Origin of the sequence: Cohnella phaseoli (assembly GCF_003386235.1) — a bacterium.
GTDB classification, from domain to species: domain Bacteria; phylum Bacillota; class Bacilli; order Paenibacillales; family Paenibacillaceae; genus Cohnella; species Cohnella phaseoli.
Genome location: NZ_QRDZ01000003.1, coordinates 402,410 through 443,086 on the forward strand (window position 1 = coordinate 402,410; position 40,677 = coordinate 443,086).

The window sequence follows — 40,677 nt, forward strand, 5'->3', positions numbered from 1 at the left end:
TCAACACCACCTTTTTCCTGGGCATTCGCGGCGCGATCCAGTCCATTCTCAAACAGGCGAAGCTGTCGCTGGACGATGTCAAGCTCATTATCGGCTCGAACGTCAGCTTGAAGGCTTGGGAGACGGTCGCTTATCTGCTGCGCGCCCCATTGGAGAAGTTCTACGTGAAGACGCGCGAGGTCGGGCATCTGCCCAGCTCGGATATTCAATATAACCTTTCGCAGGCGATTGCGGAGGGGGCGCTTAAGCAGGGAGATTATTATATTACGATTAATGTGGGCTACGGCGGATTTATGGGCTGCGCGCTCCATCAATATTGAACTGATTATAAAGCGAGGTAGAGCGATTCGTGAGCAACCTATACTTGTCGATCAGACAGATGGATGTGCCAACGTCGCAACAACTTTCATGCGACGACGGGAGGAGCGGCGATTCCGATTCATCGGACGAATTCAGCGAGATATTCTTTCCGACTCCCGAGCATTACCGCGAATTTCGCGCCGGGATGCGGGAGCGGACGGTCGATTCGGCAGCACCGGAAATCCCCGTGTTTGCTGAATCCGGCAGTCAAGTGGCGATAAGCGCCATTCAAGCGTTGGGCATGAATGCGGCGAAGCTGGGCTACTTGTATTACTGCCATGAGACGCTGGAAAAAGAGTACGTTCTGCCTTCTCTGAAAATCAAACGCCAATTCGAAATGAACGACTGCATTTCGCTCATGTTCAGCCAATGCGGCAGCTTATCCAGCCTAAGCGCTCTGCGTCTGGCCAATTCGGCTATGCGGAAGCAGCCGGACAAGCTTGCGCTGCTGGTCTTGGCGGACCGAGTGGAGTTTGCCGAGCTTCGTTACCAATTCTCTGGTTATTTGCGCGGGGACAGCGCTTCCGTCATGGCATTGTCTACCTCCGCCGGAGATTATCGGATCGTCGAGGCGCGGAAGTTCGCCGACGGCATTCCTCCGTCGTATCCGCTCTGGAAGAATGAAGATTACCGTCTTGCTGAGCAATTGATGAGCGATCATGGAGAGAGGCTGCTTCAGCAGGCGTTGTTGCTTCATGGCCGCATCGATTATGTGCTGTGCCATCGGCTTTCGAACGCTTTTTGCCAGGCGGTGGCAGCGAAATGCCGACAAATCTCGTCCGAGTTTTACGAAAGACGGCAATGGGCGGACGTTAACTTGCTAGGCAATGATCCCTACGTAAGTCTGCGGCAGCTGGAGCAAGAGCGCGAGATTCCCGAGGGAAGCAAGCTGCTGCTGCTGTTTGCCGGAATCGATTTTGGTGTGGGCTATCTGGTACTGCAAAAGTAAACATCCACAGTGGAGGCGCAAATGGAGAACAGGCATGATCCGGTAGCCATCTTGCAGAAGCTGCTCTCATTTAATACGACGAATCCGCCCGGCAATGAACGGGAATGCATTATGTACATCGAGGATTTGCTTCGGAGCCATGGAATCGAGAGCAATCTGCTGGCTCTTGACGCCAATCGCCCCAACTTAATCGCAACCATTCGCGGCACGGGGCAGGCACCTCCTCTGCTGCTCTATGGACATGTAGACGTCGTGCCGACCGAAGGGCAAAGCTGGAAGCTGCCCCCGTTCAGCGGCGACATATACGACGGCTATGTCTGGGGGCGCGGAGCCTTGGACATGAAAGGCGGCATCGCGATGCTGCTGTCCGCTTTCCTGGAGGCCAAATCGCGAGAGCATGAACTGCCGCGCGATGTTGTCCTTACGATCGTGTCCGACGAAGAAGCGGGAGGAAGGTTCGGTTCGAAATTTCTCGTCGAGCATCATGCCGAGCGGTTCTCGGGTATACGGCATGCGATCGGAGAATTCGGCGGCTTCTCGTTTTATGTCGGGAAGCAGAAGTTTTATCCGATTATGGTCGCAGAGAAAAGATTGTGCTGGTTGAAGACGACGATCAAAGGCTCCGGAGGCCATGGCTCGCAGGCGAAAGCTAAGAGCGCGGTCGCGATGCTCGGCGATATCATTCAGCGGCTGCGCCCGCTTCGGTTTCCCGCGCACATCACTCCGGCGGTGCGGACGATGATCGAGGCGATGGCGAATGCCATGCCGCAGACTCAGAAGCGGCTGTTCCGACAACTGCTGCACCCCGGATGGACCTCGGCGATTTTGAAATTGCTGGGGGATAAGGGGACAACGCTGGCGCCCTTGTTCTACAATACGGCCAACATTACGGTCATACAGGGCGGATTGGCCGTTAATGCGATTCCTGAGCAGATCGAACTGAAGATCGACGGCCGCTTGCTGCCGGGATTCGAACCTGCCGATTTAATGAAGGAATTGAACAAAGCGATCGGGTATGAGCTGGAATACGAGGTACTGCTGCACGATCCATTCCCCGACGCCGTAGACATGGAGCTGTTCCCGAAGCTGGCTGAAATTTTGCGCGAACAGGACCCGCAAGGCGTTCCGATTCCCTTTGTCTTGACCGGATCGACGGACAGCCGATTTTTTGCCGGGCTGGGCATTCAAACCTATGGATTTTTGCCGATGAATCTGTCCAAGTCCTTTGCCTTTACCGAGTTTATTCATGCCGCGAACGAAAGGATTCCTATTCAGGCGCTGCAGTCGGGGGCGCAGGCGATCAGTCGGTTGCTGTTTCGCTAGAAAGGAGAGCGCACGCCGTGGAAATCTTGAAAAATCGCAATTTTACCCGCCTGTTCTCGGCTTCCTTGACTTCGCAAATGGGCACGATTTTGGGCAATATGGCTTTTGTGTTCTATTTGCTGGATCGCTTTAGCGATCAGCCGGGTTATGCGACGGCGGCCGAGCTGATGTCCGCGCTGCCGAGCGTGTTCGTGTTCTTTATTGTCGGAGTCGTCGCCGATCGGTTCGACCGGGCGAAAATCGCGGAGAACTCGGATTGGATACGGACCGGCCTTACGCTGTTTATTTTAGGCGCGCTCGCGTTGGACCTGCTTGCTCTCGTATTTGTGCTTCTATTTCTGCGCAGCGCCGTTTCCAAATTTTTTGTTCCTGCTCAGCTCGCCCTCGTGCAGGGGATTCTCGGGGAGAAGCAGCTGATGCAGGCGGCGGGTCTAAATCAGATGGTGTCGGGGGTATTTATCGTATTCGGCATGGGACTGGGTGCGGCGGCTTATTTGTACTTGGGCATTGTCTGGGCGATCGTGATCGACGGAATTAGCATGATCGCGTCCGCTCTGCTTATTCGCTCCTGCCGCATTCCGCTGGAGGTTAGATTGCCGAATGGGCGTTCGGAGTGGCGGAGCCTGGGGCTTAAACCGGTCATGGCCGACTTTACGGTCGGCATGAAATACATTCTTCGCTATCGCTTGCTGCTGTCGATTATGCTGGGCTATTTGGTTTTCGGCTTGATTAACGGCACGCTGGCCGTCATTCCGATGTTCACCCTGAAGTATAAACTGGTTCCGGATCAGTACGAGCAATATATGGCTTTATTCGCGATTTTCCTGGGTGTCGGTTTCTTCCTGGGCAGCATCGTCGGCTCTTGGGCGCTGCAGAAGCTGAAGCCGCATCTCGTCATCAACGCCGGGCTGCTTCTCATCAGTCTATTGGCCGTCGTGTTCGCGATGATTGCCGACATCTGGACGTACTTGATCGGCGTTACATTGGCCGGCATGTGCATCGCCCCCGTTAACGTCGCGCTCGGGGGCTGGCTCCCGCAGATTGTGGATGCCGACAAAATGGGACGAGTGGCGGCGTGGCTGGAACCGATCATGATGCTGGCGCATTCCATTGCGTTAGGATTAGTGCTTGCATTTTACCCGCAGGTCATCAGTTTGGAGAGCGCTTATTTCGGACTGGCCGCCATTACGTTCATCCTGTTCGTATACTATAGCTGGAGCCTGACCAAATGGGCGCCGGAAACGGCAGCAGCGCAAAAAGAGGTTGAGCTATAGATGGACAATATGGTCAAAGTATTTAATTATTCCGCGGCTAGTCGCAAGCGCCTGATTTGTATTCCTTATGCGGGAGGCTATTCGGCCGCATTTAAGCCCCTGGAGACCGAGCTTCGAGGCGACTGGCAGGTCGTATCGGTCGACCCTCCGGGACACGGCTCCAATCCGGAGCCGCTGTTGAACAATCTGGAAGCGCTCGTACAGCTATATCTTGGCCGGCTTCGCACCTATTTTAAGCCTCCGTTTGTGCTGTTCGGACATAGTATGGGAGGAAAAATCGTCCACCGTATGGCGCAGCAGCTGGAATTGGCGGGAGTGTCTCCCGCCGCGGTCATCGTGTCGGGATGTCCCGCTCCGGATTGTCCGCCCGCCGTGTACAAGGACGATCAAGCTTTGCTGAAGCACGTCGCTTCGTTCGGCGGCATCCCGGAGGAGCTGCTTCGTTACGGTCCGTTTATCGACTACTTCCTCCCGATTCTACGGGCGGACTACGATGCGATCGCAACATATATATGTCCAAGCGAACAACGGCTGAAAGCGCCTCTTCATGTCTTTTACGGGACCGAGGACAGCGTATTTACACGAGAGGATGCGGCCGCTTGGTTGAAATGGGCCGAGAGGGTAGAGGCCGCGGCCTTCACAGGCGGGCATCTGTTTGTTCAGCATCAGGCCGACGAGCTGGCGGGTCGGATCAGGATCATTTTAAACTACGTTAAGGAGGGGATACCGACGAGATAACAGGCGTGGCCGACGAGTCGAGCGATAAGCTCATCTGCGTCCCATATTAATCATAACGTTAGGGGTGGATATGATGAACACGCTGAACGCGATGCATACGCTGAACGCTACGTTATTCGAGTACGAGGAGAACTATTTTAATTGCCGCAATGCGCAAGTCGTCTCGTACTTGAGATCCAAAGGAGTTCCAGTCGATTATTATTTCTATAATACATTGGAAAATACGAAAACCGTATACGATCATTTATTTACCAAAAATCAAAATCGCTGGCTGTACGATACCGGCTGTCTATGCAAACAGGATGATTTCCAACTGCTAGGCGTCAAAATTGTCGATCAAAGGTATTCTAAGTTTCAATCGGCGAAGGAGCAGATCGTTAAGCTGCTGAAGGAAGAAACCTCCGTTTTTTCATGGCTGTGCAATTATTACATCCCGCATCGGGAGCATTATCGGAAGTATAGATCCTTTCATTCGTTTATTATTCATGAGCACGTTCCAGGCAAAGAGGCCAAATATGTCGTTCAGGATCCGCCGGTGTTTTACGGAGAGATGAGCGAAGAGATGCTAGGCAAGTCGTTTAACTCGGCACCGGGAGCGGCAAGAGGAATTACTTATGCGGACCTTAGCGGCGTTCATGTGGATAAAAAAATGCTGATGGACAAATATGCGGAATGGTTAAACGGTTTCTCCGACGATCTTACCACGCTTGCAATCGTTAAAGAGCAGCTGCCCAAGCAATTGCAGGCGGATCAGGAGAAGTTCAGGTTTTTCTTCGCCATTATGTTCGGTTCTCGGATGCTGTTTTCCAGGTTTCTGGAGGCGATGGCGTTCGACGCATCCCTTGTTCGTGCCGCGGCCGAGTGCTCCGCTATTTCAGAGTCGATCCATTATGTGCTGAAACATTCGGAATGGGACAATATAGACGTTGAAAAAATCGTTCGTCAGATGACGGAGCTTACGGAGAAAGAGATGCATTTCATTCAAGCCTTGAAAAACATGCAAATCTAAGAAGAGCAACTCTGCAGCCTTAGTTCGGGATTCGAAACCGGACTAAGGCTGTTTCAATTCAGGAAGTTGTCAGACAACTCACTTCGGATAAGCGCAACTAGAAAGAATGGGTTATAATACCAGTAAGCTGGGGAAGAAAAGCGGCTAATCGGAAAGGGGAGGAAGATGTCCACATACCGTTTCTATCCGATGACCAAGGAAATGGCAGCTCGGATCACATCCTGGAAGTATGAAGAACCCTATTCTTTGTACAATATGGACGAAAACGAGGATGGCATCTCAGAGCTGATGAACGAGGATTATTATTACGTAGCGGATTGGCAAGATAGGTTGGTGGGGTTTCTGTGCAGCGGCGACTCGGCTCGCGTTCCAGGCGGGTATGCGGCTAATTTATATAATAATGGAGCTTTGGACATTGGATTCGGTTTGAGGCCTGATCTGACAGGGCGAGGCAAAGGGCAGAATTTTTTGACTCAAAGCATAAGTTTTCTGCAACGTCAATTTAAGACGCAGAATTTTCAGCTTGTCGTAGCTGAATTTAATGAAAGAGCCGTAAAAGTATATGAACGAACGGGCTTCGTGAAAGGAAGCAGCTTCAAGAGCAAAGTTAACGAGCGCGAGGTTGGATTTCAAGCAATGAATTATTCCGTACAAGGGGGCTCCATAGGATGAAGCCGAGGATTACGGTAATTACATTGGGCGTGGACGATTTGGAGAAATCATTGAAGTTTTACCGCGATGGCTTGGGATTTCCCACAGAGGGAATCGTCGGTCAACAATTTGAGCATGGTGCCGTGGCCTTTTTCGATTTACATGAAGGCTTAAGACTCGCGATTTGGAAGCGAAAGGATATTGCCTTCGATACAAAGCTCCAGCTTTCCGCACCCAGTCCGACGGAATTTACTTTAGGCCATAATGTGGGTTCGAAAGTCGAAGTCGAAGACATTCTGGAACAAGCGCAAAGGGCTGGCGCAGTGATAACGGTTCCGGGTCACGATACATTTTGGGGCGGTTATTCGGGCTACTTTCAAGACCTGGACGGTCATCTGTGGGAAGTCGTCTGGAATCCGCAATGGGAGTAAAAGCAAAATGCCCCCTGGATCGCGATCATCCAAGAGGCATCTATACAATCGTATGGGTATCGGCCGAACACTGGACTATGCAGCCGAACCGGAGGGTTTCGGTTCATCGTTGCTGATATCGTCGGCAACAGGCTCGTCATCCGCGACATGGTAATATTTTTCGTAGACCCGGACGGGAACTAACAAGCAGAAACCTACGAGTATAATGCAGAAGGTGAAAAATCCATATGTGCTCATGAAATCGGCAACCAGTTGACCGCCCTCCGAAGCCATTTTCGCTACGCTTTCTCCGACAGGGGGCAGGTTGGACAAAAATTGCATACTCATGGACGTAACCTCCAATAAAATGAATTTGACGGGCCGCTCCCAGGCAGCGCTGCGGCTCATCCTCATTGAGTTTGTGAACGACGTTCTTTCTGATTTCTATATTAAAACGTCCTGCTTCGGATTAATGTGATAAATATCACAATAATGAAAAACAGTTGGGAGCAAGCGAACGGTGAAAAATAAAATAATCGAATTAGTGAATCAGCTTCCGGACAGCGATCTGGAAAAGCTGTATTGGTCGGTTGAATTCCTTCATCAAAACTACTTGTACAGAAAAAGCCTGCAGGACAAAGGCATCATTTTGACAGAACGCTTCGGGTTGGAGACGCAACAGATCGTTGAGCAATGGGACGCCGCATTTGCCGGCGAGATTAGCGACAAAACCAAAGAAGAGATCTATTTCTCCGAGTTTAAGTGGCATATGTTCAGCTATAAGAAAAAAGACTGCTTGACGGCGGAGGCCGCAAGGGAAGCTTTCGATGGGGCAGCTAAAGATGAGGTGTACGTCTTTTATCAAAACTCGCCTCAGGTATGGGTATATACAAATGCCGCAGGGTTGCGCTCCACGGATTTCGACTCTCAGCAGGACGTTTATGTTTTTGACAAAGCCTTGAAATGGACCTATATTCATACTCACGAGTCGTATTGCGGTCCGTACTTTTGCGAGACGGTAGTGGAGTAGGGGGAGGAACACCCATGGACTATTCGCAATTTAAGAATACGCTGCACGAGTTGTTCGGAAGCTTGCTTGAACAATTTAAGGAACAAGGAGAGTATGGCTTCAACTACGAAAGCTCCAAACCGATCAGCAAGATCGGATATTGCACCAACCTTACACCCGAGATTGTGGATCAGGCTAAAGTCGAAAACGTGAATTTGATTGTAACCCATCATGACGCCTGGGAGTTTGTGTACGGAATGAGAGAAATATGCGTTAGAAAGCTGAAGGAGTACGACATCGGACTTTTACCGAAATATTCGGAGTTAAAGCTCTTGCTCATAAAATAAAAGAAGCATCCCCGCAACTGGAACTGGTGTATTTGCCGGAAGAGCATCTGGAGTGAGTTAGTGCGAATGTTCGAAGGAAAGAAGAAGGGAGTAGACGTTCATGTTGAGAAAAAACAGGACGGTTATTTCGATTGGTGCGGCTGTATTGCTGGCTTCCTTTTTTTATTGGAACTTTTACACGTATCATACAGGCGCGGTCGTCGAATTGATCGAAAACAGCTCTGATCTCCTACTCGTTCAGGACGAGAGCGGCAATTTAAAAACGATAAATACTTCCATCGATCTGTCGCAAATAACTATGAAAAACAAAAAATATTTTATAAGCTACGAACATAGAAAATGGGAAACGCCGAGGCTGTTATCGATCTCGCCCGTTTAGTCTAACGAGAGTTATATTAAATTACAGATGAGTACCCCGACAGTGCAGAAACAGAGACAGAGGAGAGAAAAACATATGATTACCGTAACAACGCGAGTCGAAATCGATGCGCCGATTCAGTTGGTTTTCGACTTGGCGAGAGATATTGATGTACATACTCGAACCGTATGGCCGCATACGAAGGAAAAGGCGGTTCGAGGCGTAACGAGCGGAAGAATCGGACATGGTCAGACGGTTACCTTTGAAGCGAAACATTTGGGAGTCAGGCAGCGACTGACGTCCTTAATTACCGAATACCGCGAGCCGTATCTTTTCGTGGATGAGATGCAGAAAGGCGCGTTCAAGACATTAAAGCATACCCACGAATTCGAAGAGATTAACGGCAAAACGGTAATGACCGATACTTTATGCTTTGAAGCGCCGCTTGGAATTATCGGCAGGTGGGTGGAGAGGATCATCTTAAAAGAGTACATGAGAAAGTTTTTGGAGCATCGCAATAACGAGTTGAAAAAGGTGGCCGAGGCGGGGGAGGCTTAGTCGCAGTTGCGTCCGTGACGAGAGCTGGCCGCGCTGCCAACAAGCAGGAGGGGGGGATGCTGTTCAAATTACGCGAATCTGATAAATTACATATTGACAGGCAGCATGGAACCGCTTAATCTATTAATTAATAAACCTAATTAATGTATGTGGCAAGGCTGCACTCGGAAATGAGGAAAAGCAATGGCAAAACGTTCGGCGGACCAGAAGCTGGTTCGAATGACCAATCAAAATCTGATTCTCTCCACAATACGCGAGAAGGAAAGCGTTACTCGAAGCATTCTGTCGAAGGCGCTGCAATTAAGCGTGCCCAGCGTGTGCGCGAATGTCGACCAGCTCATTGAGCTTGGTATCGTGCGGGAGACAGGCGAGGAAACGTCGAGCGTCGGTCGCAAGGCCAAAGTGCTGAAGCTGAACCCCCGTTACGGCTACCTGATCTCCGTCGACTTAAGCAATCCTTGTGTTACGCTGGCAATGAGCGATCTGGAGCCGGTCGTTCTGCAGCAGTTGAAATTCGATCTTGATCTGTATCGGATAGAGCAGCTGATGGAGCTACTGCTGGAGAAAATCGAGCAATTGCTCGAGCAAAGCAGTATCTCCTCGCGTCAGGTACTGGCGATCTCCGTATCCGTTCCGGGCATCGTCGACAGCGAGCGGGGCGTTGTGGAGTGCGGCTCCTATTTGGCTTCTCTTGGCAGTGTGGCTTTTCGCGAGCAGCTTCAAAGCCGCTTCGATGTGCCGGTGCTGCTGCAGAAGGACATCGACGCGGCGATCATTGCGGAGAGAAACTTTGGCGCCGCGAAGGACAGCGCCAATGCGGCCTTCGTGAGCGCGGACGTCGGAATAGGCACAGGAATCGTGCTTGGCGGGGCACTATTCAAAGGCAGCAGATACGCGGCCGGAGAGCTGAGTAGATTCATTATGGATCGGCAGCCGCTCGCGGACGGCTTAGCTCCAGCGCTTCTGGGCGACCTCGTATCGGTGAAAGCGCTCGTACAGTCCGTGCGCGCCGAAGTCGAATTGGGGGCGGCCAGCTCTGTGCTTGACGAAGCAGGCGGAGATTCCGCACGTATCGATTTTAACGCGATCATTGGCGCGACCATGTCCGGAGACCCGCTTTGCGTCAAGCATGTAAAAGAGAGCGCCCGTCTAATGGGACTTGCGGTATCCAATATGCTGCTGCTGCTCGATTTGGATTGCGTTATCCTCGGCGGAGGATTTGCGGCGCTCGGCGCCGCTTATACGGAGAACTTGGCCGAAGAAGTAAGGAAGCACGTTCCCCAAACGCCGTCCATTCGAACGACAGAGCTGAGAAGCAAGGCGGTCGTTATGGGCGGGATCAGCTTGGCGTTGGAAGCGGTGTTCGACGAGCTGCTTCTGGAAAAGTCCGTCTAATAAGCGGCTTTTCTTTTCGCCATTTAATTAATAAGGTTTATTAATGAATAGAAAACACAACTTCGGTTGATTCTCGGACAAACCGGTGTGTCCGAGTTCAATATAATCATTTTTATTCAAAGGGAGAGTCTGGAATGAAGATCAGAAAGACAAGCCGCAAGTTGACCGTTTCATTGATGCTCGTCGCGCTCGCAGGCGCATTGCTTGCCGGATGCGGCAGCAATAAAGACAGCGCTTCCCCCGACGGAGCCTCCTCGCCGACAACCGGCAAAGAAGAGAAGCAGATCAAGCTTCGCGTGGCGACATCGTTTGCCGGATCGGACCCTTGGGTAGCGTCATGGACCGATGCCGTCCAATCGTTCCAGGATGCCAATCCGAACATCACGATCGTCGACGAGTCGACCCCGGTCAATCAGGAGGCTCTACGTACGAAAGTGAAAGCCGACGCCGCGACCGGCAATCTGGCCGATGTTCTGTTTTACTTTAACGGCAGCGAGACGAAAATGCTGCAGGAAACGGGCGCGATCGTATCGTGGGAAGACGAACTGGCGAAGGATCCCGAATGGGCAGGCACGTTTAATGCGGCGATTCTCGATAAAGTGAAATACGACGGAAAGCTGTATTCGCTGCCTTATATCGGTTTCTACGAAGGGCTGTTCTGGAATAAGGAGCTGTTCGACAAGCATCAGCTCGAGGCTCCAACGACTTTTGACGCGTTTATGAAAGCGGTTGATACGTTCGCCGCCAACGATATGATTCCGTTCGCAACCTCGCTGACTACGCCTTATATCCAAGAAGCGCTCGTATTGTCTCAGGTCGGCCCGGAAGGCCAACAGCTGGCGTACGATCCGTCCTGGGCTCCGGCGCTGAACATTATCAAAGACTTGAGCGACCGCAAAGCGTTCCCGCGCGATGCGCTGACGTTGGATGACGACAAGGCGCAAGCGCTGTTCTCCGGCGGCAAGGCGGCGATGATGTTTAACGGTTCCTGGACGGCAGTCGGCTTGTCCGCCAATCCGGCGATCCAGATCGCTCCGTTCCCGCTCGTTCCGGGCGGCAAAGGCGAGAACATGATCGTGTCCGGCTTTGGCTCCGGCTGGTACATGAAGAAAAACGAGGATCAAGCTCAATATGACGCCGCACTGGCCTTCATCAAGTATATGACGTCCCCGGACGTGGCCGGCACTTTTGCCGCAGTCGGCGGAACTTACGCGGTCAAAACTGCCGACACGGGCAGCACGGCGCCGTTGCTCAAAGCCGGCAACGAAATGGTCGCGCAGGCGAAAGACTTCGTGATGCCGATCGATTCCTACGTGTCCCGCGAGTCGTACACCGATTTCCTGAAAGGCTTGGGTTATTTGGCGAACGGCAAGAAGACGGCGGAGGAAGTGCTGGAGCAAGCGAAGAAGCTCAGCGATCGCAACCAAGGCTAGGCAAGCGGGCTAACGCTCCTGGGCGGGAAGGGCGGATATCGCCGTTCCCGGCTCAGCGAATGAGCCCCGGGAGCATGCCTCTTTAGGAGGAACCGATGTGAATTTCAAAGACAAACGTTATATCGTGCTTTTCCTGGCGCCGACGGTCATCCTTTTGTTCGCGTTTTTGCTGTATCCGTTGATTCAATCGGTGTTTTACAGCTTCACGGACTGGTATAACTTCTCCAATGAGAAAACGTTTATCGGATTGGACAACTACCGTCAGCTTGCGGAGGACCCGGTCGTAGGCATCGCCTTGAGAAACACCCTTATCCTGACCGTCGGAGCGATCGTTCTGCAAGCCGGCGGAGGGCTGGCGCTCGCTCTGCTTACGGATAGCGTGAAGCGGGGCTTCAAGTTTTTCCGGACGGTCTATTTCTTCCCGATCGTGATCTCGGGAACGGCAATCGGTCTGATGTTCTCGATTATTTACAACTACGATTACGGATTGCTGAACGCCATTATGCGCACGCTTGGGCTTCCCGAGCAAGTGTGGCTGACGGAGCATAGCTCGATCTATCTCGTGCTGATTCCGATTTTGTGGCAATATGTCGGCTTTTACTTTGTTATTTTCCTGACCGGCATTTCGAAAATTCCCGAGGACATCTACGAATCGGCGCAGCTGGACGGAATAACGGGCATTCAGAAGGCTTTGAAGATTACGATCCCGCTGCTGCGCGACGTTATCGCTTCCTGCTTGACGCTGGCGACCGCCGGGGCGCTCAAGGTGTTCGACGTCGTTTACATTGTGACCAAAGGCGGCCCGATGAATTCCAGCGAGCTGCTCAGCACGTATATGTACGACAAAGCCTTTAACGGCCAGAACGTCGGCTATGCAAGCACGATCGTCATTGCGATGATGCTGCTGGGCATTCTGATTACCGTGCTGCTGAACAAAGCCGTCAAGAAAGATACGATTAGCTTCTGACTCGGGAGGGAAATGCGATGTCAACCGTCGCGGAAAATATCGGGCAAAGGCGCGGGCCCGGCCGTTACACAGGCAAAACGATCGTTTACGTGCTGCTGATCGCTTGGGCGTGCACGACCATCGTTCCGCTGTTGTGGGTGCTGCTTAATAGCCTCAAGTCGTCCGAGGAAATTTTAACGAACGCGTTCGGCTTGCCGGACAGCTTCAGCTTCGTTAACTATGCCAAGCTGAACGAATACGGGAATATCAACATTTTGCGCGGCTTTGCGAACAGCCTGCTCATCTCCGGCTCCGTCGTCCTCGGAGTCTCGATCTTTGCGGGCCTTGCTTCGTTCGTCCTGTCCCGCTTTCAGTTCAGAGGCAAGAGTCTGTTTAACGTGCTGTTCGTCGTCTGTATGCTGCTGCCGCAGTTCGCGGTTATTATACCGAACTTTATCATTATTAAAGAAATGCATTTGAACGGCACGTATTGGTCCGTTATTTTGCCGCAGATCGCCGGCAACCTGAGCTTCGCCATCATTATGATGACCGGTTTTATGGCGGCGCTGCCCGGAGAGCTCGAAGAGGCGGCGGTCGTAGACGGGGCGTCCATCTGGAAAATTTACTACCGTATCATATTGCCGCTGTGCGTGCCGATATTCGCAACGGTATCGATTATGATTTTTCTGTGGTCGTACAATGAACTGCTAATGCCGCTCGTGTATTTACCGGTGCGGGACATGCAGCCGATTTCGGTGCTGCTCTCGCTTGTCTCGAATGCGTACGGTACCGACTATGGCGCAATGATGGCCGCAATTGCGATCTCGATTGCGCCGCTGCTTGTCCTCTACATGATCTCGCAAGAAACTGTAATTAAAGGCTTGACCGCGGGCGCGGTCAAAGGCTAAAACCGCTTGGAGGATTATACACAATGAACCGCACACTGCAAATTATCGTAATCGCCGCTCATCCGGACGAGGCAGAGATTTATGCCGGAGGCACTGCGGCGCTGTATGCCGAACTGGGCCACTACGTCAAATTCGTCTCGCTGACGAACGGAGACTGCGGACATTTCAGCATGAACGGCCAAGCACTGATCGAGAGAAGAACGCAGGAAGCCTACGAGGCCGCTCGCAGGCTCGGCGTGAAAGAATATACGATTTTGGACATTCCCGACGGACAGCTTGCCTCGACGCACGAAATTCGTTCGGAAGTGATACGCCTGATTCGCAATTGGAAGGCGGACGTCGTTGTGACGTTTCATCCGGACGGACCCGGTCATATCGACAATCGCGGTGCGGGGAAAATCGTGCGGGATTGCGCCGATTTCATCGCCATGGTTCCCAATGCAGTGCCGGATGCGCCGTATTTGCTAAAATCCCCGTTATTTCTGCTGATGCCGGATTACGCGAAGAGGAACTCATACCGGCCGGACATTGTAATCTCCGTCGACGAGACGATCGAGAAGAAGCTGCTCGGCTGCGATGCCCATGCCTCCCAGTTTTACGAATTCGCGCCATGGCAGCGAGGTTTTCTCGATTCCGTTCCGTCGGGGTGGGAGAACAGACGTCAGTACATTTTGGACAATTGGAGCACGTTCTTGAATGTCTCGGAGGAGATGAAAGCTTCACTTGAAGCGCATTATGGCCAGGAGGCCGCCTCTCGCATTCGTTATGCAGAGCCTTTCGAGGTAGCCGACTACGGCAGAATGCCGGACGAGGAAGAGAAGAGGAAGCTGTTCCCGATGCTGTACCGCTAATGACGAACTCGACAGGGGCTGTCCCATAAGTAAAAAAGTCGTACGAAACGATGATCGATAGAGAATGTTGTCGTGCATGTATCTCCTTCCGATGCTATACGATCCTGAAATCCGAATGGTAAACCTGTGATAGGGTAATTTCAGGACCGTATGAGGCAGTCTCCAGAAGATACATGCACTTTTTCTTTGATCGATCATCTTGTACGACCCTACTTATGGGATAGCCCCTTTTTATAATTTTGAATTGGATGGGCATAAAAAAGCGGAAATGGTTGGTTTGCTTCGGCGGACGGTTTATTATAATGGGAATAGGAACAGCAGCAGAGTACTCATCATTCCCTTGGCAGGTGATAAACATGGCATGGCTGATGGCTATAGTCATTATCGTTATGGCAGCGGGATTGGTCGCGACATTGATCATCGGTCAATCGAAAAGCAATAAAGAAGCGGACCCCCGCTACTCGCAAAATACAGGAAAGAAGTGGCTGCGACTCGGCGGAATTTATGTCGTCGGCATGATTATAGTGGCCGCTATCGTAATCGCCTTGAACAATTGAGGCGCGAAACTTATTCCTGCTAACAACCTATGCGCCTAAGAATAGATAGAGCTGCCCCTGAGATTGCTTGATGGGCAGCTCTATTTCGTCGTTTAACCGTCGGTTGTTGCACGAAGCGCTTCCGCAAACCGGGCAATTCCCGATGGTATATCCTCCGTTCGCGCTCTGGCAAACGTAAACCGGACAAAGCCGGAATCCGATCCGTAGACGCTGCCAGGTACGAAAACAACGCCCCTGCGCACGGCTTCCTCCAGAAGCTTGCCGTCATGGATGTCCGGCGTCAGCTTGCACCAGAGATGCAGTCCCCCTTGAGGAATCTCGAAACGAATGAGATCTCCCAGCTCTCTATGGAGCGATTCAACCAGCAAGTCTCGCTTGAACAGCAGCTGCATTCTCAATCGTTCCAGATGAGGCTCGAAATAGGCGGAATTCAGAAATTGCGCGGCGACTTGCTGCGGAATAACGCTAAGGCCGAAATCCATTTGCTGCCGCGCGTCGGCCAGCCTCTCCGCGATCGCTCGCGGCGCCACCATCCAGCCGATCCGCAGCCCGGAGGCGGCGATTTTGGAGAACGAGCCGATGTACAGCACCGAGCCGATTTCATCCATCGCCTTCAGCGGCGACGGGGGCGCTCCATCGTACGAAGTCAGGCTGAACGGATCGTCTTCCACGATCGGCAGCGCCAGCTCGCTTGCTACGTCCAGCAGACGCTTTCGTCTCTCGGCAGCCAGCACCGTTCCCGTGGGATTTTGAAAGTTAGGGTTCGTGAACACCATCTTGATGCGGTGCTTCTTGTACAATGCCCGCACATCGTCGGGGTCGATGCCGTACCGGTCGACGGGAAGACGGAACAACCGCAAGCCCGCGGACTGAAACATTGGCAGAGAGTAGCAGTACGACGGATCTTCGATGGCTACGGCGTCTCCCGGCGACAGTAGACACTGCGTAATCAGATACAGCGACTGCTGAGAGCCCGATGTCACGAGCACCGACGCCTCGGTCGTGCGGATATTACGATGGGCCTCCAAATAAGAGACGAGCGCTTGGCGAAGCGGAATATAACCTTGCGGGTTATCGTAGCCGAGGTACGACGTATAGCGATGCTCGCTCATCAGCGCGGCGATTTCGTCGTTGGGCGCAAGATCGCCGGCCAGCTCGCCGCTGGCGAAATCGATCAGCTCGGGATTATGGGCCAGAGCTTCCCGGATTTTGCGCATAAAAGGCAGGTTGGGCAGGAAGCCGCCGCCCTCCGAATAACGCTTCCAGTTCGGCGTATGCTTGGGCGCAACGCCCCATTTGGTCGCGCTTACGCGCGTGCCGCTGCCTGTCCGGCTTTCGATGATTCCGGTCGATCTAAGCTCGGCGAAGGCCATGATGACCGTACTGCGATTGACTCCAAGCTGCTCGGCCAGCTTTCGTTCCGAAGGCAGCAGGCTGCCGGGCGGAAATTCGCCGTAGGAGATACGCTGCTCCAGATGATCGGCGATCTGTTCGTATAGCGGTTGTTGGCTGTGACGGTCCGGCTTCCACATCTATATCGACTCCCGTTATTCAATCGGACTTAGTGAAATTTTATCATACCACCGTTCGGCGGAAAATAAGTCTCCGTTTTTCGGAATAACGAGGTCAGATTGTCACGATTTGTTGAACGTGGATGGGGAGAAGAATGGCGAACTGGAGGGTCAACTTTCGGTCCGTTTTTGATATCATAGTGATCCAGGATGTTAAATCGGAATGAGGAGTGACGAGTCAAGATGGATAATCGTTACGTCAAAGTTGCCGTTGTTCAAGCTGCGCCAATACTGTTCGACAAGCAATCCGCAATGGATAAGATCGGGAGCATGTCAAGACAAGCGGCGGCCGAAGGAGCGAAGCTGATCGTTTTTCCGGAGGTATTCCTGCCCGGGTATCCCCGGGGCCTGGGATTCGGCGCGCGCGTCGGCAGCCGTACGGAGGAAGGAAGACAGCATTGGCGGCGCTATTGGGCAAGCTCGATCGACATCCCCGGAGCGGAGACGGAGCTGTTGGGGGAATTGGCCAAGGAGCTCGGGGTGTATTTGATCGTCGGAGCGGTAGAGCGGGATCGGGAGTTCAGCAGAGGCACGCTCTATAACACGATCGTTTATTTCGGACCGGACGGGGACCTTCTGGGCAAACATCGCAAGCTGGTGCCGACGGGCTCCGAGCGACTCTTATGGGGGCAAGGGGACGGCAGCACGTTAACCGTCATCGATACGCCCTACGGCAGAATCGGCGGCTTGATCTGCTGGGAAAACTACATGCCGCTCGCTCGCGCCGCCATCTATGCGCAGGGTATCGATATTTACATTGCGCCGACCGCCGACGCCCGGGATTCATGGCAGGCGACGATCCGGCATATCGCCTGCGAAGGCCGCTGCTACGTGCTGTCCAGCAATCAATATGCGACGAAATCTTCCTATCCCGCAGATTTGGCCGGGCATGAAGACCTTCGCGAAGACGACGAGATTTTGAGCAGGGGAGGCAGCGCCATCGTCGGACCGCTCGGAGAATACGTCGCGGAGCCGCTCTACGATAAGGAAGGGCTGCTGTTCGCCACGCTGGACCTCGATCAGGTCGCGCAAAGCCGCTTTGATTTCGACGTCGTCGGGCACTACAGCCGTCCGGATATTTTTCGACTGATCGTGAACGATGCCAAACAAGAAATCGTGAAGAAATCATCGGATCTTGTGAGAGAATAATTAACGAGTCAAATATAAAACTTGTATTGAACATTTTACCAAATTTATGTTGTGAACTATAATGATAGGAAAAAGACCGAGGGGATGAACCTCGTCCGACTGAAAGGATGTCCGGAATGCCGACGATTACCCGTGCGAACAAAGCGGATTTGCCGGAAATTCTTCGGCTTCAGTATGCCGCCTATCAAAGCGAGGCCGAGATCTACGACGATTATATGATTCAGCCGCTCACGCAAACTTTGGAACAATTAGAACGCGAAGCGGAGGAATGGATCGTTTTCAAAGCTGAACTCTCTGGAAGAATTGTCGGCTCGGTCAGAGTTCGCCCGGGAGAAGGGCAATGTACGATCGGCAAATTAATCGTGCATCCGGACGTCCAGAACCGCGGAGTCGGCAAGAGGCTTATGAAAGCTGTGGAGGATTCCTTTCCCGATGTGAATACGATCGAGCTGTTCACTGGGCATAGGAGCGAGCGGAATATTCAGTTTTATAGCAAGCTGGGTTACGAGATTTTCAAGGAAGAGGAGGTTAACGACCGTCTGATTTTGGTCTATTTTCGTAAGGAGCTTTAGGGGGATCTGTGATTGAAAATCTAGGAGGCAGACTTCAGGAAATCAGAGAAGAAGAAAGAAAATATCACGAGGCGCTGTACGAAAATCAAAAGCTGTTTGCTAAGGGCTCTTGGCTGGCGAAGCCGGTGCGTACGGTGATGGAGGCCTTGGAGAGCTTTGCGGCGTACGATTATGTGCGGGTGTTGGATCTTGGCTGCGGAGTCGGGCGAAACAGTATCCCGATCGCTCAATTTCTACAGGCCCGCTCGGGAGAAGTTGTATGCGTCGATCTGTTGGTTTCGGCTCTGTCCAAGCTGGAGGTTTACAGTCGAGAATACGGAGTCGGAGAGCAGATCAGAACCATGCAATCCGACATCGGCGACTATGCGATCGCCCCAGACGAATATGACTATATCGTCGCCGTATCTTCCCTTGAACATGTAGAGTCTGAGAGAATGTTTATGTCGGTGCTGGGCAGAATGGCGCGGGGGACACGCCGATGCGGCGTCAACTGCATTATCATGAGCGCGAGCATTCGAGAAACGGACGCATTAACGGGGGAGAAGCTAGAGCCGTATATGGAGCTGAATTTGTCGGAAGAACGGCTGCGGCAGATATTATCGTCTGCCTATCCGGGCTGGGGGACGCTCTATACGACGACTAAAGCGCTGCAGTTCGAAATTGAAAGAAACGGACGCGACATTTTGCTGACAAGCGATTGTGTTACCTTCGTCGTACGTAAGGAGAGTTAGACGACAGGGGCGAAGAGGGTTGAAAATACGATATGTAATCGAAGGCCTGCTGTTTGGGCTGATGGTTTATGCGGGTTATATCGGATGGGCGATCCTCTCGGGATTGATGCTTACGCGTAGTTATGTTCCGGACATTACGGAGCGTTATGAAAGCGTGGAGGAGCTCGAGCATAAAGTATCATTCGGAGTGATTATCGAGCCGAATTGGTTGATTCTTGCGGGCAGCTTTGTTTTGTTGGCTGTGCTGTATTACGTCGTCAGGACCTGGGCTGCCAAGCGTTCGGCGTCGAGGAAGAATCCAGACGGCAGATAAGGCAGGTAAGATCAAATGGAGAAGCACCCGGTTAGAGGCATCATCTTCGATATGGATAATACGCTGCTTCGCTCGAGCATCGATTTTGGATGGATGAAGCGGGACATTCATGCCTACCTCCGCGAGCGCGGCTTGCTGCCAGACAATGTGAAATTAGACAGTGAAACCTCATCCACGCTCATTCAGCTTGCGCTTGAGACTGGCGACATGACGCAACTGCAGGAGGAGGAGGTTTGGGCGATTGCCGGCAAGCACGAATTAGCGGGCATGGAGGGGGCGGAGCTGGAGCCTGGCGTCCCCGCTATGCTGGAGGAGCTGCGGGGGAAATATCTTCTTGTCGTTCTTACGAACAATTCGCTGTCGGCGGCAAGGGCGGCGTTGGATGATAATCGGATTTCGCACTGCTTCGACCTGATTGTCGGTCGGGAAAACGCTGGCAAACTTAAACCGTCGCCGGACGGGTTTCAATACATTATGAACAGCTATCCTCAGCTTGATCGACGAAGTTGGCTTTCGGTTGGAGACGCGTGGATCGACTGCAAAGCGTCGCAGGACGCCTGCGTGCGTTTTATCGCATATCGGGCCGACCTGACGAAGCTGCGCAGCGCCGGGTTGACTCCGGATGGCTGTATTGCGCATATGGGCGAGCTCTTGAATTTCATTCCATGCATTTAGGGGGAGGAGCCCAATGGAGATTCGCTTAAGAGCTGCATCTCCGGATGATGTCGGCTTATTGGCCGATATGAATAAGCGTTTGATTGAAGACGAGGGCAGCTCTAATCCGCTGGACCGTGAGCAGCTTCAAGCTCGCATGCGGAACTGGCTCGAAGCCGACTGGAAGGCCGATTTTCTGATCTGCGGGGAAGAAACCGCCGGATACGCGCTCTATCGTTTCAAAGAAAACGACTACCATCCGGGAATAAAAGAAGTATACTTAAGGCAGTATTTTGTCGGTCGCGAGTATCGAGGCAAGGGGCTTGGGTTGCAGGGAGTAACGCTGTTGAAGAAGCTGCGGTTCAAGGGCGTCGCGACGATCGAGATCGATGTGCTGGAGGAGAACCGGCTCGGAAAGAGCTTCTGGTTACGGGCGGGCTTCGAGCCTTATGCCTGCAATATGAGAATGAGAAATACATAAGTCGGAGAGAGCGCAAAACATGATCAAATACAACATTTGCTTTATTAGACGCGGCGACGAGCTGCTGCTGCTGAACCGGAACTTCGCCCCTTGGTTGGGACGTTGGAACGGAGTGGGCGGCAAGCTCGAGGCGAACGAGACGCCCCGCGACGCGATGATTCGTGAAATTCGCGAGGAGACCGGAATAGAGGGGTACGGGCTGGAGTATAAAGGGATGATCACTTGGAATGACGACGACGCCAGCTTCGGCGGAATGTATCTGTACGTGGCGGAAGTGGAGGGAAGCTTCGACTACGCGACTCCGCTTGAGACGGACGAAGGCATCCTGCATTGGCGGCCGATCGACTGGATTATGGACGCCAATAATGGCGGCGTCGTATCGAATATTCGCCGGTTTCTGGAAGCGGCCTTGCAGGAACCGCACTGCTATGAGCATCATTGCTACTATCGCGGCGACGAGCTGGTTTCCTTCCAATCCAGCCGAATCAGTCCGTTGACGGAAAACGATGCTCGGCTGCGGGAGACTTGTCTGAGAGAGGCGCATAGCGAAATTTTGTCTGTCAAATAAAAATAAGGGGTGACTAAGTATGGCGGACGCTCTCAAGCTCATCCGAGGAACCGGCGACGAAGCTCTTCGCGTTCGCAATAAGTTGATCGAATTCAATTCAAGGCATGTTCCAAACGGAACATACGAGGAATTGAATCTCGTATTGAAAAACGATAACGATGAAGTCGTTGCCGGTCTTAACGGCGTCATGCGCTGGAACTGGCTGGATATCGAGATTCTGTGGGTGTCCGACGATGCTCGCGGCCAAGGACTGGGAAGAACACTGCTGGAGGAAGCCGAGCGGTTCGCTCGAGTCAAGGAATGCACCTTTATCAAATTGAACACGTTCAGCTTTCAGGCGCCCGAATTTTACAAGAAATTCGGTTACGAAGTCATCGCGATCATCGACAATGCCCCGACCGGGTACAAGCATTATTTTTACAAGAAAGATCTCTGAGCACATAGGGGGGATTGCGCATGGACGCTATACTCATCGCTACTGTATTGCTCTTGATTCTGCTGTTCATCGGTCAGAGCAGGAATGCCGTCCTACTGAAGAAAAAGCTGGAGAACGACGAAAGAATTATCAATCGTCTCGATCTAGTATTGCAGGAAATGAAGCGGAACAGCACCGACGGCAACAGCCCAGAGCGCGGAAATAAGCCGTAATCAAACGCAGCCGAAACCGAATCATCGTCCGGCGTCATTCCGCAAGAACGGACATGCTGGACCTGGCGAAGCTCAAAAACTGGCGCAAATGGGGGGACAACGTTTCCTCGTCCCGAAGCGCAAGACAGATGAACCGGTTATTGCGATAACGGGGAAGCGGACGCTGGATTAATTCGCCGGACTGCGTTTCCCGGATTGCGCTTCTCCATGGCAGCACGCCGATGCCCATATTGCACTTCAGCCCCTCTTTGATCGTCTCGATCGCTCCCATCTCCATGGCCGAATCCAGTTTTAGTTCGACCTGCTCCGCCCATTCGTCGGTGAGCTGCCGCGAGGTCGTACCGGACTCATGCAGCAGAAACGTTTCCCGATGCAACTGCTCCACCGCGATTTCCTCGAAAGAAGCCAGTGGATGTTCGGGACATAGGAACAGTCTCAGCCCGTCCTCCGCCAATCTGTAGACAACAAGCCCTTCAGCGTCCTCCACTTTCTCGGGCAGCGATACGATCGCCGCATCGATCTCGTAATTACGCAGCATGGCCAGCGTCGATCTTGCTTTTTTGACGGTCAACAGAAGTTGCACGTCGGGATGCAGAACGCGGAACTGCGCCAGATACTTGGGGATAAAATAGGTCGCGGGCGTGTGGCTTGCCCCGATTCGAAGTCTTCCGCCTTGTCGGTTCCTCAACTCGCTCATCCGTTCCTCGGCTTCATCCACCAGCGCGACAATCCGCCGGGCGTAGGGCAGAAGCTCGAATGCGTCGCTTGTCGGTCGGAAGCCCCGCGCGTTTTTGCGCCATAGCGTAAGTCCGAGCGTCTCTTCCAGCTTTCGCAGATGGAAGCTGACGGTGGGCTGCTTCAAGCCCAGCTGTTCGGCCGTCTCGATCAAAGTTTGGCCGTCGCATACCGACAAGAACACCTTTAACTGCTGCACGTTCATCGTATTCCCTCCGCTTCTTCGTTTCGAGTAATTATAGATATAATCTATATTTATATCAATATAAATAGATTTATTTAACATAAATAGCGGGCGGAATTAACATCTCTTGTACAAACCGATGTTACTTTTTTAGTAGAGCATTTCACACTAGATTGGTGGAGGGTACAAGAGATTATGAAAAAAACGAAAACGAAGTTGACGGGAATTTCACTGCTGCTGGCCATTGCGATGACGGTGATGTCGGCGTGCGGGGCTAACGGCAACAATGCAGCGAACAGCGGCGCTCAACCGACGACGTCCCCTTCGGCAGAAACGGCGTCTCCGTCGGCCGAGACAACGCCCGCTAGCGAGGAGCCGACTCCCGAAACGCAAGACGAAGGCACGTTAACCGTATACCTGAACGATTTCGACGATATTATCGGTCCGATGTTCGAAGCGGCAACCGGACACAAAATCAACCTCGTCAAGGGCAATGGAGCGGAGATCATGTCCCGGATTCAAGCGGAGAAGGGCAATCCGCACTGGGACGTCGTCTGGCTGGATGCGATGCCGACCGTCTACGGCATGGGAGAGGATAACCAACTGCTGACGGACTGGGTGCCGGACAATGCAGCCAAGCTTAAGGATACGTATCAAGCTTACGTTCCAGCTAACAAGTCGTTCTATCCGACCGGCGCTCACGCTGCGGGAATCATCGTCTATAACACGAATGCGTACACGGCCGATCAGGCTCCCAACTCTTGGGACGACTTTGCGAAGCCGGAATTCAAGGGCGCGGTCGGCATGGCCGATCCGGCCATCGCAGCTCCCGCGTTCCCGTTCGTCGCACGTTTCTTCAGCGAGAAGCAGCTTGACGGCGGCAAAACCTTCTTCGATTCTCTGTTCGCCAACGGCTTGAAGGTATATCCGAAAAACCCTAACGTTGCAGCGGCGCTCAGCTCCGGGGAGATCAAAGCGGCAGCGCTGCAGGAATCCAATGCCTACGGTTTGGTGAATTCCGGCGAGCCGATCGGCATCATCTGGCCGGAAGACGGCGCTCCGGCTTCCGTACGCGTCGCCGCGATTCAGAAAAATACGAAAAATCCGAACGCGGCCAAGGCGTTCGTCAACTTCCTGCTCGACCCGGCCACTCAGCAGCAACTGATCGATCAAGGCGATGAGAGCTACTTCGAGCCTTCCGTCCCGGGCGTTAATCCGAAGGCGGATCGCGCGGCCGATGCCAACCTGGTTGCTGCAGACGCCGCATGGGCGTTCGAGCACGAAGCCGAGATCAAGCAATGGTTCGCCGACAAAGCGGTGAAGTAAGCCATGCTGAAGCCGAGGCTTAATCAGAATCGCCTCGGATGGTTTGTAAGTCTCGCCCTGTGCATTCTGGTCCTGTTCCCCTTGGCGGCAGTCATCGTTCAGGTGCTGCTGCCGGGGGTTTTCTTCGGAGATTGGAAGCTGGGAGACTTGCGGCTCTTGCTGGAGCTGTTTAACCGTCCGTTATGGCTGAAGTCGTTGGAAAATTCCGTGCTGCTGGCAAGCGGAACGACGCTGCTTGCTACGCTGCTCGGCGGCATGCTGGCTATGGCGCGAGCGACATGGCGCTTCCCGACCGCGCGCCTGCTCGATGCGGCCGTCTGGGGGCTGTTGATCACGCCCTCGTTTATTTTAGCGCAGGGGTGGGTCATGTTTGCCGCAGGCGGCGGCTTGGCCGTCAAGCTGCTGGGCTGGAGCTGGATTACGCCCGCCGTATTCCAGCCGGCGGGGCTGATCGTCGTTATGACGCTCAGCAAGTTTCCGCTCGCTTATTTAAGCGTTCATGCCGCGATGGAGTGGAAGGTGGAGCAGCTCGCCGAAGCGGCCAGACTGTGCGGCGCATCCGCATGGCGGGTCTGGCGCACTGTACAGGCGCCGCTGCTGCTGCCCGCGTTTCTGGCTGGCGCTGCGCTCGTGTTCATGGATACGGTCGGGGATTTCGGGCTGCCGGCTTCGATCGCCGCCGTCTACCGGTTCCCGACGCTTCCTTACTCGATTTATTCCGCGCTGTACACGTCGCCGATCCGCTTCGATATGGCCGGAGTGTTGTCCTTTTATCTGGTACTGCTCATATCGCTGGCGATGCTGCTGCAATTTTATGTCATGCGGCGTTCGCGCTTCGATTTTCTGTCGGCGCGCGCTATCCCGTCTGAACCGAAGCCTGCCGGCCGGATGACGCCGCTCCTGACGATCGGCAACCTGTTGTTCCTGCTTGTCGTAGTCGGCATTCCGATCGGCACGAACGTGCTGATGTCGCTGTTCCGGACGCAATCCGGCGGGTTCACGCTCGATAATCTGACGTTCTCGCACTATGTCTCGCTGTTTGCGGACCACAGCCAGCTGTTAGCGGGATTGGGCCGGTCCTTGCTCATCGCTTCCGTCTCCGCACTGGCGGGGCTCGCGCTGGGCGTCGCGGTGGCGTTCGTGCTCACCTACTCCCGTTTCCGCTTTAAGCGCTGGATCGAAGTGATGTCGCTCGTTACGCTGGCCGTTCCGGGCGTCGTGCTGGGTATCGGCTACATTTTCGTCTGGAATCAAGCCTGGCTCGAATCGATCGGATTGCTGCTGTACGGCAAGCCGGCTATACTCGTGCTTGCTTCCGTCGCTGGCGCCGTTCCCGTCATTACGAGAATTATGGTGGGCGCGATGGCGAAGGTGCCGGGCACGCTGCTCGACGCGGCGCAGATGCAAGGAGGCTCCTTGCTGAACCTCGTAAGGCTCATTCTGGCTCCGCTCATTCGCGGCGCGTTGCTGTCGGCGGCTCTCGCCGCTTTCGGCTCAAGCGTATTCGACCTGGCGGTAAATGCGATTTTGTTCCCGCCAAACTTCTTTACGCTTCCGGTTTCGATCAACAAAGCTTTCGAGGATTTGAACTTCGGCTATGCGTCCGCAGCCACAATGCTGGGCGGAGGAACTGTTATTCTGATTATTCTGCTGCTGGAGATGCTCCTGCGGCGAAAGGTGGCCCGCACATGAACGGAGCTTCTCGCGAACGACCGCTTCTGGAAATTAAAGACGTTGCCAAGCGCTACGAATCCCATCAAGCGCTGGGGGGCGTCTCTCTCGATATGCGCAAAGGAGAAATCATCAGTGTCCTGGGACCGTCCGGCTGCGGCAAATCGACGCTGCTGCAGCTCATAGCCGGACTCGCCCTTCCGGACGGCGGCGAAATCCTGCTTGAAGGTGCAGTGATCTCCTCCTCTCGCGGCATGCAACCGCCGGAGAAACGCGGCGTGAATATGGTGTTTCAAGATTATGCGCTTTGGCCGCATTTGAGCGTGTTCGACAACATTGCATACGGGCTGAAGAACCGGCGCATGGACCGCGCCGACATCCGCAAACACGTCGGCGAATTGCTGGAGATGCTGCAGCTTGTCGGACTGGAGAAGCGGCTTCCGCCGCAGTTGTCCGGCGGTCAGCAGCAGCGGGTCGCGATCGCGCGAGCGTTGGCGACGCAGCCCCGGCTTCTGCTGCTCGACGAGCCGCTGTCCAATCTCGACATGCGGCTGAGAATTGAAATGCGCACCGAAATGGCCTATTTGTTCCGGCATCTCGGCACGAGCGTGTTTCATGTGACGCACGATCCGGAGGAAGCGTTCGCCATGGCCGACCGGCTGCTCATTATGCGCAGCGGCGCGGTCGATCAGATCGGAACTCCGGCCGATTGCTACGCGCTGCCCGCGAGCCGTTGGGCCGCTTCGCTGCTTGGCGCGATCAACCGGATCGAAGGGACGATCGTCCGAACGGCTCGCGGCGTCGGTCTGAGAAGCGGCTCGATTGTGATCGAGGGAGTAGGAGCCGAAGCTTTCGCCGAAGGCAGCGAAGCGGAGCTGCTCTTTCGTCCGGACGACATCGTCTTTCACGGTTCCGGCGAAGCGGAGATTACCGTTGCCGCCGAGACGGCCGCAGCTTATGAAGGTGGACGGCGGCAGGGAGACGATCGGACGACGTTTGGTCTGACCGTGCGGCACAGCACCTTCGAAGGCAAACGGTGGCGCATCGTCGCCAATACCGATGCCGGGCAGAAGCTCTATCTGCTTGTAGAGCGGCAGTTGCCGCCGGGGACGCCTATTACCGTCTCGCTGCCCAGATCCGCAGCTTACATCTACGACAAGTCGCAGGAAAGGGGTTAATCCGTTGAGCATTTCCCAACGTCCCCGTTTGTTAGCCGTATCGGATATACACGGACACGAAGAAGGTCTGTTGTTGCTACTCGAGACGGCCGGCTATAAAGCGGGGGAGGACCGGCTGGTGCTGCTAGGAGATTACGTGAACGAAGAGCCGGAATCCTGGGACACCTTGAGAACGATTAAGAAACTGTCCGATCAAGGAGCCGTAGCGCTCCCCGGCAACACCGACCTAATGGTGGCGGGGTTGGATACAGCTCCCGCGCAGCTTGCGCCGCTGTTGGAATGGTTGAAGTCTCTTCCCTCTTATTGGATCGCGGACGATTATCTGTTTGTACACGCCGGCATCCGTCCGGGAATTCCGCTTGACCAGCAATCGCTGCGAGATCTGACGGAGATCCGCGAGCCGTTCTGGAGGGAAACCGTTGACGTTCCGTACACCGTTATTTTCGGTCACACGCCCACCTACAAGCTCGGCGCAGAAATCGGGCGAATCTGGTGCGAAGCCGGACGATTAGGCATTGACACTGGGGCAAAACACGGCCAGCGCCTGACGCTGCTGGATGTCGGGCAGCGGCGGTGCTACTCCTGCTCGACCTCTCCGCTGAATCTATACCAAGACATTCGCGTCGATTTCGTGTATAATTCTGGAAGATAACTCAAACGAACATGACCCTGCCTAAGATAGGAGCTATCTATGGCGGGGTCTTGTCTATTGACGGGAGGGGAGAGTATGTATAAAGCGATCATTTTCGACTTGGACAATACGCTGCTGGATTATTCGTTCAGCGAACTGGACGCCATGAAGCGAACGCTTGCCGATCATCGCCTGTTTGTGGATGAAGAGGAGCAATGGGATGCGTTCTGGACCATTTTCTCACAGCATAACCTCCGGCACTGGATGGATTTCGTCAACAATCGCGGCCCTCACAGATCGATTCAAGACGTGTTAATCAGTTCCTTCCGCGACTCGCTCGAAGCTGACGCGTCCCAGCACGAACGGCTTACGGCGTCCTACTGGGACTATTTTTGCAACACTTGTTATTTCGAAAACGGCGCGAGAGACGTACTCGATTTTGCGAGAGCTCGCTATAAGCTAGGCATCATCTCCAACGGAATCGGCGAAGCCCAGAGACGCAGGCTCGCCGCGGGGGATATTTTCAACCTGTTCCATTCGGTCGTCGTATCGGACGAAGTGGGCATCCGCAAGCCGCGGAAAGAGATTTTCGAATACGCCCTGGAGGAGCTGCGTCTGGCTTCGCGTGACGTTCTCTTTGTAGGCGATTCGTTGGCCGACGATTATGAAGGAGCCCGTAATGCTGGCATCGACTTCTGCTTCTATAACAGAGGGAAGACGGAGCTCGCGGATTTGCATAGTCCGAAGTACGTGATTAGGGAAATGAGCGAATTGCTGGAGTGTCTTTAAGCGAGAAAATGTAAGGATGATCTGTAAACAGGAGAGTGCGACGGGATGAGTCAAGGACACTTTATCATTACGGGGACATCCAGAGGAATTGGCCGTCGATTGGCCGAACTGCTCTTGGAAAGAGGCGACTACGTACATGGAATCTCTAGAGGGCCGGTCGGCGAGCTGGAACGATACGAACGTTATCTTCATAAGCGGTTCGATCTGAGCGAAGTGGATGAGCTTAAGCCGTTGCTTGACGACATTGTCGGCCGTATCGATACGGCCGATACAAATATGGTTTGTCTAATTAACAACGCTGCAGTACTTGAGCCGCTGAAGCACGCCGAGCATTGCAGCGCCAAGGAATTGAATCGCAGCTTGCAAACGAGTTTGCTAGCGCCTATGGTCCTCTCATCCCGATTCCTTAAGCTCACTGAAAGTTTTACCGCAAGACGTAAAATAATCAATATCTCTTCGGGATCGGGAACGTCGCCCATCCCCGGAATGAGCGCGTACTGCTCGGCGAAGGCCGGAATCAACATGTTCACGCGTTGCATCGGGATGGAATAAGCCGAGAAAGAAGATCCTGTCGAGATCGTCGGCGTTGATCCGGGCATGGTTGACACGGATATGCAGACCGCGGCCAGAGGGCAGGATGAGCGTTTCTTTCAGATGGCGGCTTTTTTCCAGGAAGCCTATCGGGAGGGGCAATTAAAGACAACGGATGAAGTGGGGGAACGTCTCCTCTCCATTATCGATACAAGATATGAGTCGGGACAAATCCTTAACTGTCTGGACATTTAACCCGGAGGATAGACAGATGACTGACAGACCTCAGCTCGTTCTGGATGTGGCGGGCGTAATCATCAGCAATTTTTCTTCTCGCTTTTTCCGTATGCTGGATTTGGAATTCGGGGTAGCCTACTCGGAAGTCCGCGATAGGTTTATGAGCATTCGCCAAGAATTGTGGACCGGTCGTCTGGGAGAGGCGGGGTTTTGGAATTGGCTGCAAACTCATTATCCCAATTTGAAGGCGGATCAGGCCCGGAATGCGCTGATCCAGTCGCTGGAGACTTTGCCTGCGACAGAGTGTCTTCAGAATTGGAGCCGTATTGCCGATATTCATCTGCTTAGCAATCATTGCCGCGAATGGCTGAATCCGCATCTGGCTGTCATTGAGCCATTCGTTCGCAGTATAACGATCTCTAACCAAGTCGGGCTCTGCAAGCCTGATATTCGTATCTACGAGCTGGTGCAGTCCCATTTCGACGGCAATACGCGGATTCTGTACGTTGACGATCAAGAGAAAAATCTAATTCCCGCACTGGAGCTGGGATGGCGCACCCTGCTTGCGGATCGGGAGCATCATTGGCTGGATCGCGTGGAATTTCTAATGAATTCGCAGATCGACTGTAATGAGAGGAATGGCTAATGGAAATTAAGCGGCTCACAGCTTTGTCTGGAGAAGAGTTTCATGAGCTTGGCGTATTCGGATACACATCGATGCAGAAATACGAAGCGATAACTGAAGAGACGGAGGATGCCTTTCATCTTCGCTTGAGTTTGGTTCAGTTAAAAGCCCCCTTTATCAAGCAAGAGTTAAGTAATGACGAAGATATCGAGAACTACAGGAAAATGGTTAAGCTTGGCCACTCCCTCGGGCTGTACGCAGACGGTCGATTGGCTGCGCTGGCCATAACGGAACCGCAGACATGGAACAACACGTTGATGATCTGGCATTTTCAAGTGCATGAGGGCTACAGGCGGCGGGGGTTCGGCCGGCAACTGCTTGGCGAAGTCGTCGAATTGGCTCGCCGGGGCGGTTTCAGGGCCGTAACGTTGGAAACGCAGAATACGAACAGCGCGGCGATCCGATTTTATCGGCAATGCGGCTTTACCGTAGAAGGAATCGACCTTTCGCTGTACGCGAATCGGGGAACAGGCAGCGAGGAGATTGCTTTGTTTATGAGAAAAAATACGACCTAGAGCAAGCTCGTTACAACGGATGTCTTGCAGAGAGGGGCAAGCCATGAGTTCGATTAAAGCCGTTCTGTTCGATCTGGACAATACGATATTGGACCGAACGAGAACGTTCAGCAATTTTACACATGCTTTTATTTCTAACTACTTCCGACACATAGAGTTCCCGCAGTCGATATACGAGACAATCATTGAACGGGATCAGGACGGCTATAAGGACAAGAACGAATTGTTTGCGGAACTGATCGACCTTCTGCCTTGGCAAGCTAGACCCCGACTGGAAGAACTGATGGGCTTTTACGGTGCAGAGTATGTCGGGAACGCTATTCCTATGAATCGGGCCAGAGAAGTAGTGCTCGAGCTCAAAAAACGGTACAAAACCGGCCTGATCACAAACGGCAAAACGGCCATCCAATACGGCAAAATCGATCGGCTCGGCATTAGGGACGACTTCGACCTCATTCTGGTATCGGAAGAGGCGGGGATCAAGAAACCCGATCCGCGAATATTCGAGCTGGCGCTCGAGCGCCTTCGGCTTCAGCCTGAAGAGTGCGTCTACGTAGGCGATCATCCTGTCAACGATATGGAAGGAGCGTCTCAGATCGGCATCGGCGGAATATGGATGAAGGTAAATCAGCCGTGGAGAGAGGAGCTTTCCGCACGTCCCTTGCACACGATTCGTCAGTTGGAAGAGCTGTTGACGCTGCTTTAATTGAAGGAAATCCGAAAGCGGGAGGAAGCGAAAATGACCATTAGAGAGCTGGCATATTTGGCGATTAGAGTGATGGCGGTTTACTTTTTCGTGCTTGGACTGAATCATCTGGTCAATTATTTGGACTTTGCCTTGCCTGCCTATTTGCAAGTGCTGGGGGAAGATATATCGTATGGAAAAGTGTTCTTGCTCGTCGGCGTTCCGTCGATTCTGTTGCTCGTCATAAGCGTGGCGTTGTGGTTGTCGGCGGGCAAATTAAGCCGATCTCTCGTTCCGTCCCGTTCAGGCGAGAACGAAACCTCTCCGTCCTTCAGAGGGGTGGAGGCGTTCGTGTTGGCGGTAGTCGGACTTATATTGGCGATACTTGCGATCACGACCTTGGCGAGAATGCTGCTGAATTACGCGAACATGGATGCCCAAAATCTGTATATCGACAACAGAAGCTTCTACATTTCCCTTGTGGAGCAAGGAATTCGGCTGCTGCTGGGTATCGTCCTGACGGTAAAAGCGGAAGGGTTCGCGCAGCTGTTGCGGAAAATCAGGGGGAATCGAGCTTGAAGAGGTTTATGGCCCGTCTATACTCTGCGCCGTGGAGATCGCATCCTCAGAGTCGGCTTTAAAAACATGCCGTCCAGCAAGGAAGAGCTCGGAGAAGAATTTGCATTTTTGCTAGAGTATGTAGGGACTACGGATTAAACCGCCGAAACCGCCCTTCGGGGGCGGTTTCCTTGTCATGAATTCAACCGTTTGCTGTTTTGAGAAGCAATCGTCATCAACGTGACATAAATCGGTTGAACGCTCATTTTTTTGCCGAATTCGAACTTGTAGCTGGCGGTTTGAACGTTATTCGCTCTATGGTACGGCGAAGTAATATAGTGGATCACGATCTCGCTGTCGTCGAAGCCGGTCCCGGCCGTCTCCATCGACACCTCGTAGATTGAATTCAAGTGAATGGACGCTACTCTAGTTTTTCGGCCGGTCACGCCTTGGTGATCAATCAAGATCAAGCGGTCGTCGGTGAAAATAAATGCGTCGCGAACGAGTTTAAATCCCATGTGGATGTGCTCGTCCGGCATGAGATAAGCGCCGTATTGATTTTGCAGCTCTTGCACCGATACTTCCGAATAGTTGCCGAGTATGCCGCCGAATAAGGACATTGAAATTCCTCCCCGTTTTGTCTGTCTCATGAGCTTGCAATCGAATTTCCTCCATTCTACAACTAGAAGATATTCCCCTCCCGCGAGAAATAGTATAGAATATTTATTCCGTTCTGCTGAGGAATGCCGAAGGGGCGGGGCGTCTCGCAGCCTTCTCAGGGTGAACTATGGTACAATACAAAGAGTGGAAAAAAGCTCAAACTCAGGAGGTATGAAGATGACTGAAGCGAGAGAGGGCCATCCGTTCCCGTCCGGCATGTCCCGTCCGGCTCTTCGAGCGCTGGAGGGTGCCGGAATAACGACGTTGGAACAGGTGGCCGGACATAGCAAGGCGGAGCTGCTTAAGCTGCACGGCTTCGGGCCGAAGTCGATTCGTTTGCTTCATCCTGCGCTTGAGGAGATCGGACTGACGTTTGCGGAAAAAGGGAGAAAGCAATGATCGTCAAACAATATGTCACCTCCCGGCTGAAGCTAAGAACGCTCGACGAGAAAGATGCCCCGCAGGTTCTGGACTACGTGGTGCGCAACGAGCAGTTTCTGTTTCCTTGGGAGCCGCTGCGAACGCCGGATTATTATACGCTGGAAAGGCAGCGGGAGCTGCTGCGTTTCGATCAGTCGAGCATGGCGCTGGAACAGCTGCTCAAAGTTTGGTTGTTCAAGCAAGCAGAGCCGAACCGAATCATCGGCTCGATCGCTTTAAGCAACATCGTTAGGGGCGCTTTTCAATCCTGTCATTTGGGTTATAAGCTGGATGGCGAAGAGGTTAACCGAGGCTATATGGAAGAGGCGCTTCGAGCGGTAGTGTCGATTGCCTTCGAGGAGCTCCGGCTTCATCGCATTGAGGCGAATATTATGCCGCGTAACGGAGCTTCGCTTCGTCTCGTCGAGAAGCTTAATTTCCAGCCTGAAGGGCTGGCCCGCAAGTACTTGAAAATCAACGGGAAATGGGAGGATCACATTCACATGACCTTGATTAACGAGGCGCCGGATTTATGAAGCGAACCGAACGCAGCCTCGCCAGCAAAATGATCGGCGCCTTTACAGCGTCCGTACTGTTTGCCGTCTATATCACTGTGTTTTTTCCCGTTTTAAGAGAAAATTTAGGGCTGCAGCTTATTGCCGTTTTTTTCATTGCGTACGCTTTTATTGTTATCATCGTTTTTCCGGTCTCCCTGCTTATCGATAAGCTGGCTAGATCCGGCCGATCTCCGGCACTGCAGGCGTTCGGCAACGTATTGCTGGTCGCAGCTTCGCTTGGGATTGCGCTCGGCGTGCTGGTTTCGATCGGAGGGAGAGCGAGCAGTCAACTGGCGCTCTGCGGGTTAGTGTTGATCTACGGCTATTTGGCCCTGGACCAGCTCTTATCCCGCATCGAAAGCAAATATAGAAAAGTTAACGATGCGCAGACGTAAGGACGAACGATTATAAACGGTTCAAGAGGCGCAATAGATCAAATCTTCGCGCGGAGGGGATATCAGATGATTGTTGTCGTGTTTTGGTTTATCGGCATGTTTATATTCTTTTTTATTCTGTACAATGTCATTCAGCACGCGCTGAACACGTCGGAGATGGCGAAGGATTTATCCGAGATCAAGCAACTGCTGAGAGAACAGGCCGCGAGCCGTCCGACACCTCCTCCGCCGGCTCCACGGGATTTCGAGGACATTAGGGAAGCTTACGACCGCTGCCCGGGCTGCGGCCATGCCGTTCAAGCGCATCATCCCGTTTGTCCGGAGTGCGGACTGAGCCTGACTTGACGGGCTGCCCGCGGTTCGTACGAGGAGAGACAGCTTAGAAGAAGTTATTGAGCATAAGGGAGGACTGTGAAGAAGTGAAGCTAAGCTTCAGGAAAAGGTCGAGCGAAGACGAGATACCTTACGAACTGCTGCTGCTCGCCGATCCTTCTCGGGAGATGGTTGACGATTATATCGTTAGAGGGGATTGCTACCTAGCCTATGAGGACGGCGAGCTTGTCGGACAATTCGTTCTTATTGCGACGCATCCGCGCACGCTCGAAATCGTTAATGTCGCCGTCCGCGAGTCCCGTCAGGGGCAAGGCATCGGCAAAGCGCTAGTTTTTAAGGCCATTGAGACCGCTCGGGAAGCAGGAGCCGCGGTGCTGGAGATCGGCACGGCCAATTCCAGTTTCGACCAGCTTCGATTGTACCAGAAATGCGGCTTTCGGATCGTCGGCGTGGATGCCGGCTTCTTCGTTCGACATTACCCGGAGCCGATCTGGGAGAACGGCATTCGCGTACTGGATATGATAAGATTGAGATTAGATCTACACGACATAAATTGAATGTCGATACATTGAAGCGATGACCCAATTACGAAACGGAAGTGGCAGAGCATGCTAGTTACTATTAGAGACAATCTGGACGATCCGTCCGTGCGCGATATTGTGGGATACAGCGTTTACCCCGATCCTGACAAGCTGGATAGAACGATCGATGCTTACAAATCGGATGACCGGCTAGAAATATACGGGTATGAAGCCGAAGGGGAACTCATCGGCATTATCGGCATACGTATGAACGAGAGCGGCGAATTAAAGATCGAGCATATTGCGATAGCTCCGGATTTTCGCGGGCTTGGTTACGGGCGAGGGCTGGTGCTTGAGACGATCGAGCGGAAAAGCCCTGCAAAACTGGTTGCCGAGACCGATGAAGAGGCGGTGGATTTCTACCGCAATATCGGGTTCGAGATCGAAAGCTTAGGCGAGTCTTACCCGGGTGTGGAGCGCTTCAAGTGCGTCTACGTCGTGGAGCCGGACTAAACGCGAAAGAAGCGAATCTAAGAACGGTGGCAATGCCCGAAGTGTTTAAATTGTCCATTCCTCTTCACTTTTATTGTTCTTTAGATTATAATAATTATAAATAAGGAATAATGAAGCTCCCGTAATTTAGAACAACCTCACAAATGAATAAACAAAGGCGAGTCGTTATTCTCGCTTAACATGCTGCTCCCTATCGGAGCAGCATGTGTCATTTTAAGGGGTGTAATAATGGGAGTCATTCTCAATGGAGAGGGAGAGATTACAATGAGCCAAGCGATACATTCGATGAAGGGACAGGAACATAGCGAGCGCGGCGAGCTTCGGCAACATCGAGCCGAAGGCGCAGCCGCCGGCTGGCTGAGCCGGTACGGGGAGGGCATGGCCGCTTTGGGGAGCGGGCTGATCCTCGCCGTTGCCTACATGCTGGAGCAGACGTCGTATCCTTGGGCCGTCGCCCTATATATTACTGCATTCGCGGTCGGCGGGTTCGCCAAAGCGAAGGAAGGAATAAGCACGCTTGTCCGGGAGCGCGACCTTGACGTCAACCTGCTGATGATCGTTGCGGCGATCGGAGCCGCGAGCATCGGTTACTGGACGGAGGGCGCCGTGCTGATCTTTATTTTCTCTCTCAGCGGTGCGTTAGAGACCTACACGATGGATCGCAGCAGCAGGGACATCTCGTCGCTAATGGACCAGAAGCCCGAGACGGGCACGTTGATTCGCGACGGTATCGAACGCATTGTTCCGATTGAGGAGCTGACGGCCGGAGATCTCGTTCTAGTTAAGCCGGGCGAGCGAATTCCGTCCGACGGCGTCGTGACCGAAGGCGCATCCGACGTGAATCAGGCGTCCATCACAGGGGAATCGATTCCGGTTGATAAAACCCCGGGAGACGTCGTCTATGCCGGCACGTTGAACGGAGAAGGCGCGCTGTACGTAGAGGTCGGACAGACGAGCGAATCGACGCTCTTCGCCAAAATTATCCGCCTCGTGCAGGAAGCGCAGAGCGAGAAGCCTGCCTCGCAGAGGTTTATGGAACGCTTCGAACGCATTTATGCGCGAGCGATTCTGCTCGTGTCCGCGTTGCTCATCGCGGTTCCTCCGCTGGTGCTGCAGGTTGCGTGGGAGCAGGCTTTCTATAAAGCGATGGTGTTTCTGGTGGTGGCGTCTCCTTGCGCGCTGGTTGCTTCAATTATGCCCGCAATGCTGTCGGCGATTTCGAGCGGCGCAAGGAAAGGTGTGCTGTTCAAGGGGGGAGCGCATCTGGAAAATCTCGCGAATGTGAAGGCGGTCGCCTTCGACAAGACCGGCACGCTAACGCAAGGCAGGCCGGTCGTGACCGATATCGCTGCTTTCCAGCACTATGACGAGAACGATGCGCTCTTCATCGCGGCTTCGCTCGAGAGTTTTTCCGGGCATCCGCTAGCTAAAGCGATCGTTAGCGCCGCGCAAGAGCGGGGGCTGACGCCGGAGCGGCCTTCCGATTTTGGAGCTCTGACGGGCCGCGGCATTCAGGCGAAGCTCGGCGGCGAGCTATGGACGATCGGCAAAGCGTCTATGCTGAGAGAGCATGAGCGGTCTGGACGGATCGCGGAGACGATCGATCGGCTGGAAGGGGAAGGCAAGACGGTATCCGTGCTGATGAACGGGCAGGGAGCGGCAGCCGTATTCGCCCTGCGCGATCAGATTCGGCCGGAAGCCGCCCGTGCGATCGCCAGATTAAAGAAGCTGGGTGTACAAACCGTCATGCTGACCGGCGACCAAGGACAAACCGCGCGTGCGATAGCCGACGAACTCGGAATCGACCGGGTTTATGCCGATCTGTTGCCCGAGGACAAAGTGACGCGGATTAAAGAGCTGAAGGACGAATACGGCACGGTGGCAATGGTCGGGGACGGAGTGAACGACGCTCCCGCGTTGGCGACGGCAGGCGTTGGCATTGCAATGGGAGCCGCCGGCAGCGATGCGGCGCTGGAAACGGCGGACGTCGTGCTGATGAATGACGATATCGGCCGGATTGCGGATGCAATCGTGCTTGGCAAACAGGCGAAAACGGTGATCAAGCAAAATATGACGTTTGCGTTAAGCGTCATCGTACTTCTGATAGTCGCCAACTTCACGCAGGGGATTGCACTGCCACTTGGCGTCGTTGGACATGAAGGCAGCACGATTCTGGTCATACTGAACGGTTTAAGACTGCTGGGCTACCGTGCGATCGACTAATCGGCAAGAGGGCGGGAAGAAACGGGCGAATTGCGGCTGCGTTTCTTCCCGCCCTCTTGATTTTGCTCTCGAAACCGCTATAATGATGATAATGATTCTCGTTATTATGCTGCGGAGGAGATTCGAGGATGAACCTGCTGTTTCCGATCATGACCATTCTGCTGATCGCTTGCGGCGCTCTTTGCCTATTTGCGGCAATGTCCAATGCGGATCGTGCGCGGTTGGGCCGGAAGGCGAGTATCTCCGATAGCCGCTCGGCGGGCAGGATGGCGGTTTCGAGCCTTGCCTGGAAGTCAAGAGAATAACGTTCGGACAATACGGAGCCGTCGGGAGGAAATCCCGGCGGCTCTGTTGCTACTACGCGCAAGATGCCCACGAAAGCAGATTTCGAGACGGCCCGGAGGCTTATACAGGAGCTATCGTGCATACATTTGTACAACAGGACCTATCCATCCTGCTCTCACGCACCCTATTGAGGAGGTGCTGCCCGTATTCAGCAGGTCCCTGTTAACTAGGCGAGGGGCAGATATTCGAGCAGGGAGCGACGCGAGTGACGCTGATCACGAAGGTGTTATCGGCCTTTTTTGAGACCGAAGTCAGGGTTGACTGGAGGAATGACCGGGCTTGGTTGTCCGTTCCTTGACTAATTTGACAAAAAATACGACTAAAGTAGCTAGCGCACCGGTCGTGAATTCGGTACATTTAGAACGGATTATTCCATTTAGGAGAGGGGTTTGACCGATGGTTCCGACTGAATCCGACATTCAACAGAATAAAGGCATGGCTATAGTGGCTTACATTTTGTTTTTCGTTCCATTGCTTGCGGCTAAGGAGTCTCCTTTTGCGCAGTATCACGCCAGACAAGGCTTGAACCTGTTCTTGCTGGCGTTAATAGCGAACGTGGTACTGAGCATTATTCCGATCATCGGATGGTTGTTGCTTCCGCTGGTCAACTTAGGAATTTTGGCGCTTGTCATTATCGGCATTCTTGCCGCGGCGAACGGCCAAGTGAAGCCGCTTCCTCTGATCGGGAAGTATGAGATTTTGAAGTAATTGCAGGATAACCGACCAGCCCCCGAGCCCTAGCGGAGTTCGGGGGCTGTCGCATGTGGAGGGATCGTCATGAGTGAGAGGAATCGATTGGCGGAACGCACGGAAGCGATTGAACGTTCGGAGATTGCCTATACGCTCGATCGTATGGAGGCGATTCGGGATCGTCCCGGCAATCCGGAAGGAATCGAGATTCTGCGAGTTGGCGGCGCGCTATGTATCTACAGCAGAACGATGCCTTGGCCGGGATTTAACACAGTCAAAGGTTTAAGAAGCAGCGATGCGGATACACTTGAAGAGATTATCGAGTTCTATCGCGCCCGCGGACGTAAGCCGTTGTTTGAGCTTGTGCCCGGGGTGGTGGATCAAGAGCTGATGAAGCGGCTGACTGCGCTTGGCTTCAGCCAGACAGGCTTCCATACGTCAATGGCTATGACAACGGGAGTTGGAGCTGCGCTTCATTCCGCGCCACTGGCGGACAAGCTGGAAATACGCTCGCTGTGCGAGGATGAATTCGAGCTGTACGCGACCGTCCACTGCCGCAGCTTCGGCTTGCCGGACGACGGCATTCCTCCTGTGGCCGCGAACAATCGGGTGCTGTATGACCGTCCGGGATGGAAGTTTTATTTGGCGCTATGGGAGGGTCAGCTCGCCGGAGCGGCCGTATCTCATCGAAACGGAGAGATAGCTTCGCTTACGTTCGCGGCGACGCTGCCGGACTATCGCGGGCTTGGCATTCATGCTGCGCTGCTGCGGACAAGGGTCGGAGAGGCGTTCGCGGACGACTGCGAACTGGTCGTCGGACAATGCGCTTTCGGCTCGCAGAGCCATCGCAATATGGAGCGTATCGGGATGAGCGTCGGTTATGTCAGAGCTTCATGGAGTGAACGGTAAGAAGGGCCGGTGGAATCGTTACGCTTTCCACTATTTTTGCGCAAGCTGCAGGGCTCCTGGCCTGCTCGCCGGTCTTTCGGATAACAAGGTACAGCCCGAACGCAATTTTCTTCTTCTACGACGAGTCCATCCAGACTAAAATCTTCTCTCCGGCATAACCTGACGTATAGGCACAATTTGGGATGAGAAAATTTTAATTTTTTTGGCGTGGATTTGTAACCTTATGTTGTCCTAATCCGTTTAATAGGTAATAGGAAAGCAAAGGCTGCGGTTACGAGCCCTGAAGGAGAGATTGCATAATGGTCAACAAACTGCTTATCAGCATAGTCGCCGTGTTGTTCGGTATCATGTCGTTCGGTTCCATTACAGCGAATACCGGCGAATACACGCCTGTTCCCGTGGACGAGAGCACGCGTGTCGCATATGTTGACGCAATCTATCGGGCGGACGGCGATTGCTATATAGACGCGGATTTCATAGAGTGGTACGAAGGGGAAGCGGCCAACCGGATATTTCGCGAGAGAGAAGCGGATTCGGGCATGGACGAAGCTCCGGACGGCTACTACATCGTGAATGACGACCAAGCGATCGAGCGGCTGAAGCTTGCGCCTGACGTGAAGGTGCTGATGCAGATTTACGACCGGACGGACGATATAGCCGAAGCGGATGTCGTATGGAACGAGCAAATCGCGTTAGATAAATTCATCTCTTTGATGACGGATAACGGGGAAATGAACCTGAGAGATTATCCGTATCATTTGACGATAGAAGACGGCGTCATCACGAAGATTGTTCAGCAGTTTATTCCATAAGTCAGATGAATCGAACGACGAACGTCTCCCGCAAAATCGGGAGACGTTCTTTTGCGCGAGTCCGACCCGAACCGAGCCGGAGAGTGTAGGCCAAAAAAGTGCCTCGACCCGACCCGAACCGGAGAGTGTAGGCCAAAAAAGTGCCTCGACCTGACCCGAGCCGGAGAGTGTAGGCCAAAAAAGTGCCTTGACCCGACCCGAACCGGAGAGTGTAGGCCAAAAAAGTGCCTCGACCTGACCCGAGCCCGGGGGCGGAGACCAAAAAAGTGCCTTGACCCGACCCGAACCGGAGAATGGAGGCCAAAAAAGTCACTAGTCATGCATCAAACCTGACATAATAGTCGAAGGGTGAGGCCTAATCCAATATTGTGATTTGGTTTCATATTTTTCCATTTGATTTTCTTCCCAGTAAGCCAAAAAATCAGAGCAGGAACAGGAGACGCGATTTTCCACAAAATTGGATATTCATTTATCTTTGCCTAACGTAGTATGACGCGCTGATTCTCCTCGACAAGCTTGACTCTATCCGTCTTCTGTCGCCCTCTGGATTTCCTCGACGGAACACGATTCAAAGCTGCGAGAAATTGCTGCCAGCTATGATAGAAATAGCTCCGCAGAAGCTTCAAAACCTCCCACTGACTCTTGGGGGTTTGCAAGCGGAGCTTGACCAAAAGGCTGACTGCATAAGCGATCAGCGACAAAAAGACGTGGTTCCAAACCGCTTCTTGTTCAAAGCTGCAGAGCTTAACCATCTTCAGATGCTGTTTCACCCATTTGAAAAACAACTCGATTAGCCAACGGTTCTTATAGA

The 40,677-nt window shown here is 53.3% G+C and carries 54 protein-coding genes (1 of these 54 running past the window's edge); 49 read left to right on the forward strand and 5 right to left on the reverse strand.

Annotated elements, in window-relative coordinates; genetic code table 11:
- The 8 genes from DFP98_RS06075 to DFP98_RS06110 form a co-directional block, all read left to right on the forward strand.
- A protein-coding gene (locus DFP98_RS06075; protein ID WP_116059653.1) for a 3-oxoacyl-[acyl-carrier-protein] synthase III C-terminal domain-containing protein crosses the window boundary here: on the forward strand, positions 1–320 show its 3' end. The gene continues 655 nt to the left of window position 1, outside the view; the window shows 320 of its 975 coding nt (coding positions 656–975); the start codon falls outside the window, past its left edge; it ends in the stop codon at positions 318–320.
- A gap of 29 nt (positions 321–349) precedes the next feature.
- Entirely contained in the window at positions 350–1,309 is a 960-nt protein-coding gene (locus DFP98_RS06080; RefSeq protein ID WP_116059654.1) for a beta-ketoacyl-[acyl-carrier-protein] synthase family protein, read from the forward strand.
- 21 nt (positions 1,310–1,330) lie between these two features.
- Entirely contained in the window at positions 1,331–2,632 is a 1,302-nt protein-coding gene (locus DFP98_RS06085) for a M20/M25/M40 family metallo-hydrolase (RefSeq protein ID WP_116059655.1), read from the forward strand.
- 17 nt (positions 2,633–2,649) lie between these two features.
- Positions 2,650–3,906 (forward strand): MFS transporter, encoded by a 1,257-nt coding sequence (locus DFP98_RS06090; protein ID WP_116059656.1) that lies wholly within the window; start codon positions 2,650–2,652, stop codon positions 3,904–3,906.
- Complete coding sequence (locus tag DFP98_RS06095) at positions 3,907–4,644, forward strand: thioesterase II family protein (RefSeq protein ID WP_116059657.1); 738 nt, start codon at positions 3,907–3,909, stop codon at positions 4,642–4,644.
- 73 nt (positions 4,645–4,717) lie between these two features.
- On the forward strand, positions 4,718–5,653 hold the full coding sequence (locus DFP98_RS06100) for a hypothetical protein (protein ID WP_116059658.1): 936 nt from the start codon (positions 4,718–4,720) through the stop codon (positions 5,651–5,653).
- Between the two features lie 165 nt (positions 5,654–5,818).
- A complete protein-coding gene (locus tag DFP98_RS06105; RefSeq protein ID WP_116059659.1) occupies positions 5,819–6,325 on the forward strand; it encodes a GNAT family N-acetyltransferase in 507 nt (168 codons plus the stop codon).
- Complete coding sequence (locus DFP98_RS06110) at positions 6,322–6,735, forward strand: VOC family protein (RefSeq protein WP_116059660.1); 414 nt, start codon at positions 6,322–6,324, stop codon at positions 6,733–6,735. The genes DFP98_RS06105 and DFP98_RS06110 overlap by 4 nt, the downstream gene beginning before the upstream one ends.
- A 75-nt stretch (positions 6,736–6,810) precedes the next feature.
- Here DFP98_RS06110 and DFP98_RS06115 read toward each other — a convergent pair whose 3' ends face one another.
- On the reverse strand, positions 6,811–7,062 hold the full coding sequence (locus DFP98_RS06115; protein WP_116059661.1) for a hypothetical protein: 252 nt from the start codon (positions 7,060–7,062) through the stop codon (positions 6,811–6,813).
- A gap of 172 nt (positions 7,063–7,234) precedes the next feature.
- On the opposite strand from DFP98_RS06115, the gene DFP98_RS06120 reads away from it, so the two are divergent.
- The 10 genes from DFP98_RS06120 to DFP98_RS06165 all read left to right on the forward strand — a co-directional run bounded on the left by DFP98_RS06120 (position 7,235) and on the right by DFP98_RS06165 (position 15,076).
- Entirely contained in the window at positions 7,235–7,744 is a 510-nt protein-coding gene (locus tag DFP98_RS06120; protein WP_116059662.1) for a DUF4275 family protein, read from the forward strand.
- A 14-nt stretch (positions 7,745–7,758) separates the two neighbouring features.
- Complete coding sequence (locus tag DFP98_RS06125) at positions 7,759–8,070, forward strand: Nif3-like dinuclear metal center hexameric protein (protein WP_116059663.1); 312 nt, start codon at positions 7,759–7,761, stop codon at positions 8,068–8,070.
- Between the two features lie 100 nt (positions 8,071–8,170).
- A complete protein-coding gene (locus tag DFP98_RS06130) occupies positions 8,171–8,449 on the forward strand; it encodes a tetratricopeptide repeat protein (protein ID WP_116059664.1) in 279 nt (92 codons plus the stop codon).
- Positions 8,450–8,524: 75 nt separating this feature from the next.
- A complete protein-coding gene (locus DFP98_RS06135) occupies positions 8,525–8,986 on the forward strand; it encodes an SRPBCC family protein (RefSeq protein WP_116059665.1) in 462 nt (153 codons plus the stop codon).
- Between the two features lie 183 nt (positions 8,987–9,169).
- Positions 9,170–10,381 carry an ROK family transcriptional regulator gene (locus tag DFP98_RS06140; RefSeq protein ID WP_116059666.1) on the forward strand — a complete coding sequence of 404 codons (1,212 nt, stop codon included), beginning with the start codon at positions 9,170–9,172 and terminating at the stop codon, positions 10,379–10,381.
- 134 nt (positions 10,382–10,515) lie between these two features.
- Positions 10,516–11,814 (forward strand): ABC transporter substrate-binding protein, encoded by a 1,299-nt coding sequence (locus DFP98_RS06145; RefSeq protein ID WP_116059667.1) that lies wholly within the window; start codon positions 10,516–10,518, stop codon positions 11,812–11,814.
- A 97-nt stretch (positions 11,815–11,911) separates the two neighbouring features.
- On the forward strand, positions 11,912–12,781 hold the full coding sequence (locus DFP98_RS06150) for a carbohydrate ABC transporter permease (protein ID WP_116059668.1): 870 nt from the start codon (positions 11,912–11,914) through the stop codon (positions 12,779–12,781).
- Between the two features lie 17 nt (positions 12,782–12,798).
- The gene (locus tag DFP98_RS06155) at positions 12,799–13,668 is read left to right on the forward strand and encodes a carbohydrate ABC transporter permease (RefSeq protein ID WP_116059669.1); all 870 of its coding nucleotides are present in this window, start codon (positions 12,799–12,801) and stop codon (positions 13,666–13,668) included.
- 23 nt (positions 13,669–13,691) lie between these two features.
- On the forward strand, positions 13,692–14,519 hold the full coding sequence (locus DFP98_RS06160; RefSeq protein ID WP_116059670.1) for a PIG-L deacetylase family protein: 828 nt from the start codon (positions 13,692–13,694) through the stop codon (positions 14,517–14,519).
- 356 nt (positions 14,520–14,875) lie between these two features.
- Entirely contained in the window at positions 14,876–15,076 is a 201-nt protein-coding gene (locus DFP98_RS06165; RefSeq protein WP_116059671.1) for a hypothetical protein, read from the forward strand.
- Positions 15,077–15,168: 92 nt separating this feature from the next.
- Here the strand turns inward: DFP98_RS06165 and pdxR are convergent, their stop codons facing one another.
- The gene (gene pdxR, locus DFP98_RS06170; protein ID WP_116059672.1) at positions 15,169–16,608 is read right to left on the reverse strand and encodes a MocR-like pyridoxine biosynthesis transcription factor PdxR; all 1,440 of its coding nucleotides are present in this window, start codon (positions 16,606–16,608) and stop codon (positions 15,169–15,171) included.
- Positions 16,609–16,830: 222 nt separating this feature from the next.
- On the opposite strand from pdxR, the gene DFP98_RS06175 reads away from it, so the two are divergent.
- From DFP98_RS06175 to DFP98_RS06215, 9 genes are all read left to right on the forward strand, one after another.
- Positions 16,831–17,796 carry a carbon-nitrogen hydrolase family protein gene (locus DFP98_RS06175; RefSeq protein WP_116059673.1) on the forward strand — a complete coding sequence of 322 codons (966 nt, stop codon included), beginning with the start codon at positions 16,831–16,833 and terminating at the stop codon, positions 17,794–17,796.
- 116 nt (positions 17,797–17,912) lie between these two features.
- Positions 17,913–18,368 carry a GNAT family N-acetyltransferase gene (locus DFP98_RS06180; RefSeq protein WP_116059674.1) on the forward strand — a complete coding sequence of 152 codons (456 nt, stop codon included), beginning with the start codon at positions 17,913–17,915 and terminating at the stop codon, positions 18,366–18,368.
- A gap of 8 nt (positions 18,369–18,376) precedes the next feature.
- Positions 18,377–19,099, forward strand: a complete 723-nt coding sequence (locus DFP98_RS06185; RefSeq protein WP_246016428.1) for a class I SAM-dependent methyltransferase — start codon at positions 18,377–18,379, stop codon at positions 19,097–19,099.
- A gap of 19 nt (positions 19,100–19,118) precedes the next feature.
- Positions 19,119–19,412: a hypothetical protein gene (locus DFP98_RS06190; protein WP_116059675.1), complete on the forward strand. Its 294-nt coding sequence runs from the start codon at positions 19,119–19,121 to the stop codon at positions 19,410–19,412.
- Between the two features lie 15 nt (positions 19,413–19,427).
- Positions 19,428–20,087, forward strand: a complete 660-nt coding sequence (locus tag DFP98_RS06195) for an HAD family hydrolase (protein WP_116059676.1) — start codon at positions 19,428–19,430, stop codon at positions 20,085–20,087.
- Positions 20,088–20,100: 13 nt separating this feature from the next.
- A complete protein-coding gene (locus DFP98_RS06200) occupies positions 20,101–20,547 on the forward strand; it encodes a GNAT family N-acetyltransferase (protein WP_116059677.1) in 447 nt (148 codons plus the stop codon).
- Between the two features lie 19 nt (positions 20,548–20,566).
- The gene (locus tag DFP98_RS06205; protein WP_116059678.1) at positions 20,567–21,115 is read left to right on the forward strand and encodes an NUDIX hydrolase; all 549 of its coding nucleotides are present in this window, start codon (positions 20,567–20,569) and stop codon (positions 21,113–21,115) included.
- A 19-nt stretch (positions 21,116–21,134) separates the two neighbouring features.
- On the forward strand, positions 21,135–21,551 hold the full coding sequence (locus DFP98_RS06210; protein ID WP_116059679.1) for a GNAT family N-acetyltransferase: 417 nt from the start codon (positions 21,135–21,137) through the stop codon (positions 21,549–21,551).
- A 20-nt stretch (positions 21,552–21,571) separates the two neighbouring features.
- Complete coding sequence (locus tag DFP98_RS06215; protein ID WP_116059680.1) at positions 21,572–21,763, forward strand: hypothetical protein; 192 nt, start codon at positions 21,572–21,574, stop codon at positions 21,761–21,763.
- A gap of 34 nt (positions 21,764–21,797) precedes the next feature.
- Here the strand turns inward: DFP98_RS06215 and DFP98_RS06220 are convergent, their stop codons facing one another.
- On the reverse strand, positions 21,798–22,703 hold the full coding sequence (locus DFP98_RS06220; protein WP_116059681.1) for a LysR family transcriptional regulator: 906 nt from the start codon (positions 22,701–22,703) through the stop codon (positions 21,798–21,800).
- A gap of 174 nt (positions 22,704–22,877) precedes the next feature.
- Here DFP98_RS06220 and DFP98_RS06225 point away from each other — a divergent pair, with 174 nt between their 5' ends.
- From DFP98_RS06225 to DFP98_RS06270, 11 genes are all read left to right on the forward strand, one after another.
- On the forward strand, positions 22,878–24,008 hold the full coding sequence (locus DFP98_RS06225; RefSeq protein ID WP_220377055.1) for an extracellular solute-binding protein: 1,131 nt from the start codon (positions 22,878–22,880) through the stop codon (positions 24,006–24,008).
- Positions 24,009–24,011: 3 nt separating this feature from the next.
- On the forward strand, positions 24,012–25,700 hold the full coding sequence (locus tag DFP98_RS06230; RefSeq protein ID WP_116059682.1) for an ABC transporter permease: 1,689 nt from the start codon (positions 24,012–24,014) through the stop codon (positions 25,698–25,700).
- A complete protein-coding gene (locus DFP98_RS06235; RefSeq protein WP_116059683.1) occupies positions 25,697–26,857 on the forward strand; it encodes an ABC transporter ATP-binding protein in 1,161 nt (386 codons plus the stop codon). The genes DFP98_RS06230 and DFP98_RS06235 overlap by 4 nt, the downstream gene beginning before the upstream one ends.
- A 4-nt stretch (positions 26,858–26,861) precedes the next feature.
- Complete coding sequence (locus tag DFP98_RS06240) at positions 26,862–27,509, forward strand: metallophosphoesterase (RefSeq protein WP_116059684.1); 648 nt, start codon at positions 26,862–26,864, stop codon at positions 27,507–27,509.
- A 75-nt stretch (positions 27,510–27,584) separates the two neighbouring features.
- Entirely contained in the window at positions 27,585–28,277 is a 693-nt protein-coding gene (locus DFP98_RS06245) for an HAD family hydrolase (protein WP_116059685.1), read from the forward strand.
- Between the two features lie 45 nt (positions 28,278–28,322).
- Positions 28,323–28,829 (forward strand): SDR family NAD(P)-dependent oxidoreductase, encoded by a 507-nt coding sequence (locus DFP98_RS06250; RefSeq protein ID WP_246016429.1) that lies wholly within the window; start codon positions 28,323–28,325, stop codon positions 28,827–28,829.
- Positions 28,830–28,874: 45 nt separating this feature from the next.
- Positions 28,875–29,063, forward strand: a complete 189-nt coding sequence (locus tag DFP98_RS39685) for a Rossmann-fold NAD(P)-binding domain-containing protein (protein ID WP_246016430.1) — start codon at positions 28,875–28,877, stop codon at positions 29,061–29,063.
- Positions 29,064–29,079: 16 nt separating this feature from the next.
- Entirely contained in the window at positions 29,080–29,691 is a 612-nt protein-coding gene (locus tag DFP98_RS06255) for an HAD family hydrolase (protein WP_116059686.1), read from the forward strand.
- Positions 29,691–30,245, forward strand: coding sequence for a GNAT family N-acetyltransferase (locus DFP98_RS06260; RefSeq protein WP_116059687.1), 555 nt, complete (start codon positions 29,691–29,693; stop codon positions 30,243–30,245). The genes DFP98_RS06255 and DFP98_RS06260 overlap by 1 nt, the downstream gene beginning before the upstream one ends.
- A gap of 43 nt (positions 30,246–30,288) precedes the next feature.
- A complete protein-coding gene (locus DFP98_RS06265) occupies positions 30,289–30,951 on the forward strand; it encodes an HAD family hydrolase (protein WP_116059688.1) in 663 nt (220 codons plus the stop codon).
- Positions 30,952–30,984: 33 nt separating this feature from the next.
- Positions 30,985–31,509, forward strand: a complete 525-nt coding sequence (locus tag DFP98_RS06270; protein ID WP_116059689.1) for a hypothetical protein — start codon at positions 30,985–30,987, stop codon at positions 31,507–31,509.
- A gap of 173 nt (positions 31,510–31,682) precedes the next feature.
- Here the strand turns inward: DFP98_RS06270 and DFP98_RS06275 are convergent, their stop codons facing one another.
- Positions 31,683–32,108, reverse strand: coding sequence for a PH domain-containing protein (locus DFP98_RS06275; protein ID WP_116059690.1), 426 nt, complete (start codon positions 32,106–32,108; stop codon positions 31,683–31,685).
- A gap of 217 nt (positions 32,109–32,325) precedes the next feature.
- Between DFP98_RS06275 and DFP98_RS06280 the strand changes: the two genes are divergently transcribed.
- From DFP98_RS06280 to DFP98_RS06325, 11 genes are all read left to right on the forward strand, one after another.
- Positions 32,326–32,547 carry a DNA-directed RNA polymerase subunit alpha C-terminal domain-containing protein gene (locus DFP98_RS06280; RefSeq protein ID WP_181917508.1) on the forward strand — a complete coding sequence of 74 codons (222 nt, stop codon included), beginning with the start codon at positions 32,326–32,328 and terminating at the stop codon, positions 32,545–32,547.
- Positions 32,544–33,104 carry a GNAT family N-acetyltransferase gene (locus DFP98_RS06285; protein ID WP_116059692.1) on the forward strand — a complete coding sequence of 187 codons (561 nt, stop codon included), beginning with the start codon at positions 32,544–32,546 and terminating at the stop codon, positions 33,102–33,104. The genes DFP98_RS06280 and DFP98_RS06285 overlap by 4 nt, the downstream gene beginning before the upstream one ends.
- Positions 33,101–33,520: a hypothetical protein gene (locus tag DFP98_RS06290; protein WP_116059693.1), complete on the forward strand. Its 420-nt coding sequence runs from the start codon at positions 33,101–33,103 to the stop codon at positions 33,518–33,520. The genes DFP98_RS06285 and DFP98_RS06290 overlap by 4 nt, the downstream gene beginning before the upstream one ends.
- Positions 33,521–33,586: 66 nt before the next feature.
- Positions 33,587–33,865 (forward strand): hypothetical protein, encoded by a 279-nt coding sequence (locus DFP98_RS06295; RefSeq protein ID WP_116059694.1) that lies wholly within the window; start codon positions 33,587–33,589, stop codon positions 33,863–33,865.
- A 74-nt stretch (positions 33,866–33,939) separates the two neighbouring features.
- The gene (locus tag DFP98_RS06300) at positions 33,940–34,410 is read left to right on the forward strand and encodes a GNAT family N-acetyltransferase (protein ID WP_246016431.1); all 471 of its coding nucleotides are present in this window, start codon (positions 33,940–33,942) and stop codon (positions 34,408–34,410) included.
- 51 nt (positions 34,411–34,461) lie between these two features.
- On the forward strand, positions 34,462–34,887 hold the full coding sequence (locus tag DFP98_RS06305; protein ID WP_116059695.1) for a GNAT family N-acetyltransferase: 426 nt from the start codon (positions 34,462–34,464) through the stop codon (positions 34,885–34,887).
- 264 nt (positions 34,888–35,151) lie between these two features.
- Positions 35,152–37,110: a heavy metal translocating P-type ATPase gene (locus tag DFP98_RS06310; RefSeq protein ID WP_116059731.1), complete on the forward strand. Its 1,959-nt coding sequence runs from the start codon at positions 35,152–35,154 to the stop codon at positions 37,108–37,110.
- A 128-nt stretch (positions 37,111–37,238) separates the two neighbouring features.
- Positions 37,239–37,415: a hypothetical protein gene (locus tag DFP98_RS38930; RefSeq protein ID WP_181917509.1), complete on the forward strand. Its 177-nt coding sequence runs from the start codon at positions 37,239–37,241 to the stop codon at positions 37,413–37,415.
- Between the two features lie 436 nt (positions 37,416–37,851).
- Positions 37,852–38,163, forward strand: coding sequence for a DUF4870 domain-containing protein (locus DFP98_RS06315; protein WP_116059696.1), 312 nt, complete (start codon positions 37,852–37,854; stop codon positions 38,161–38,163).
- A 69-nt stretch (positions 38,164–38,232) separates the two neighbouring features.
- A complete protein-coding gene (locus tag DFP98_RS06320) occupies positions 38,233–39,054 on the forward strand; it encodes a GNAT family N-acetyltransferase (RefSeq protein ID WP_116059697.1) in 822 nt (273 codons plus the stop codon).
- A gap of 299 nt (positions 39,055–39,353) precedes the next feature.
- Entirely contained in the window at positions 39,354–39,866 is a 513-nt protein-coding gene (locus DFP98_RS06325; protein ID WP_116059698.1) for a hypothetical protein, read from the forward strand.
- A gap of 479 nt (positions 39,867–40,345) precedes the next feature.
- Here DFP98_RS06325 and DFP98_RS06330 read toward each other — a convergent pair.
- Positions 40,346–40,677, reverse strand: a 332-nt coding sequence (locus DFP98_RS06330; RefSeq protein WP_147310134.1) for a transposase, incomplete at its 5' end; no start/stop codon positions are given.

Bases quoted from the DNA above. Each gene is read 5' to 3' on its own strand.
- DFP98_RS06095 (WP_116059657.1), top strand. From the start codon at position 3,907: ATGGACAATATGGTCAAAGTATTTAATTATTCCGCGGCTAGTCGCAAG.
- DFP98_RS06225 (WP_220377055.1), top strand. From the start codon at position 22,878: ATGAAAAAAACGAAAACGAAGTTGACGGGAATTTCACTGCTGCTGGCC.
- DFP98_RS06180 (WP_116059674.1), top strand. From the start codon at position 17,913: ATGCCGACGATTACCCGTGCGAACAAAGCGGATTTGCCGGAAATTCTT.
- DFP98_RS39685 (WP_246016430.1), top strand. From the start codon at position 28,875: ATGGTTGACACGGATATGCAGACCGCGGCCAGAGGGCAGGATGAGCGT.
- DFP98_RS06290 (WP_116059693.1), top strand. From the start codon at position 33,101: ATGAAGCGAACCGAACGCAGCCTCGCCAGCAAAATGATCGGCGCCTTT.
- DFP98_RS06305 (WP_116059695.1), top strand. From the start codon at position 34,462: ATGCTAGTTACTATTAGAGACAATCTGGACGATCCGTCCGTGCGCGAT.
- DFP98_RS06205 (WP_116059678.1), top strand. From the start codon at position 20,567: ATGATCAAATACAACATTTGCTTTATTAGACGCGGCGACGAGCTGCTG.
- DFP98_RS38930 (WP_181917509.1), top strand. From the start codon at position 37,239: ATGAACCTGCTGTTTCCGATCATGACCATTCTGCTGATCGCTTGCGGC.
- pdxR (WP_116059672.1), bottom strand. From the start codon at position 16,608: ATGTGGAAGCCGGACCGTCACAGCCAACAACCGCTATACGAACAGATC.
- DFP98_RS06130 (WP_116059664.1), top strand. From the start codon at position 8,171: ATGTTGAGAAAAAACAGGACGGTTATTTCGATTGGTGCGGCTGTATTG.
- DFP98_RS06145 (WP_116059667.1), top strand. From the start codon at position 10,516: ATGAAGATCAGAAAGACAAGCCGCAAGTTGACCGTTTCATTGATGCTC.
- DFP98_RS06230 (WP_116059682.1), top strand. From the start codon at position 24,012: ATGCTGAAGCCGAGGCTTAATCAGAATCGCCTCGGATGGTTTGTAAGT.
- DFP98_RS06110 (WP_116059660.1), top strand. From the start codon at position 6,322: ATGAAGCCGAGGATTACGGTAATTACATTGGGCGTGGACGATTTGGAG.
- DFP98_RS06320 (WP_116059697.1), top strand. From the start codon at position 38,233: ATGAGTGAGAGGAATCGATTGGCGGAACGCACGGAAGCGATTGAACGT.
- DFP98_RS06295 (WP_116059694.1), top strand. From the start codon at position 33,587: ATGATTGTTGTCGTGTTTTGGTTTATCGGCATGTTTATATTCTTTTTT.
- DFP98_RS06165 (WP_116059671.1), top strand. From the start codon at position 14,876: ATGGCATGGCTGATGGCTATAGTCATTATCGTTATGGCAGCGGGATTG.
- DFP98_RS06220 (WP_116059681.1), bottom strand. From the start codon at position 22,703: ATGAACGTGCAGCAGTTAAAGGTGTTCTTGTCGGTATGCGACGGCCAA.
- DFP98_RS06135 (WP_116059665.1), top strand. From the start codon at position 8,525: ATGATTACCGTAACAACGCGAGTCGAAATCGATGCGCCGATTCAGTTG.
- DFP98_RS06255 (WP_116059686.1), top strand. From the start codon at position 29,080: ATGACTGACAGACCTCAGCTCGTTCTGGATGTGGCGGGCGTAATCATC.
- DFP98_RS06160 (WP_116059670.1), top strand. From the start codon at position 13,692: ATGAACCGCACACTGCAAATTATCGTAATCGCCGCTCATCCGGACGAG.
- DFP98_RS06200 (WP_116059677.1), top strand. From the start codon at position 20,101: ATGGAGATTCGCTTAAGAGCTGCATCTCCGGATGATGTCGGCTTATTG.
- DFP98_RS06270 (WP_116059689.1), top strand. From the start codon at position 30,985: ATGACCATTAGAGAGCTGGCATATTTGGCGATTAGAGTGATGGCGGTT.
- DFP98_RS06245 (WP_116059685.1), top strand. From the start codon at position 27,585: ATGTATAAAGCGATCATTTTCGACTTGGACAATACGCTGCTGGATTAT.
- DFP98_RS06280 (WP_181917508.1), top strand. From the start codon at position 32,326: ATGACTGAAGCGAGAGAGGGCCATCCGTTCCCGTCCGGCATGTCCCGT.
- DFP98_RS06125 (WP_116059663.1), top strand. From the start codon at position 7,759: ATGGACTATTCGCAATTTAAGAATACGCTGCACGAGTTGTTCGGAAGC.
- DFP98_RS06250 (WP_246016429.1), top strand. From the start codon at position 28,323: ATGAGTCAAGGACACTTTATCATTACGGGGACATCCAGAGGAATTGGC.
- DFP98_RS06325 (WP_116059698.1), top strand. From the start codon at position 39,354: ATGGTCAACAAACTGCTTATCAGCATAGTCGCCGTGTTGTTCGGTATC.
- DFP98_RS06215 (WP_116059680.1), top strand. From the start codon at position 21,572: ATGGACGCTATACTCATCGCTACTGTATTGCTCTTGATTCTGCTGTTC.
- DFP98_RS06140 (WP_116059666.1), top strand. From the start codon at position 9,170: ATGGCAAAACGTTCGGCGGACCAGAAGCTGGTTCGAATGACCAATCAA.
- DFP98_RS06085 (WP_116059655.1), top strand. From the start codon at position 1,331: ATGGAGAACAGGCATGATCCGGTAGCCATCTTGCAGAAGCTGCTCTCA.
- DFP98_RS06195 (WP_116059676.1), top strand. From the start codon at position 19,428: ATGGAGAAGCACCCGGTTAGAGGCATCATCTTCGATATGGATAATACG.
- DFP98_RS06315 (WP_116059696.1), top strand. From the start codon at position 37,852: ATGGTTCCGACTGAATCCGACATTCAACAGAATAAAGGCATGGCTATA.
- DFP98_RS06105 (WP_116059659.1), top strand. From the start codon at position 5,819: ATGTCCACATACCGTTTCTATCCGATGACCAAGGAAATGGCAGCTCGG.
- DFP98_RS06260 (WP_116059687.1), top strand. From the start codon at position 29,691: ATGGAAATTAAGCGGCTCACAGCTTTGTCTGGAGAAGAGTTTCATGAG.
- DFP98_RS06115 (WP_116059661.1), bottom strand. From the start codon at position 7,062: ATGAGTATGCAATTTTTGTCCAACCTGCCCCCTGTCGGAGAAAGCGTA.
- DFP98_RS06265 (WP_116059688.1), top strand. From the start codon at position 30,289: ATGAGTTCGATTAAAGCCGTTCTGTTCGATCTGGACAATACGATATTG.
- DFP98_RS06210 (WP_116059679.1), top strand. From the start codon at position 21,135: ATGGCGGACGCTCTCAAGCTCATCCGAGGAACCGGCGACGAAGCTCTT.
- DFP98_RS06100 (WP_116059658.1), top strand. From the start codon at position 4,718: ATGAACACGCTGAACGCGATGCATACGCTGAACGCTACGTTATTCGAG.
- DFP98_RS06155 (WP_116059669.1), top strand. From the start codon at position 12,799: ATGTCAACCGTCGCGGAAAATATCGGGCAAAGGCGCGGGCCCGGCCGT.
- DFP98_RS06235 (WP_116059683.1), top strand. From the start codon at position 25,697: ATGAACGGAGCTTCTCGCGAACGACCGCTTCTGGAAATTAAAGACGTT.
- DFP98_RS06275 (WP_116059690.1), bottom strand. From the start codon at position 32,108: ATGTCCTTATTCGGCGGCATACTCGGCAACTATTCGGAAGTATCGGTG.
- DFP98_RS06285 (WP_116059692.1), top strand. From the start codon at position 32,544: ATGATCGTCAAACAATATGTCACCTCCCGGCTGAAGCTAAGAACGCTC.
- DFP98_RS06175 (WP_116059673.1), top strand. From the start codon at position 16,831: ATGGATAATCGTTACGTCAAAGTTGCCGTTGTTCAAGCTGCGCCAATA.
- DFP98_RS06310 (WP_116059731.1), top strand. From the start codon at position 35,152: ATGAGCCAAGCGATACATTCGATGAAGGGACAGGAACATAGCGAGCGC.